The sequence below is a fragment of the Barnesiella sp. ET7 genome (assembly GCF_024733785.1).
Taxonomy (GTDB): domain Bacteria; phylum Bacteroidota; class Bacteroidia; order Bacteroidales; family Barnesiellaceae; genus Barnesiella; species Barnesiella merdigallinarum.
In genome coordinates, this window is sequence record NZ_JANRHM010000019.1 from 1 (window position 1) to 57,671 (window position 57,671).

The following is a 57,671-nucleotide window of genomic DNA, read 5'->3' on the forward strand; positions in this document are numbered from 1 at the left end:
AACTATTGACGCCATGCCTGCACCCATACCATCGCCCGAAGAGGTAGCCTCGGCCCGCCGTATCCAGGTGTGGAAGGAGTTCATCCCCCTGCCGCTGCGCTTTCCACTCATCCTCTTCATCATCATCGTCTACATGTTTTCGGGAGGCGTATACATGTCGGCCGTCTCGGAGATGTCGGGCAGCCTGTCGTGGATTACCGAAGACATCATGATGGCCGGCTACGCCTCGATGACGGGACTGACCATGGCCTTTCCGCTGCTGTTCCGCATTCTGTTCCGCTTCCAGCCGCGCAGCCTGCTGCTCTTCTCGGCCGGGGTCTTCATCGTGAGCGACTACCTGTGCATGGTCTGCGACTTTCTGCCGCTGGTGGTGCTGCTCTCGTTTGTCAGCGGCTTCTTCAAGATTGTAGGCACCTTTGTCTGCTGGAGCAACGTACAGCTCAAGATTACCCCCAAACGCGACTTTGCCGTCTTCTTCCCCTTCCTCTTCACCTTTGTGCTGGGGAGCGTACAACTGGCCAACATCGTCACGGGGTACAGCCTCTACGCCTTCGACTGGCAGGCCATGCACCGCATCACGATAGGCGCCTTCATCGTGGTCTTTGCCCTGGTCTACTTCGGCATGCGGCGCAACTACCGGCAGAGCCCCTATATCCCGTTCAAGGGCATCGACTATCTGGGCGGCATCCTGTGGAGCCTGTGGCTGCTCTGCATCGTCTTCATCTGCGTATACGGCGACCACTACGACTGGCTCGACGGCGAACCCATACGGGTAGCCCTGCTTTTTGCCGTGGTGCTGCTGATACTGTGCATCCAGCGGGCCGCCACCATACGCCACCCCTACATCAGTCTGGGAGCCTTTTCGCAACACAACATGCTGTTCATCTTTATTCTGTTCGGGTGCATGACCCTGATGTCGGCCACAGCCACCTCGACCCAGAATGTCTTCACCAACTCGATACTGGGGTTCGACGCCCGCCACAATGCCGACCTGAACTGGGGTGTACTCACGGGAATCGCAGTGGGTACCGGCATCTTCTACCTGGTATTAACCCGCTGGAAATGGCGGGTAAAGAGTATCGTGCTTGCCGGCTTCTTCTCGTTTCTGCTCTATCAGGTGATGCTCTATTTCCTCATCGACGCCTCGACCGAGAAGTACATGCTCTACCTGCCGCTGGTATTCAAAGGGGCCGGAGTGAGCCTGGTATACACCTCGCTCACCTATGCACTGACCGGAAGCGTGACCTTCGTGCACTACTTCGAGGCCATGTGTGTCATCGGCTTTATCCGCACCAGCTTCGGGGCTCCGCTCAACTCGGCCATTCTTGCCCGACTGCTCAAATACGCAAGTCTGGAAAACACGGCCACCCTGGGCGGCGAAATCGATGCCATGCACCCCATGGCCCACTCGTTCATGACGCTGTACGGCGAGTTTCAACGGCAGATACTCCTGGTGAGCCTGAAGGAGGTCTACGGCTATGCCGTCATCGTTGCCATCGTCATTCTACTGGCTATTCTGGCTTCGGACTATCGGTGGCTCATCCGCCCCCGACGCATGTGGCGGCTGGCCCAAATCTGGCGGGTCGTTCACCGTCAATCGAAACAGCTCGAGACCACTGGCGAATAAAACGGAAAAACCACTCTTCATCATAAGTAACCCTACACATAGAGGGCGCCCGACTGTGAAGCCGGACGCCCTCGCCTTTTTTTATTGCAGGATTCGATGTATCAATATCCGCCACCCAGGGCATGATAGAGATTGATGACCCCCTGTATTTCGTCGAAGCGGTCGGAGACGGCCGAGAGCTCGGCCTCGAGCAGTGTCTGCCGGGCGGTGAGCACCTCGAGGTAGTTCTGCGAACTGTGCAGCATCAAGAGCTCGGAACTGCGCACGGCCGACTGGAGCGACGCTATCTGCTGCTGATCTATCACGAGCCGTTGCCGGGCCGTCTGCCATTGCAACAGGGCATTGTTCACTTCGGTACCGGCATCGAGCAACGACTGGCGGAAAGTGAGCAACGCCTCCTGCTGCTGTGCCTTGGCCACTTTCAGGTTGGCCACATTCTGCCCCCGGTTGAAGAGCGGCTGCACCAGCGAACCCACAGCCGTGAAGAGCCATTGCCCAGGGTTGGTGATGACGGCACCGGCCGCATTGGTCCAGCCGGCCGACCCGCTGAGGGTAATCGAGGGGTAGAAGGCGGCATAGGCCTGGTTGGTCACATAGAAGGCGGCAGCCAGGGCAGCCTCGCTCTGACGCACATCGGGGCGCCGCTGCAGCAGTTGCAGGGGCACACCCACCGACAGGGTGTCGGGGAACGACTGGGCATCGAGCGTAGAGCGCTCGATCTGCCGGGGCACATCGCCCAGCAGCGACGAGATGGAGTTTTCCATCTCGGTAATCTGCTGTTGCATCGTCAGCAGCGAGGCATCGACCGCCAGCTTGCTGGCCTCGATTTGGGCCACGGCCATCTCGGTCGTCTGTCCGGCCTCTTTCAAGGCACGCATCACCCGCAGGTTCTCGGCCCACAGTTCGGCCGTCGAGCGGCTTATCTCGTATTGCTTGTCGAGCATCAACAGGGAGTAATAGCTGTTGGCAATGGTAGCCACCAACTGGGTCTGCACGGCCTGCCGGTAGGCCTCGCTCTGCTCGAGCACCGCTCTGGCTTCGCGCTTGGCGTTGGTGATGCGGCCGAAGAGGTCGATCTCCCAATCGGCCGAGGCGGCCAGGTCGTAGCTTTTGGTAGTGCTACCGCCCTCGACGCTGCGGAGGGTCCCCTGCGGGGTAAGCGATACCGATGGCAGGTAGGCCAACTTCGAAGCGGTGAGCAGCGCCTGCGCCTCTTCCACCTTGAGGCGGGCGATGTTCAGGTCGGTATTATTGGCGATGCCGCTGTCGATGAGATTCTGCAGCAGAGGGTCGGTAAAGAGCTCCCTCCACGAGAGGTCGGCAATCGAGGCGGAATCGGCCGAGGCGGTCGAGCGCAGGTAGAGGCTGTCGGTCTCGGCAATCGCGGGACGTTCGTACGTCCGATATTGACAACCGGCCAGGCCGGTCAACAGAAACAAACCTATAAATATCTTTTTCATATCGAATGGTGATTCAGGAAGTCGTATCATTTCTTTTCTTCTATCTTGGGCAACTTACGCTCGGGCATGAGCTTCTCCTGCAGGGTTTGGAACACGATGAAGAGCACCGGCACGATAAAGAGCAGGGCTATCGTACCGATGAGCATACCGCCCACGGTACCCACGCCAATCGAGATGTTGCCGTTGGCCCCTACGCCCGAAGCGAACATCATGGGCAACATACCGAATATCATGGTGAGCGAGGTCATCAGGATAGGACGCAACCGCACCTGAGCCGCCGAGATGACTGCCTGCGAGATGGTCATGCCGTGACGGCGACGCTCCGAGGCATACTCGGTCAAGAGGATGGCCGTCTTCGACAACAAACCGATGAGCATGATCAGACCCGTCTGCAGATAGATGTTGTTTTCGAGCCCGAACATCTTGGCAAAGAGGAAACTGCCGGCCAAACCGAAGGGTACCGAAAGAATCACCGCCAGCGGGATGAAGAGGCTCTCGTAGAGGGCACACAGAATGAGGTAGATAAAGACCACGCAGATGACAAAGACCAGCGTCGTGGTATTGCCCGTGCTGGACTCCTCGCGCGACATGCCGCCGAACTCGAAGCCATAGCCCGTAGGCAACGTCTGGGCAGCTACCTCCTTCACCGCCTGGATGGCCTGGCCCGAGCTGTAGCCCGTGGCCGGTGCACCGTTCACCTGAATGGCCGAGAAGAGGTTGAAACGGGTCAACACCTCGGAGCCGTAGATGCGGGTGAGTTTCAGGTATTGGGCGATGGGGCTCATCTCGCCCGCATCGTTGCGTACGAAGATGTTGTTGAGCGCCTCGGTGTCGAGCCGGTATTGGGGCGGAGCCTGCACCATCACGCGGTAGAGCTTGGAGAATCGGTTCATGTTCGACGCATAGTTACCGCCGATGTAGCCCGAGAGGGTGCTGAGCACGTCGGTGGGCGACACGCCGTTGCGCTTGCACAACGCGGCATCGACCTCGACGAGGTATTGCGGGAACTTGGTATCGAACGAGGTGGTGGCCCGTCCGATTTCGGGCCGCTTGTTGAGCTCGGTAAGGAAGTTGCGGGTGTACTTCAGCAAGTCCTCAATCGTGCCGCCCTTCTGGTCCTGCACATAGACCTCGAAACCGCTGCTCACGCCATAACCCGGAATCATGGGTCGGGTGAAGGCCATGATGTCGGCACTCGAGATGAAGGCCGTGCGGCGCTGTATCTCCTCGATGATGGCATCGACGGCATCCTCTTTCTTGGGACGTTCGCTCCAGTCCTTCAACCGGATGGTGAACATACCGTTGCAGGCACCCTGCCCGCTCAGCATCGAGTTACCGGTAATGCTCGAGAGCACCTCGATTTGCGGAATCGTGCGCAGACAGCTATCGACCTGCTCGATGACCTTGCGGGTCTCGTATATGCTGTTACCCGGCGAGGTACGCACGTCGACAAAGACGGTACCCATATCTTCGTTGGGCACCAGACCGGTCTTGGTGGTCTTGAGCAGCACGAAGAATCCCACGCAGGCAATCACCAGCAGCACGCCGGCCAGCCATTTGCGCTTGATCATAAAGAATACGCCCCCTTTATACTTCATCACCAGCCGGTGGAAAGCCGTATCGAAGGCCATGTGAAAGCGCGACGAGAAGCTGAGCTTCTTGCCGTCGGCCCCGGTCTGGTGGGGTGTCATAATGAGGGCACACAGGGCCGGACTCAAGGTCAGGGCGTTGAGCAGCGAGATGGCCACGGCCGCCGCCATCGTGAGACCGAACTGCGTATAGAAGGTACCCGTGGTACCGCCGATAAAGCTCACGGGGATGAACACCGCCATGAATACAAAGGTAGTCGTAACCAGAGCCGAGGTGATGCCGTCCATGGCATCGATGGTAGCCAGGTAGGCCGACTTGTACCCCTCGTCGAACTTCGCCTGAACCGCCTCGACCACCACTATCGCATCGTCGACCACCGTACCGATAACCAGCACGAGAGCAAACAGCGTAAGCATGTTGAGGCTGAAGCCCACCAGATAGAGGAAGGCAAAGGTTCCCACCAGCGACACGATAATGGAGACGGTCGGTATAAAGGTGGATCGGAAGCTCTGCAGGAAGATATAGACCACCAGTACCACCAGCAGAATGGCCTCGATGAGGGTCTTGACCACGCTCTTGATCGAGGCGTCGAGGAAGTCCTTGGTACTCATCAGGTCGACAATCTTGATACCCTTGGGCAGGGTCTTGGAAATCTCGGCCAACGAGCGGTCTATCTCCTCGATAATCTCGTTGGCGTTCGAGCCCGAGGTTTGCGAAATCATGATGATACAGCCCGGGTGACCGTTCACCTCGCCGATGTAGTCGTAGGAACGGGTACCCAGCTCGATGGTGGCCACATCTTTCAGGCGCAATACCTCGCCACCGGGAAGCGACTTGATGACCATGTTCTCATAGTCGACCTCGTTTTCGTAACGGCCCCGGTATTTGAGCACATACTGGAAAGTGTTCTCGGCCTCGGCTCCCAACGTACCGGTAGCGGCCTCGATGTTCTGCTCGTCGAGCACGCCGGTAATGTCGGAGGGAACGAGTCCGTACTTCTTCATCTTGCTCGGGTCGAGCCAGATGCGCATGGCATACTCGTAACCGAACACATTCACCTCGCCCACGCCGGCAATACGCGACAGGCGAGGCTCGATGTTGATTTTCATATAGTTGGCCAGGAAAGCCTGGTCGAACGAATCGTCGGGACTGTAGACGGCCAGCTGCTTGATGTTACTCGTCTGGCGCTTGCGCACGTTCACACCGCTGCGGGTTACCTCGGCCGGCAGCAAACCCTGTGCCGAAGCCAGCCGGTTCTGCACGTTCACGGTAGCCATATCGGGGTCGGTACCTTGACGGAAGTAGACCGTGATACGGGCCGAGCCGTTGTTCGACGAGGTAGAGGTCATGTAGGTCATGTTCTCCACACCGTTGAGGGCCTCCTCGAGAGGCACCACCACACTCTTCTGCACCGTCTCGGCATTGGCTCCGGTATAGGAGGCCGATACGCTCACCGTAGGCGGAGCAATCTCGGGAAACTGCTCGATAGGCAATTGAGTCAAACCGATAATTCCCAGGATAAGAATCAATACCGAGATAACCCCGGCAAAGATGGGACGGTCGATAAAGGTTCTTATCTTCATAAGGCACTATCGTTTGGCTGGGTTGTAGACTGTTCTATATCGATGGCGATACCCTCGTGCAGCAGACCGGCACCCTCGGCCACGATTACGTCGCCTACCGTCAGGCCCGAGAGCACGATGTAGTTCTGCCCGTCGTCGTATTTATAGACGGTGATGGGTGCCGACTGGGTTTTGCCGTCGACTACCTTCCACACGAAGATGCGGTTCTGCAACTCGTAGGTGGCTGTCTTGGGTATCACAAGGCTGTTCTTGTAGACGGTAGGAATCTCTACCGAACCGCTGCCGCCGTTGCGCAACAGCCCGTCGGGATTGGCAAAGGCAGCCCGCAGGCTTACGGCACCCGTACCCTCATCGACCGTACCACTGATGGCGTCGATTTTTCCCGGCAAGGCATAGGTGCTGCCGTTGCTCATGAGCAGTTTCACCTCGGGCATCTGTTCCTTGGCCTTCTGCAGCGAACCATACTGTTGAATGAGGTCGAGTATCTGACTCTCGGTCATGGAGAAGTAGGCATAGACCTCGGCATCGTCCGAGACGGTAACCAGCGGCTCGGTAATGGAGCTGCTGACCAACGCCCCCACCCGATAGGGAATCATGCTGGCCACGCCGTCGACGGGGCTCTTCACCTCGGTATAGGAGAGGTTGTTGCGGGCATTCACCTCCTGGGCCTTGGCTTGAGCCAAAGAGGCCTTGGCTTCGGCCAACGTGTTTTGGGCGGTTTGCAAATCGAACTCCGAGACTACCCGCTCCTTGTAAAGCGCCTCCTTGCTCTCGGCCGAGAGCTGGGCCGTAGCCAGTTGGGCTTCGGCGCTGCGCACGTTGGCTACCGCTGTCTCGAGGGCTGCCTTGTAGGGCACCTGGTCGATGATAAAGAGGGTCTGCCCCTTGCGCACGACATCGCCCTCGTCGATGCGAATCTCGGTAATGATGCCGCTCACCTGCGGCCGTACCTCTACGAACTGACGGCCGCGGAGGGTTGCCGTGTAGTCCGATGTCAATGTCTGATTCTTAGGCTCTACGGTCAGTAGCTTGTACTTTGCACCCTCGCTCGATTTCTGCTCCTTGCAAGCCACAAGCAAAGGCAAGACTGCCATAGCCAGAATGATAATCTTTTTCATTGTTGCTGTTTTATGTGATAAATACTAAATAATGCGTATGGAATAGAAAATACCTATCTTAAACCAATTCTCAAATTTATAAACTATCTCACAATATCGGAACATTTATTGATAAACGGCAAAAAAGTGATGCCTAACGGCACGGCAGATTCTTAAAAATAAACTACCTTTGTGATAATGCGAGGGGCCGCCTTCGCACCACGCAAATACCAGAGCCATGACCAACTACACACGCATCAGCATCTATATCGACTTGATTTTCAGCTTTATCATCTTGCCGCTCCTCATCATGCTGGTACCGGTAGAGAAGTGGATTATTCACCACACCTACTTCATGCTCCTGCTCATTGTCTACGTCTATCTGCTCTATTTCACCTACCGCAAGGTGAATATACCGGGGCTCATCATGCAGCGGCAGTTCAGGCTCGTCGTGCTGCTCATGGTGGTCCTCATCTTTATCACCTGGGCCATCAGCCAGATACCTATCCCGAAAGACGACTTCATCGAGTCGCCTCGCGACTGGGGCATACGCCAGCACATCCGGAGCCTGAGCGTGTGGTTTTTCTTTTTCGTAGTCACGGGGTTCAGCCTGGCCATCGAGCTGATGTTCGAGCTCTTCAAGCAGATACTCTCGAAGCAGGAAATCGAAGCCGAGAAGAACAAGGCCGAGCTGGCGCTCTACAAGGCACAGATCAACCCGCACTTCCTCTTCAACACGCTCAATGCCCTCTACGGGCTGGTGCTCACCAAATCGGACAAGACGGAGTCGGCCTTTATCCAGTTCTCCGACATCCTCAAGTACATGTACACCCAGACTACACTCGACACCATACCCATCTGCAACGAAATCGAATACATCAGGCAGTATGTCGACCTGCAGTCGCTGCGCCTCAACCGCCATACCCACATCGACTTCCACACCGAGACCGACGACGAGCAGGCCCAGATACCGCCCATGATTCTCATCACCTTTGTCGAAAATGCCTTCAAGTACGGCACCTCGTCCGATGTCGACTGCACCATCTATATCCAGATTGCCGTGAAGGAGGGGGTGTTGCACTTCGAGACCGAAAACACCATTATGAAGGAGAAGAAGGAGCCGACCCCGGCCATCGGCATCGAGAACTGCCGCAAACGGCTGGAGCTACTCTACCCCGGCCGCTTCTCGCTCACGACCGGCCGGGAAGGCAACCAGTTTAAAACCCGACTGACTATTCAACTACAATGAAAAAAGCCACCTGCATAGCCATCGACGACGAGCCTCTGGCTCTGCTCGTCATCACCCAGTTCTGCGAACGATTCGGCGGGCTGGAGCTGACCACCTTCAGCGAACCCCTCGTGGGGCTCGAGGAGATACGCCGCTGCAAGCCCGACCTGGTGTTTCTCGACATCGAGATGAACAGCATCAGCGGCCTCGACATAGCCCGCGACCTGCCCGAGGAGTGCTGTTTCATCTTCACCACGGCTCACGCCCAGTATGCCCTCAACGGCTTCGAGCTCGACGCCGTCGACTTCCTGCACAAGCCCTTTGCCTACGAGCGGTTCGAGAAGGCGGTCGAGAAGGCCATCCGCCGCATCGAGACCGAGCGCGACCGCACCCCCGACAGCATCGTGGTCAAGCAGGAATACAACAACGTGACCATCCCCACCAACGATATTCTCTATATCGAAGCGATGGAAAACTACACCAAGATTTTCCGCGAGAGCGGCGGCTACATCCTGTCGCGCACCAACATGAAGGCCCTTCAGGAGATTCTGCCCGAGGAGAGTTTCCTGCGCATACACCGCTCTTACATCGTACCGATAGACCGCGTGGAGATGTTTTCCAAAAAGAAAATCAAGCTCGCCGGGCAAGAGACACTGCTGCCCGTGGGCCGGCAGTTTGCCAACCACATCTACGACCTACTCATTGCCCGCAACTCGGGGGGCAGCCGGACCAATCTGTGACGGTTCCCTGCCCGGGTTCACCAACGACCGCCGGTGCCTCTTCGTCCCCCCTACTCGATTTTATCCGACGAAGTCTCCCCTCGCTCTGTTTTCTTTGGACAAAAACATTATCTTTGTGACCATAAACAACGAATTACCCGCAATGAAACACACCTGCATCACCGCTGCTTTACTGGGGCTGCTGCTCATGGGCTGCCAGTCGAGCAAAACCCAGTATTACGAAAAGCATCTCGTATTTCCCGAAGGAGCCACCCTCGAACAGAAAGTCGACATGGCCTCGCGCCTGACCCCGTCGCCCCAGCAGCTGCAATGGCAGCAACTGGAGCTGACCGCCTTCCTGCACTTCGGCATCAATACCTTCACCAACAAGGAGTGGGGCGACGGCCAGGAAGACCCCCGCCTCTTCAACCCCACCCAGCTCGACGCCGAGCAATGGGCCCGCACGCTCAAGGAGGCGGGCTTCAAGATGGTCATCCTCACGGCCAAGCATCACGACGGATTCTGCCTGTGGCCCACGGCAACCACGCGCCACTCGGTAGCCTCGTCGCCCTGGAAAGAGGGTAAAGGCGATGTGGTGAAAGAGCTGAAGGAGGCATGCGACAAATACGGCCTGAAGTTCGGTGTATACCTCTCGCCCTGGGACCGCAATGCCGAGTGCTACGGCGACTCGCCCCGCTACAACCAGCTGTTCATCCAACAGCTCACCGAGCTGCTCACCCACTACGGCGAGATTCACGAGGTGTGGTTCGACGGCGCTTGCGGCGAAGGCCCCAACGGCAAGAAACAGGTCTACGACTGGGATGCCTTCTACAAGACCATACAACGGTTGCAACCCAACGCCGTGATGGCCATCATGGGCGACGACGTGCGGTGGGTAGGCAACGAGAAGGGATTCGGCCGGGAGACCGAGTGGAGCGCCACGGCTCTCGTGCCGGGCATCTACCAGCGGGCCGACAGCGTGAACCAGGCTCTGGGACTGGCCAACAAGAGCGAAGACCTGGGCAGCCGCGAGCTGCTGGCCCGGGCCAACGAGCTATTCTGGTACCCGTCGGAGGTCGACGTCTCCATCCGTCCGGGGTGGTTCTATCACCCGGCCGAGGACAATCAGGTGAAATCGCTCGCCCGCCTCGTCGACATCTATTTCGAGTCGGTGGGCTACAACTCGGTGCTGTTGCTCAACATCCCGCCCGACACCCGGGGCCTCATTCACGAGAACGATGCCCGGCGGCTGCATGAACTGGGGCAGTACATCCAACGCACCTTCGCTACCGACTACAGCCTCGCCGGCAACCGCACGTTTACCGGCCGGGAGGGCGACTCGTTCGAAATCGAGATACAGGACAACGTCCCCGTCAATACCCTGATGCTGCAAGAGGACATCGAGCAGGGGCAACGCATCGAAGCCTTCACCGTAGAGGCCTCGATCGACGGCACCTGGCTCCCGATTGCCCAGGGTACCACCGTGGGCTACAAACGACTCGTGCGGTTCGACAACCTCGTGGCCGACAAACTGCGGGTAACCATCGACCGCTCGAGGGCCGACTTCTCGATTGCCCGCGTGGGTCTCTACTACGCGCAACCCATCATCGAAGCCACCGACACCGAGGGGTTGAACCTCATCGCCCCCAAGAGCTGCCGGTTGGGCAACCAGCCCGCCCCCCAGGCCATCGACGGTAACAGCACTACCACCGCCCGTGGCGAGGGCCTCGTGCCCATCGTCGTCGACCTGGGCGAACCCAAGGCGATAACAGGATTCTGCTACACCCCCGTAGCCGAAGGCAACACCGAGGGAACCCTGTTCCGCTACCACCTCTACCGCAGCAATGACGGCCAGACGTGGGAACGCATTGTCGCAAACGGCGAGTTCAGCAACATCAAGAACAACCCCATCCCCCAGGTAGTCGCGCTGGAGAATATCCCCCAAACCCGATACCTGAAACTCGAGCCCCTCGAAGAGATCGACGGCCGAGCCCAGACCTCGGTAGCCGAGCTGGGCGTCGTGGCTCCCTGATCTCCCGACCCATCCATACAACCAACGCATACCGCAGCACCCGCTCACACCCCGTGAGACCGGGTGCTGCCGCTTTAAATGGCCCGCTCCAAGACTATTAAAAATGTTACATTCACTATCAACGAGGTTTCGTGCAACATTTTTAGGAGCTTTCGCAACATTTGTTCTATGTACCGGCGTGAACCATTTTCTATTTTTGCTCTCGCTAAGCCAAAAACAAGAACTTAACACAAATTTTATTTTTACGCTACCATGAAAAAAGGTATTGTAAATCAAATTCTACTAAAAGCAGGCACAGCCCTGTTGCTCGTGACCCTGACTTGTGGAAGCGCAATGGCACAAGAACAAGAAAAAGGAGATGCCAACCAGAGCGAAAATGCTTCTACCTCTAAAGAGGAGGGCAACCGCAATGTGATGCTCAACGCAGCCAGCGCCAACGGGCCCCGCGAAATACAAATAGGTTTACCCTCGGCCGATGTCAACGTGCTCGAAAACGGCATGCTCGTGACCTACGCCACCAATCCCCACTCCGTCAACTCGCTGTGGCGTGCCGACGCCAGCCTCAGCCATGTGGGACTTCTCAAAATCTCGGAGACGGCCATCACGACCGGTAACATCGGTTATGCCGTCAACTCCTTCACGCAACTGGGCGAAAAGGGATTCCACGGCACGCTCAACTACAAGAGCAACCACTTCGGCATGCAGGAGTTCTCGCTCAACGTCAACGGCGGCATTGGCAAAGACTGGTACTACAGCGGCAGCATCTACCAGGATTTCGACCCGGGAACCTTCAAAATCAAATCGACTCCTTTCCAGGACCGTACCCAAATCTACAAGGTAGCACTCACCAAGAAATACAATGACAACCGGGGCGAACTGACCGCCATCTACCACTACAGCAACAGCCACCCGGTTTACAACTATGCCACGCAATCGGCCCCCTTCATCTATGTAGGCGACGGTAGCGTGCGCGAGTTCGGCGACTTTGCCCTGGGTACCACCTCCTACCTGCCTGTCGACAACGAGATGGTATATCGCGACATGCGCACCGGCGAGGTTAAGAAGACCAACCTCTACGACGCCACCCAAAACCTGGGAAGCATGGTTACGCTGATGAACAACTACACGTGGGACAACGGACTCAACTGGAAAGCCATCGTCAAGTACGACCACTCGACCGGTTCGTGCGTGTACCAGACGCCCATGTCGCTCGACCAGAACGAAGCCGGCATCAACTACCAGTACGAAGCGGCCGACGGCAGCCTGCAACCTTACACCGGCAGCTATGTGCAGAGCCGTATGTCGTGCCTCAACCGCGGTTTCATCAACTCGCTGATGTTTACCAGCGAACTCTCTCGCCAAACGGCCAACAGCACGTGGAGGCTGGGTGTGAACGAGTGGTACTACCACATCGACTATACCTCGTCGACCACCATGTATGACCAGTCGGTACCCATGGACGGCAGCTATCCCGTGCGCCTCTTCAACTCCGACTTTGCCACATACACCGACCGCGCCTATGCCGGTAACGGATACTACTACGACTTCAACAAAAACGCTTCGGAGTATTACAAGGGATTCGAAAACAAGGTAGCCCTCTACTTCACGCACGACTGGAACATCACCGACCGGTTGAACCTCTACTACGGTGCCCGTCTCGAATACCAGGCTCTGCGCGGTGAGAACGCTGCCGTAAAGGATGCCTCCGGCAATTATGTGGGACGTTTTGCCAACTACTACCTGGGTGCTACGGCCCCCGACGGTGTGACGCTGATTGCCCCCACCAACATCGACCACGACTGGTTCAACTATGCCCTCACCGCCGCTGTCACCTACAAACTGAACAAGCAGTTCGGATTCACGGGCGACTTCACCTACATCACCCAGCACCCCAAAATCGAGAACTTCGCTCCGGCCACGCACCCCAACGTGGGTGAGATTTCGGTACCGCTGGGCCGCGCCGGTATCTACTACAACAACAGCTGGTTGAGCCTGACTTCGCTCTTCTCCTACATCTCGAAGACCAACAACAACTCGACACTGAACCTGCAGCACAAGACCCCGGCCGGACAAACCGAGATTATGGCCGCACCGCTCAACTTCGACATACAGACGCTGGGCTGGACCACCGACGTGGTAACCACGCCGTTCAAGGGCTTCGACCTGCACTTCCTCTTTACCTACCAGCAACCTACCTACAAGAAGTACGAGACTTCGGTCACCTTCTCCGACGGTTACGTGGGTAAAATCAACGCCACGGGCAACATCGTAGCCGAGATTCCGCAAATCATCATCGAGATCGACCCCAGCTACATGATTACCGACTACCTGAAGATCTGGACCAGCTTCCGCTACTTCAGCAAGACCTACGCCAACATCAACGACGCCTACTACTTCAACGGCCGCTGGGAGACCTTCGGCGGAGTAAACTGGCAGGTAAACAAGAAGCTGGCTCTGGGTTGCACCGTAGTCAACTTCCTCAACCAAACGGGTGCCAAGGGTAGTATCGCCGGTGCCGAGCTCATCGAGAAAGAGGATGCCGGGCAATATGCCGGACACGTCATGGCCGGCAGCTACATACGGCCGTTCACCGTAGAGTTTACCGCCAGTCTCAAATTCTGATACAGATTCTTCTATACATGATAAAATCATAGGTGTTTATTTTCCGGGACAGAAAGATTCAATCCAAGGACAGCAGTAGAGACAAAGAGGCGTTTCGGCGAGGCTCAGGTTACAAGCCTCGCCGAGACCCCAACCCGGAACAAGGCGAGCCCACTCTGCTCGGGCTCTGAAAAAATAGGGAGAGGTAAAAAAATTGTTTTAGGTTATTATTTACAAGTACGATTTTTCAAACATTCAATAAATAAAAACGACCATGAAAATAGATTTCAGACATTCGACAAAAGTGCTGGCAACAGCAGCCGCAGTGGCCGCTCTCGCAGCTTGCCAACCGCAAAAAGGCAGTATCAGTCTCGAACACCAGGGCGATACGCTCACCATCGTTCACATCACCAATCCCTCGAAATACCTGATTCTCCCCATCCAGGAGTCTCGTCCCGAAGGTAAAGTGAAACTCGACACCGGCAGTCCTGCCGATGTAACCATGGACATCCGTCTGGCCGTAGACAGCGTAGACTACTATGTGCCTTTCGCCTTGCCCGAGGGTACCAAAGAGGCTACCGTAACCATAGGACAGGTTGCCGCCAACGCCATGTGCTGGGACAGCCTGCGTCTGGCCGACACGTTCGACACGACCAACACCGACTACTACCGCCCCGTCTATCACCACACCCCGCTCTATGGCTGGATGAACGATGCCAACGGTCTGGTATACAAAGACGGTGAGTATCATCTCTATTTCCAATACAACCCCTATGGTTCCAAATGGGGCAACATGCACTGGGGCCACTCGGTGAGCAAAGACCTCATCCACTGGGAACACCTGGCACCGGCTATCGCCCGCGATACGCTGGGTCACATCTTCTCGGGCAGCTCGGTAGTCGACCACTTCAACAGCGCCGGCTATGGCAAAGATGCTCTGATTGCCTTCTATACCTCGGCCAGCGACAAGTACGGTCAGATTCAGTGCATGGCTTACAGCACCGACAACGGCCGCACCTACACCAAATACGAGGGTAACCCCATCCTCACGCCGTTCGACGGACTGAAAGACTTCCGCGACCCGAAAGTATTCTGGTACGAACCGGCTCAGAAATGGTACATGATTGTATCGGCCGACAAGAACATGCGCTTCTACAACTCGACCGACCTGAAACACTGGGAATACCTGAGCCAGTTTGGCGAAGGCTACGGCGTACAGCCCAACCAGTTCGAATGCCCCGACTTCATCCAACTGCCTGTCGACGGCGACAAGAACCACATGAAATGGGTGATGATTGTCAACATCAACCCGGGTTGCCCCTTCGGCGGTAGCGCTACCGAATATTTCGTAGGCGAGTTTGACGGCAAAGAGTTCAAATGCGACAACGACAAGAGCGTGACCAAATGGCTCGACTTCGGTAAAGACCACTATGCTACCGTATGTTTCTCCAACACGGGCGACCGCACCATTGCCGTGCCCTGGATGAGCAACTGGCAATATGCCAACGCTACCCCCAACCTCCAGTACCGCAGCGCCAACGCCCTGCCCCGTGAGCTCTCGCTCTACACCAAGGACGGCGAAATCTACATGGCTGCCAATGCCGTGAAAGAGACCCAAGGCTTGCGCAAAGGTACCACGACCATCGCCGACATCGACCTGAAGGACGAGTATACCGTAAACCCGATGAAGACCGGACCCGAAGGTGCCTGCGAACTGGAGATGGACATCACGCCGAATAACGCCGACACCGTAGGCTTCGCTCTCCTCAACGACAAGGGCGAAAAGGTAGACATCTACCTCGACCTGAAGGGCGGCCGCATCGTCATGGACCGTACGCAAAGCGGTATCACCGACCTGAGCCGCTACGGCGAAGTGACCGTACACGCCAAGGAGACCGACGACCACCGCAAGAAACTGTCGGTAAACTATGTGAACGACTTTGCTCTGGGCACCTGGGCACCCCTCTCGCTGTGCAACGGCAAGACTTACCACCTCGATGTATTCGTAGACAAATGCTCGATCGAGATTTTCGTCGACGGTGGCCGCATTGCCATGACCAACCTCGTGTTCCCCACGGCTCCTTACAGTGCACTGCGTTTCTATTCCAAGGATGGTGAAGCCCAAATCAAAAATTTGAATATATACCAACTGAGTCTGTAATTCCTATCACTCGTATTCCATGAAACACAATCTGGTTTTAGCAGCAGTTTCGCTACTTGCCATAACGACACTGAATGCCAGTGATATGAAACAGATACGCATCTCGACCGACCGCACCGACCTCGTGCTGCAAGTAGCCGAGAACGGGCGCCTCTACCAGAGCTACTTCGGCGAAAAGCTGCTCAACGAGGCCGACCTGAAGGAGCTGGGGTGGAGCGTGCACGCAGCATCGGACGGCAGTGTATGCCGCCGCGGATGGGAGGTATGCAGCGGCTCGGGTAACGAAGATTTCTTCGAACCGGCCCTGGCCATCACCCACAACGACGGCAATCCCTCGACGTGGCTCTACTACGTCTCTTCCTCGACCCATGCGGTCGAGGGGGGCGTGCAGACCGACATCGTGCTGCGCGACGACAAGTATCCCGTAGAAGTGACCCTGCACTATGTGGCTTACCCCCGCGAGAATGTCATCAAGACCTGGAGCGACATACGTCATGAGGAGAAGAATCCCATCGTGCTCTCGACCTATGCCTCGACCATGCTCTACTTCAGCCGACCGGCCTACTACCTGACCGAGTTCAGCGGCGATTGGGCCAAAGAGGCGCAGATGAGCTGCCAGCCCCTGCAATTCGGCAAGAAGGTGCTCGACACCAAGCTGGGCAGCCGGGCCGCCATGCACACCCACCCCTTCTTTGTCGTCGGGCTCGACCAGCCTGCACAGGAGCGTCAAGGCGAGGTGCTCATGGGTACGCTGGCCTGGACGGGAAACTTCCGCTTCACCTTCGAGGTGGACAACGTGGGCAACCTGCGCGTGATTCCCGGCATCAACCCTTACGCCTCGGCCTATAAGCTCAAGCGCAACGAGACCTTCACGACGCCCGAGTTCATCTTCACCCTCAGCACCGAGGGCATGGGGCAAGGCAGCCGCGACCTGCAGGCCTGGGCCCGCAACTACCAGTTGAAAGAGGGCAAGGGGCCGCGCCTCACACTGCTCAACAACTGGGAAAACACGGCCTTCGACTTCGACCAGGAGATGCTGGCCGAGCTGATGCGCGAGGCCAAAGAGCTGGGCGTAGACATGTTTCTGCTCGACGACGGGTGGTTCGGCAACAAATATCCCCGCGAGAACGACCGCGCCGGACTGGGCGACTGGGAGGTGACTCACGACAAACTGCCCGGCGGTATCCCCGCCCTCACAAAGGCAGCCCGCGAGGCGGGTGTGAAATTCGGCCTGTGGATCGAGCCCGAGATGGTGAACCCCAAGAGCGAACTCTTCGAGCGTCACCCCGAGTGGGCCATCCACTACCCCAACCGCGACACCTACTACTACCGCAACCAGCTGGTGCTCGACCTGAGCAACCCCGCCGTGCAGGAGTATGTATACGGCATCATAGACAAGCTGCTGAAGGAGAACCCCGACATCGCCTACTTCAAGTGGGACTGCAACAGCCCCATCACCAACATCTACTCGCCCTACCTCAAGGCCGACCAGGGACAACTCTACATCGACCATGTGCGGGGCATATACCGGGTGATGCAACGGGTGCACGACAACTACCCGCAGGTGGCCATGATGCTCTGCTCGGGCGGCGGTGCCCGCTGCGACTACGAGGCGTTGAAATACTTTACCGAATTTTGGTGCAGCGACAACACCGACCCCGTGGAACGTGTTTATATACAGTGGGGCTTCTCGCACTTCTTCCCGGCCAAGGCCATGTGTGCCCACGTGACGAGCTGGAACAAAGAGGCGTCGATCAAGTTCCGCACCGATGTGGCGTCGATGTGCAAGTTGGGTTTCGACCTGGGGTTGAAGGAGTTGAGTGCCGACGAACTGCTCTACTGCCAGGAGGCTGTGGCCAACTGGAAACGATTGCAATCGGTTATTCTCGACGGCAGTCAGTATCGCCTGGTTTCGCCCTACGAGAGCAACCACATGGCCGTGAACTATGTCGGGGCCGACAGCCGCAAGGCGGTGCTCTTTGCCTATGACCTCTACCCGCGCTACCAGGAGAAGCTGCTCCCCGTGAAGCTGCAGGGCCTCGACCCGCACAAGCGCTACAAGGTCGAAGAGATAAACCTCATGCCCGGTGTAGAGTCTACCCTGCCGGCCAACGGCAAAGAGCTCTCGGGCGACTATCTGATGAAGGTAGGCCTCGACGTGCTGGGTTTCACCCCCATGCGAAGCCATGTAATAGAAATTACCGCGATAGATTGATAGAAGCAAGAGGGGACGAGAGAGGTGACCGCTCTGTGTGGCGGCCCTTCTCTCTCCCTCTCTTCAGAAAACGAAACAACAATTACTCTATATAACGATTATGACAGCTAAACAACAAATAAAATACGGCCGACTTATCCCCGTCATGCTCTGCTTCTTTGCCATGGGTTTCGTCGACCTGGTAGGTATCGCCTCGAACTATGTGAAGGCCGACCTGGGCCTCACCGATTCGCAGGCCAATATCTTCCCGTCGCTCGTCTTCTTCTGGTTCCTCATCTTCTCGGTACCCACGGGCGTATTGATGAACCGCATCGGGCGGAAACGCACCGTGTTGCTGAGCCTCGTGGTGACCGCCGTCTCGCTGCTGTTGCCCCTCTTTGGCGACGGCTACGGACTCATGCTCTGCTCCTTCTCGCTGCTGGGCATCGGCAATGCCTTGATGCAGACCTCGCTCAACCCACTGCTGAGCAACATCATCTCGGGCGACCGTCTGGCCAGTTCGCTCACCTTCGGGCAGTTTGTCAAGGCCATCGCCTCGTTCCTGGCCCCCTATATCGCCATGTGGGGTGCCACGCAGGCCATGCCTACCTTCGGGTTGGGGTGGCGCGTGCTCTTCCCCATCTACATGGTCATTGCCATCATCGCCATCCTGTGGCTCTCGTCGACCCCCATCGATGAAGAGAAACCCGACAAGGCTTCGGGATTCCGCGAATGCCTGCGCCTGCTGGGCAAGCCCTTCATCCTGCTCTGTTTTCTGGGTATCATGTGCCACGTAGGCATCGACGTAGGTACCAACACCACGGCTCCCAAGCTGCTGATCGAGCGGGTGGGCATCACCCTCGAGGAGGCCGGCTTTGCCACCAGCCTCTACTTTATCTTCCGTACGGCCGGGTGTCTGCTGGGAACCTTTATCCTGCGTCACCTTTCGGGCCGTAAATTCCTGGCCATCAGCGTGGCCTGCATGCTGGTAGCCATGATCGGGCTGCTCTCTACCGAGTCGCTCCCCGTCATCTACGCCTGCATCGCCCTCATCGGCTTCGGCAACTCCAACGTCTTCTCCATCATCTTTGCCCAGGCTCTTACCGCCGTTCCCGACAAAAAGAACGAGGCTTCGGGACTGATGATCATGGGCCTCTTCGGCGGCACCATATTCCCGCTGCTGATGGGTGTGGCCAGCGACGCCGTGGGTCAGGCCGGTGCCATAGCCGTGATGACCGTAGGGGTTCTCTACCTGATTGTATACACCATCAAACTGAAAAAATAACTTATCGACTTATTAAATTCAAACACTAATTATAACGCCATGAACAATAACGACCATATCATCGTAGGAATGGGCGAAGCACTGTGGGACGTGCTGCCCGAAGGAAAGAAACTGGGTGGAGCTCCTGCAAACTTTGCCTATCACGTATCGCAATTCGGCTTGAACAGCCGGGTAGTAAGTGCCGTAGGCCAGGACAAGCTGGGCACCGAAATACTCGACAACTTCCGCGAGAAACGGCTGCAAGGGATTATCGAAACGGTACCCTACCCCACCGGCACCGTACAGGTTACACTCGACAACGAGGGTGTGCCTTGCTACGACATCAAAGAGGGAGTAGCCTGGGACAACATACCCTATACCGAAGAACTGGACCAACTGGCTCGCCAGACACAGGCCGTCTGCTTCGGGTCGCTGGCACAGCGCAGCATCGTTTCGCGCGAGACCATAGCCCGATTCCTCGCCACCATGCCCGATACACCTGAGACGTTGAAAATCTTCGACATCAACCTGCGCCAGAGCTTCTACACCAAAGAGATTCTGTGCGACTCGTTCAGCCGCTGCAACGTGCTGAAGATAAACGACGAGGAGCTGGTAACGGTAAGCCGTCTGTTTGGCTACCCCGGCATCGACCTGCAAGACAAGTGCTGGATTCTGCTGGCCAAGTATAACCTGAAGATGCTCATCCTCACCTGCGGCGTAAACGGCAGCTATGTCTTTACCCCGGGTCATGTGTCGTTTGTAGAGACTCCCACCGTACAGGTGGCCGACACCGTAGGTGCGGGCGACTCGTTCACCGCCGCCTTTACCGCCGCCATCATCCGCGGCCGTTCGGTACGTGAGGCCCACCAGCTGGCCGTCGACACCTCGGCCTACGTGTGCACGCAGCAAGGAGCCATGCCCGTGCTGCCCGAGAGCCTCACCAGTCGGTTGGCTTAATACTACTTTTTCTTTTATTTTGACGAGGGCGATCCTCCCGATACGAACCGGGGCGGTCGTCCTCGTCGTATAACCGTTTTTTTCTCATATCCAGCATTTAACAGGCTACCCTACGCCACTCGCGCAACAGCCGAAACCCGGCCGGGGCAACCCCGAAGGCAGCTCGACAAAGGGGCTGTACCGCAATTCTTTCACTTGGCAGGCGTGCTCTTCTCATTAAATTTTTTATCTTTGCCTATCTTAATCCTCAAAATGAGAAGCTATGAGACGCCTACCCTTTCTTTTGCTCCTCGCCTCGTGCACTCTCGTGCTGTTGCTTACCGCCTGTACCCAGGAGAAAAACCGTTTTCTCATAGGGGTATCGCAATGCAGCGACGACGAGTGGCGCACCCAGATGAACAAGGAAATCAGCCGCGAAGCGCTCTTCTATCCCGGATTGGATGTGGAGATTCGGTCGGCTAACGACGATAACCAACGCCAAATTGCCGACATCGAATACTTTATCGACGAGGGGGCCGACCTCATCGTGGTGGCTCCCAACGAGGCCGAAGCCATTGCCCCCATCGTGGAGAAGGCTTACAGCCAGGGAATACCCGTCGTACTGGTCGACCGCAAAACCGACTCGGACCACTATACCGCCTATATCGGAGCCGACAACTACGACATGGGCTACCAGATAGGTACCTACATTGCCAGCCGCTTGCACGGGCAGGGCAACATGGTAGAACTCACAGGATTGAAGGGCTCTACCCCGGCCCGTGACCGCCACCAGGGATTGGTCGATGCCCTCTCGCATCATCCCGGTATCCACATCGTAGCCACAGCCGATGCCGGTTGGTTCCAGCAGTCGGCCGAAGAGGCTTTCGACTCCATTCTGGCCCGGCAACCCCGCATCGATCTCGTCTTTGCCCACAACGACCGCATGGCCGCCGGAGCTCACGAGGCAGCCGTGCGCGAGGGCCGTGCCGGCCACATGCTCTTTGTGGGAGTCGATGCCCTGTCGGGTAAAGAGATGGGCGTGGGACTGGTTGCCGACAGCATACTCGATGCCACCTTTATCTACCCCACGGGGGGCGACCGGGTGGTGCAGGTAGCCATGGATATACTCGAAGGACGCGACTTCCCACGCGAAACGCTACTCTCGACGGCACTGGTCAACCATCAGAATGCCCGCATCATGCAGATGCAGAATGCACACATCAGCACCCTCGACGAGAAAATCGAGCGGCTCAACAGTCAGCTCGACGCCTTCCTGATGCGCTACTCGGCCCAACGCATGTTCCTCTATGCCTGTATCGTGATTCTGGTGCTGGTGGGTATCCTGCTCGTGATTGTCGTGCGGGCCTTCTGGACCAAAAACCGGCTCAATACCGAACTGTCGGACCAGAAACGGCAACTCGAGGAACAGCGCGACCAGCTCATCACCCTCTCGCGCCAGCTCGAAGATGCCACCCATGCCAAACTGGCTTTCTTCACCAACGTGTCGCACGACTTCCGCACACCGCTCACACTCATTGCCGACCCGGTAGACCAGCTCGGCCAGAGCCAGCACCTCGACAAGCACGAGCGCTTTCTGCTCAACATCATCCACAAAAACGTGACGGTGCTGTTGCGGCTCGTCAACCAGGTGCTCGACTTCCGTAAATTCGAGGATGGCAAACTGCAATTGCGCCTGAGCCAGTTCGACCTGCGCAACTCGCTTGCCGAGTGGAGCGACGCCTTCCGCACCCTCTCCTACCGCAAGCACATCCACTTCGACATCCAGGCCGAAGAAGATACCGACTTTACCGTCACGGCCGATGCCGAGAAACTGGAGCGCATCGTCTACAACCTGCTCTCCAACGCCTTCAAGTTCACACCCGACAATGGCTCGATTCGCATCACCCTCGCCCGATACGACCACGAGGGCGAGCCCTACCTGCGGCTGCAAGTCGCCGATACCGGCGTGGGCATGCCGGCCGAGCATGTGCAGCACATCTTCGACAGCTTCTACCAGATAGACGTCCACCATGCCGGCTCGGGTATCGGGCTGGCTCTGGTCAAGGCCTTTGTCGAAATGCACCACGGCACCATACGCGTGGAGACGACCGAGGGGCAAGGTACCTGCTTCACCATAGAGATGCCGGCCCGGCAGTCGGGAGCTCTCGACCCCGACACTACCCGCAGTGCCGTGCTTACCAACCTGAAAGAGGGGGCCGTACTGGCTGCCGACCAGGAGACGTTGCAGGCCCAGCCGCGCGAGACGACGCCCGACGACAAACCGAGTGTGCTCGTTATCGACGACAATCAGGACATACGCGACTATGTGCGGACCATACTGCAAGACCAATACCAGGTTATCGAGGCGGCCAACGGCCAAGAGGGCATACGCCTGGCCATGAAGTACGTGCCCGACGCCATCATCTGCGACGTGATGATGCCCGTGATGGATGGGCTGGAGTGTTGCCGCCGGCTGAAGTCGGAGCTGCAAACCTCGCACATCCCCGTGATGATGCTCACCGCCTATGCCATGGACGAGCAGAAAATCAAGGGTTATGAGTGCGGAGCCGACTCGTACATTGCCAAGCCCTTCAGTGCCCGGCTGCTCACCGTGCGCCTGCACAACCTCATCGAGAACCGGCACCGCCTGCAAAACATCTTTACCGAGAACGGCAATACGCCTCTCTCCCCGGCAAAGACTCCGGTAAGCGACGTAGACAAGAGCTTTGCCGAAAAGCTGCGCCGCATCATCGACGAGAATCTGTCGAATGCCAACTTCAGCGTCGAGGAGCTGGGCGAACAGATTGGGCTGAGCCGCGTGCAGCTCTACCGCAAGACCAAGGCGCTGTATGGCTACTCGCCCAACGAACTGATGCGCATCGCACGCCTCAAACGGGCGGCCTCGCTGCTGGCCTCGACCGAGAAGACGGTGGCCGAGATTACCTACGAGGTGGGCTTCAGTTCGCCCTCGTACTTCACGAAATGTTACAAGGAGTATTTCGGCGAGATTCCTACCGAATTTCTCAAACGGAAAAAAGGCGAAAGCTGACTCCGCCCTCGCCTCTAATCTATCTCTATTTTTCCCGGTATCCTCACAGACATGCCAGACAGCGGCCTGCGCCGGTTACAGCACGTGCCAATGCTCGAGAGCACGCTTCACCCCGTCGTCGTCGACCGAGGTCGTCACATAGTCGGCCACAGCCTTCAGCGGTTCGTTGGCGTTGCCCATGGCCACCCCGATGCCGGCTACCTGCAGCATGCGGGTATCATTGCCCCCGTCGCCGAAAGCCATGGTGGCCTCGACGGGGAAACCGAAGTGACGGGCTACGGTCTTCACCCCCTCGCCCTTATCGACCCCGCGAGCGGTCACATCGGCAAAGGCGGGATACCACCGGCTCGACTCGCACGAGGGGAGCAGCGGCATAATCTCGGCCTCGACATCGGCCGTAATGATAGGGGTCATCTGGGTGATGCGCTGCTGCAATAGGGCGTCGAGCGATACGGGGCTCGAAATCTGTTGCAGGTCGAGCAGACGGTGGAAAAACTCCTCGACCTCGGGCGTGGCGTTGTAGAGCAGGGCATCGGTCTCGCCCACCAGAATGCAGGGGAAATGACGCTCGTCGGAGAAGCGCATCATCGTGCGCACATCGGCTTCGGGTATCGCATGGCAGGCCACCACCTGCCCGTCGATGACGATGCAGGCACCGTTGGTGGTCACATAGCCATCGACGAGATGGGCTATGTCGGCCAGGTTGTTGATGTAGACCAGGGGTCGGCCCGTGGCGATAAAAATCTTGATTCCCTTCTGCTTGGCAGCCTCGATGGCCTCGATGGTCGAGCGGGGTATGCGGTGGGTATTGAAACTGACGAGCGTGCCGTCTATATCGAAAAACAGGGCTTTAATTTCTCTTTCCTTTTCCATACGGCAAAGATACATCAAAGCGCGCAGACTCGAGCCGGATATAACCTTTTTTCACGAGGCTCCCGACTCTGCCGGGCATGAAAAAATCCGCCTGAACGAGCAGACGGATTTTCCCAAAAACAACATCAAATAACTTATATAACGAAGTAATCACTCCTCACGGTTATAAATGGAATCCTTTATGTCGTTGATATCGACAAACTTGTTGACTATGGCGTAGATGGTGAGCCCGGCCGGACTGTGTATCTGCAACTTGCCGGCAATGTTGCGCCGGTGGGTGATGACCGTATGGGCCGACAGGCACAGCTGCTCGGCAATCTGCTTGTTGGTCATGCCCTTGACTACGCCGATGATAATCTCTTTCTCACGCTCGGTGAGGGGCTCCTGGCGCACCGTCTCCTCGGGAGCGGCGTGTACCAGGCGGTCGAACTTCTCGCGTATCTGCTCGGCCGTGTCGTAAATCGAGATGACCTCGTCGTACAGTTTCAAGACCGAGGCATCGACCAACGAGTTTTGCAGGGCGATACACTTCGGGGCCGGTCCGTCGGCACCCTTCTTGATCTGCGCTACCGAGACCACTCCCGCCAGCCCGGGATTGACGATGAACACATCGGGCTTGCGCCACGCCAGCGAGGCGGTGAGCTGCTGCACGTCGGCCACCTCGGTCGTCTCGATATTGATGGTGGTCAACTTCTTCAGCACCGAGAGCAACCCCTTGCGGATAATCAACGAGGGCTCGGCTACAATCACTTTTACGACAGGCTTCATCTCGTTTCGTCTATTTGGTTTTCCAGCTCCTGAATGGCCGGGACAAACAGGTAATCTTCTATATAGTTGTGCGAGGCCAGGTCCTGCTCGCAGGTAAAGATGTCGAACAAGACACTGTTCAACTCGTTGCTGCTCGTGGCCGGGTAATACTTGATGAGTATATTTTTCAGCTCGGTGAGCTTGGCCTCGACCTGGTCGTGCCGCTTGCGAAAGACGGCAATGCTGTACTCGCCGGGATGCACGCCGTTGAGCAGGGCCGTCACGTAGGGAAAGACCGTGCGCTCTTCGTAGCGCATGTGCTTCTGCACCTCGGCCACATACTCGTCGAAAAAGCGGAGTATGGCAATGGCTATATCCTTGGCCCCGCAGTCGATGGCCCCCAGCAGATTGCGCCGGATGGCCGGCAGCCTGAAGTTGAGGAAATAGTCGTGCGAGTTGTGCAGATAGCCCAGCAGGGCCCCCACCGATATGTCGCTCTTGTACTCCTCGGGGTCGCCCTCGTCGAGCAACAGATTGACCACAGCCAGGAAGGTATCGGTATGCACGCCGTTCTCGTCGCACACCTGCCCTATGCTTTTGTCGCCGAAACCCAGGGCGATGCCGAAGCGGCTCATCACCAGCAGCACGGGATAGTTGTCGCACACCAAATCGCTCATGCGATTGTCTCGATTATAGGCACCCAGTTTATACATTCTATTCTCTTTTTTCGTTCATGAATACACAAAGATAGTCATATTCTCACAGTCACAAAATCGTTGCCGGTTTCGACACTACAAAGAAACAGCATTCGTACCACCTGCACAATCCCCTTTTTAGATGAAACCAACGCACATCCCTACCTAATTGTTGGGAGTCTGTATCGTCATGCCACAAACGGAGCTGACAACCGACCTAATTTTACGCCGTAAAAAGAACGGAAAAGATGATAACGATACTACTCGACAACGGCCACGGCTGCGACACGCCGGGCAAACGATCGCCCGTGTGGCCCGACAGGCGCCAACTGCTCGAATGGGAGTTCAACCGCGACATCGTTTCGCGCATGGCTCAACAGCTCGACCAGGCGGGCATCGCCTGCCGTCGCCTGGTTCCCGAAGATACCGACATCGCCCTGTCCGAGCGGTGCCGACGTGCCAACCAGTGGGCCCGCCAGGGCGACTGCCTGCTGGTCTCGGTCCACGCCAACGCCGGCGGCGGGAGCGGCGGCGAGGTATACAGCTACCCGGGTGCCGACAAGAGCCGGCAGTATGCCCGCCTCTTCGGCGAGGTGTGGCCCCTCGTCTTCCCCGACCTGCGTTTCAGAGGGTGCAAGGAGGCCAACTTCGCCATCTTGCGCGAGAGCCTCTGCCCCGCCCTGCTCACCGAAAGCCTATTCATGGACAACGAGCACGACTGCCGGATACTGCTCTCGCCCGAGGGGCGCGACCGGATAGCCCGCTGGCATGTCGAATCGATACAACGCATTCTGAAAATCTAATCATATCATTGTACAACTTATGTCTAAATTTGATTTTTTAAAATTTATATTTACATTTGTAGGGAAATCATAATTGAATAGCCTATGTAAAACGAACAACTAAAAGACATATTGATAAAAAGGCGTTAGCTTTTATTTCGGGATTCTGAAACTTCCACTCATTCAAGATGCCTCCAAGAAATAAAGTTGAACGTCCGTGCTGTATATCACAGTGCGGACTTTATTTCTTGTTGGAGGCAAGGTTGTGGAAGACCGCAGAATCCGATAAAAAATAGGTCCGCGCTTTTTTATTTGTCTACTTCTCAGGGCCTGCCTTAAAAACTTATCGTATTACCATTAAACACCAAAGACAAATGAAAAAGACAATTCTTCTTACAGCCGTATGTGCCTTTGTTTTATCGGCTTGCCAAACAACCCAAGTAACCACGTCGGTCATACCCGAAGCCGTAAATACCATTCATGCCACCACTTTTAACGAGTTGAATCTGCAAAGAAGCGACTATACGGTATTGAACACAATTACGGCAGAGGCATTGGTCTTCTACCAGGCATCCCGCTCGGAAATCAATATAGAGGAAGCCAATCAAGAGTTTGAAATAACTCATAAACTCAACAGTGCCGGAAACACCACCAAGTATAAAGGAATAGTACGCATAGGATATTTGGCCAACGACTACCGCAACCAAAAGCCGGTAAAACTGACCAATCCCTCGGATATTGCCCGCGGTTTTGCCACATACCGACTGATAAACATGGCTCAGCAAGAGGGTGCCGACGGTATTATCGAACCTACCATCTCGACCAACGTCGAACAACAAGGGAAAAAAATCGTGTATCGCACCATCATCAAAGCCAAAATTATAAAACTTAAAGCCGACAGATAAATATGAAGAAACAGATTCTATATTACAGCCTTGTATCTCTTATCTCAGGTATCCTGCTGACGGGGTGTTCCATAACCAAAAAGAACATCGTACCCCAGACTCACGTTATATATCTGAATTTAACGGCCAATGCAGTACCCAACAAGTATGTCGATATGGACTACGGCATCAGATTACAGATACGAGACTTGCGAAGTGACAGCCGCATTTTGCAGAAACACGACAGCTATGTGGTTTCTACCCCTCAGGTTTCGGTCCAACCCGATGTGCAAGATTTTGTATCGGAAAGCATGCGCCGCTATATGCGCGTCATGGGCTTCAACCTCGATGCCGATATTGCAACCGACTACTTGATGAGTGTATCGGTTAACGAGTACAAAATAAACTATCTCTCGGGAATGGGATGGGCCGCTACGGTACAAATGCAAGTTTCTGTCACCGACAAAGACCATCAACCCGTATATCCTACGGTGACGGTTTCGGGACGAGCCACCCAACAAGGGAACGGACAGAACTTCACTCTAGCTTCAAATGTACTCAATCTGGCCTATGAACGGGCTCTGGAAGATATTGACTGGGATCGCATCGCTTTCTTCCTGAAACGTCAATCGAGCCCTTCACAGGAGAAAAACAAGCAAGTGACCGGCGAGGGCAATACGGCTCTCGAATCGACCATTATACGTTGGTTTGTCGACTCTACGCCCAAAGGCGCCGATGTATATACTCGCGTCATTTCATCGACTCCTGAAGTAAAGAATACCAACCAAACATATGTGGGGACTACGCCTTATGAAACGACAGAGGCATTTGACATAAAGGGGCTTACATTCAATAATTCGGGGAATATACAAATCGAAATCGTTTGTGAAAAAGCCGGTTACGTAGTTCAAAAGAAACGGTTCAACCTGCGACAAGCAATCGACCAGAAAGAAATTGCGACCAAATTCAATCTCATTAAGGAAGAAGAATAATCATTCTCAAGGGGATTGACAATTTATTTCTTATCCAATTACTGAAAAGTCGCTTCGCTCCCATAACCGGGAGATGAAGCGACTTTTTGGTTTTCTTCTCCTACCCGTAAAACTATTTTCCTCCAATCGGTAAACTTTTCGCCGCCACGCATGTTATAGGAGAAAACCAATTATACAACGATATGAAAAAAATTGTTTTTACAGTTCTTGCTGCGGCGGCACTCATAGCCTGCCAATCGAACAATAACAAAAATCAAATGATCGACGAAGGCGAAGCCGTAGAGATGATGGGTACCGACTCGACCGGTATGGTGGACATCTTTGCCTACGAAGGCGTGGTACCGTCGGAGTCGGGCCAAGGCGACAGCATCGACTACATGGTGATTATCACCCAGCAAATCGACACGGTAAACGGGGTGTACCAGATGACCCAAACCTATGTGACGGCCGACGGCAAAGCCGGCCAGCAGATGAAGAGCAAGGGTAAGAAGCTGTTCCAGCGAGGCACCCCGCAGAACAAAGCGGCCAAGGTGTATAAACTGGTTCCCGACAGCGGTTCGAACCAGACGGTAAACCTGTGGGTCGAGACCGATACGACGGTCGTATTGCTCGACGACCAGATGAAGGCCCCGGCCAAACCCGACAAGCATCGGCTCAAAGCGGTAAAACATCACAAGCACCACCTGTAATCTTGCAATATTGTTTTAGGTTTATAGAGAGGAAGACGGGAGACCCGGTTGTCAAAAACCGAATCTCCCGTCTTTTTTTTCAGGCTTTCATCATAACCGGCGGGAGAGGCGGTTGCCTCCCCGTCGTTGTCGCGGTTACTTCACAACCACTTTGTAACGTGTACCCTCCACATCGACTACATAGATGCCGGGGGCTGCGTCGACAATAGCCTCGTCCCCTTGTGTAGCATATACTTTCTGTCCACCGATACCATAGACATCGATCGAGCATTCGCTACCGGGTTGTGCCTTCACGACAATCTGACCCTCGGTTGTGGCATATACCCGATACTTGTCTACTCTGTTGTCGGCAATACCTACCACCGAGCGCTCCTGCACCTGGATATTGTCGATATTGATGTTGGTCGTACCGTCTACAGCCTCGCCCACGAACGAGAGGCGCAAAGCCGTCTCGCCCTGATAGGCGTCGAGCGGAATCACCTTCTTCACCCAACCTTCGGTTTCGTTGCCCGATGCGTAGAGGGGCCCGGCTACGGCCACAAATTCACCGTTGTTGCGCGAAACCTCTACGGTGAGGTTGTCGTTGCTCTTCTCGCCCGTGGTCTGATAGATATAGAATCCCAGAGCCGGCTCGGACAGGTTGCCGATGTTGATCTTGGCACTGGTCAGGCGGGTCTTGGTACCCACGTTCACGTTGGTAGCCATGAACGAAGCGAGACCGCCATCGCCATCCTGCGGCTGGGCGTCGGGCGAATAGGCCTGCTCGCCTATACCCCAACCGCTGTCGAGTCCTTCGAGTTTATCGGAGAGCCACATGGTGTTCATGGCACCGCCGGCAAACGATTCGGCATAGGGTGCCGAATAGGGAGCTCCGATAAAGTAGAGTTCGGAGTAGGTGCGGCGACCTTCGCCCGAGAGGTTGCTCGACAGAATCGTATAGAATACCGGTGTTTGTCCGTACTCACACGGTATGGTATTGTCGACTACCGAAGTCCCGGTGACGGCATTGGCCACAATGGTTTCGTTGTTGCGGATAACGGTGTAGTAGATGGGGCAGTCGTACATCTCGCCGCCATCGATACCCTCGGGTTTGTCCCAGGAGATGACACACGAGTAGTCGGCCTGCTCGACAATCGAGAGGTTACGCACCTCGGCCGGACGGGCGTAACCGGCCACTACCAGGATGGTAGCCGGGTCGCTCTTCTGCCCGTTGGCATAGGCATATATCTCGTAGGTATTCTCACCCTTCACCGCATGGGTATCGACCCAGCGGGTTACCAGCGAGGCACCCACCTCTTCGGTGGTGTAGACCGGTTCGGCCGAACCGTTACGGTAGACCTCCATCTTGTCGACACTACCCAGTACATCGCCTCCGATGGTATAGACCGGAGCGTAGAAGTCGATTTGTACCTGCAGCGACTGGTCGTTGGCGGCAATGGCACTCAAGCCGTAAGGCTCCATGGGGGTATTGGAAGGCCGGTAGTTGTAGACCGTGAGCGTGTCGATGGCCACCTGCGAGCCCACGAGGCTGTTGTTGAAGCAGATACCTATGCGGAAGGCTCCGTTTTGGGGGGCAATGATATATCCCTCGATTTCACTGCCTTCGCCCGGCTCGATGGTGTGAATGTTGCCGACAGCACCCAGCGGGGTGAGCTCCTCGTCGTTGCTGCACAGAATCATCTGTATCTGTGCCGAATCGCAGTCGTTGGCCAGGCGGGCGTTGAAGACAATCTTTACCTCGGTATCCGAAGCCATGTTCAACGGCGGCAGATAGAGAATATCGGGAGCTTCGGAGGCCGTGCTCGAGGAGCAGACCAAAGCCCCGTTTTCGATACGCCAGGTCGACCCGTCGGCATTGCCGTCGACCGCATAGGTAGCCTCGAGGGCCCCCGACTGTGCATAGTCGCGTGTATAGGGCAGGTCGTAGGTATCGGTGTCGGCCAGGTAGTGGGTCTCGTAGGTGAGCGTCGACCCCGACATCCAGTCGTCGGTCCAGTCGTCCCAACGATACGAAGTCTTGGTGGCGATATTGCCATACTCGTCGTAGGTATATTCATACTTCAGGCGTTCGCCGTCTACCCACGAATCGATGTACATGAAGGAGGACTGCTCGGTAATGTTGCCGTGGTCGTCGTAGCTGTACACCACACTGTCGGTAGGGGTATAGACATAGTCGCCCACCTCGAAACTGAAGGCCCCGTTGCTGTACCGCACATAGGTGACGAGGCGGCCTGCGTCGTCGTATTCGTAGCGACGGCGGTCGGCGGTAGAGAACTTGTCGTTGAGCCACCGTTCCCGGTCCTCGATAGCGACGTTGCCGTCGTAGGTATAGACCCCGTGCAGGTATACGTGCTCGCCCCACTTCTCGATGGAACTGTCCCATTTGTAATAGTCGACCTCGGCAATACGGTTCTGGTCGTCGAAGGTCATGTGCTTCTTGGCATCCTCTTTGGGACTGCCCAGCCACGACATCGACGAGGCGTGCCACACATAGCTCTCATAGTCGTTCATGCGGCCCTCGGCATCATAGCCATACACCTCGCGCGAGTTGTTGGTCAGCACACCGTCGTTGTTGAGCATCATGGTCTCCATAGACTGCAAAGAGCCGTCGCTGTTGTAGATGTAAATAATCTTCGAACTCACCTCGCTGCCCGCATACACAAATACATGGTCGAGCCTTTTCCCCGAATCAGCATCGGCGGCAAATGCCAGCCCTGCCATCAAGGAAAACACAGCAAACAAGTAAAACTTTCTCATAATCACAAAAATTTAGTTCAATCCTATATATTTTAATAAAATGTCGATAATTTCTTACAAAATAAAAGATATTTATCACACCATATAAAATAACAGGAAATACTATTTGTCCCCGACAGCCATATCCCCCCTCGGTCGGGGGCAATATAGAGGCTCGAGACTCGTGTAAGTGTATTGTTTACTGGTTCTTAATCGAAGCGCGCAACCGGCTCAACGATTGCTGGGTGATGCCCAGATAAGAGGCTATATGCTTGAGAGGCACCTCCTTGACAATTTGCGGGCGCACCTTTATCAGGCTGATGTACCGGCTGAGGGCGTCGTCTTTCCCGAAGATCTTGCATTTGCGTTCCAGGCAATAAAGTTCTTCGATGCAGATGGTACGGAAGAGGTTCGAGATAGCCAGATTCTGCCGGCAGAGCTCCTCCAAATCGTCTTTACGGATAGAATAGAGCACCATTTGGGTCACCGCCTCGTATTGCAGAAAAGCCGGCTCGCCCTTGAAGTAGCAGAACATCGAGGCAAACAGGTCGCCGCTCACCCCGAAACACTCGGTGACCTCGTTGCCTTTGGTATCTCAGAAGTAATCGCGTGTAAGACCGCTCTCGACCAGAAAAATCTCGTCGGACAACCTGTCGGCTCCGATAATGATTTCGCCCTTGGCATACTCTACCCGACGGAATTTCGAAAAGAGCAGTTCGAAATCCTTCTCCTCTACCTGATAGTTTTTCAAAAACAAGTCTCGTATCTCTTCTCGAATCGGTTGCATCTTGTATAAAATTACTGGTATCTACTATACTGTCTTTTATTCCGGGAGCATCGGTCCTAAACCTCGGACATCCGCTGCCGCACCACTTCGTACATCATCACCCCGGCTGCTACCGAGACGTTGAGCGACCCGATATTTCCCACCTGGGGAATGGCTACCATCTCGTCGCACAGGCGCAGGTTGTCGGGGTCGACACCGGTATCCTCGGCCCCCATGACCAGTGCCACGGGCAGCGTGTAGTCGGCCCGGGTGTAGTTGAGGGCGGCCTTCTCCGACGCGGCTACGACCTGTATGCCGCTATCCTTGAGGTAACGGATGGCACTGTGTATCGACCGCTCGCGGCAAACGGGGATGTGCAGCAGGGCACCGGCCGAGGTCTTCACGGCATCGGCATTGACACTGACGCTGCCCCGCTCGGGCACCACAATGGCATCGACGCCGGTGCACTCGCAGGTGCGGGCTATGGCGCCGAAGTTGCGCACATCGGTCACCCCGTCGAGCAGCACGATGAAGGGCACCTTACCCTCCTCGAAGAGTGTGGGCACAATGTCGCCCAGCCGCTGGTAGGCAATCGACGAGATGAAGGCGACCACCCCCTGATGGTTCTTGCGGGTGATGCGGTTGAGCCGCTCGACCGGCACCCGCTGTACCAGGAAGCCACGCCCCTTGATCAGGTCGAAAAGCTCCTTGGCCAGGTCGCCCTGCAGCTCTTTGCGTATCAGAATCTTGTCTATCTCCTTACCGGCTTCGATGGCCTCGATAACGGCCCGAATGCCAAATATCATTTCATTCTTTTCCATTGTTCTGTTCGTTACGGTTCAACAATTCGCGGGCGTTGTCGAGGGCCGCAGCCGTGAGCGACGAGCCGCTCAGCATGCGGGCAATCTCCTCGACCCGCTCGCTATCGGTAAGGCGCACCAGATGGGTGGCCGTAGCGGTGGCGGTGTCGCTCTTGTAGACGCGGTAGTGCGTCTGTCCCCACGCAGCCACCTGGGGCAGGTGGGTGATGCTGATGACCTGCATGCAGCGGGACATATCGCGCATGATGCGGGCCATCTTGTCGGCAATCTCGCCCGAGACCCCGGTATCTACCTCGTCGAACACGATGGTAGGCAGGGCCATGGCGTGTGCAACCAACGCCTTGAGCGAGAGCATCAGTCGCGAAATTTCACCGCCCGAGGCTACCTCCGACACGGGTTGCAGGGGCTGGTTCTTGTTGGCCGAGAAGAGGAACCGGATGGCGTCGCCGCCCGTCTCGTCGAACTGCGGTCGGGTCGAAACCTCTATCTCGAATTGCAGGTGAGGCATACCCAACGGTTTGACCCGCTCGGTGAGAGTGCTCGAGATGTTGGCGGCCGACTGCCGGCGCACCCGGGTGAGCTGCTCGGCCAGGTTGCGCACCTGGCTCTCGGCCTCGTCGACCTCGTGCTTGAGGGCAGCCAGCTCTTCGTCGTAGTTTTCGATGCGGGTGAGCCGCTCGGCAAACGAGTCGCGCAGGGCCAGCAGCTCGGCGGCACTGGCGAGGCGATGCTTCTGTTGCAGCGAATAGTAGGTGTCGAGCCGGTTCTCGACCCAGGCCAGCCGCTCGGGGTCCATGTTGAGGTTCTCTTGCGAACGGTCTACAGTCGAGGCAATATCCTTGAGGTCGATGTAGTCCGACTCGAGGCGCCCCGCCCACTCGTCCACCTCGGGATAGAGGCGCGAGAGGGCCCGCATGCGCGAGAGGGTGGCATTGAGCAACGACACGACGCCGGTCTCCTCGGCGTGCAGAAATTCCTGCAGCACGGCCAGCTCGTTCTTGATCTCCTCGGCATGCTGCAGCGTCTGCAACTCGGCCTCGAGCTCCTCCTGCTCACCCTCCTGCAGATGGGCCTCATCGAGTTGGGCCAACTGATAGCGCAGGTAGTCCTCCTCTTCGCGTCCCGAGCGATTCTCCTCCTGCAGGCGGGTATAGGCCTGCAACCGCTCGCGCCACCGGCGGTAGTGCTCGCGGTAGTCGGCCAGCAGAGCGGCATCGCCGGCCATGGTATCGACCACCCGCAGTTGAAACCGCGAGTCGGCCAGCAGCATGTTCTGGTGCTGCGAATGTATGTCGATGAGCTGTTCGCCCAAGGTTTTCAGTTGAGCCAACGACACGGGCGTATCGTTGATGAAGGCTCGCGATTTGCCCGAGGGCAGAATCTCGCGGCGCAAGATGCACTCGCCCTCGTCGTAGTCGAGCTCGTTCTCGTCGAAGAAATCGCGCAGGTGATACGATGCGATGTCGAACACCCCCTCGATCACAGCCTTCTCGTCGCTGCGACGCAACGACTTGAGGTCGGCCCGCTGGCCGAGTATCAGCGACAGAGCCCCCAGAATAATCGACTTGCCGGCTCCCGTCTCACCCGTAATGACCGAGAAACCGGCCGAGAAGTCGATGTGGAGCTCGTCGATGAGCGTATAGTTGGAGACACTCAGTTTCTTTATCATAATTGCGTTTCTCTCTTTATTCGGTCTGTTTAATCTTGTCGAGAATGGTTCTATCGGTGGGATACATACCGGTGAGTATATCGTAGACGGTCTCCTTCTCCGAAGTGGGAGCTTTGGAATAGACATTCACCAGTTCGTCGAGTTTGGCATCGCGGAAGAGGGTAATCACCACCGACATGGGCGAAGCCTCGTAGACCTTCTGCAACTGTTGCAGCGACTCGGTAATCTTGGCCCGTCCCTTGTCTACACTCAGAGCCATCTCGTCGAGGCCGCCACGGTGATAGTCGTACCACAACTGGCGGAACCCGGCCGTGCTCTGCTCGACAAAGGCCGACAGCAGCGCGTGTCGGTTGCGGTTGTCCTCAAAGGCTTTCCAACCGGTCTCCATTGACGATTGCCCCAGGTTGACCACCTGGCGAGCCAATTCGTAGAAGGGGGTCCCGCCCATGGGCGAGAAGCTGTCGAAGTCGACCCCGAGAATCATATAGACATAGAAGTTGATGACGGCCGTGAGGTTGCTCTCGATACTGGTTTCGGAGAAGACCAGCGGCTCGTACTCCTGATAATTGAACTCGACCTGCGTATCCTTGAAGTTGATCAGCGTCGTGGTGTAGGAGCTGTTGTAGACCGGACGACGCGACTGCACCTGCAACTCGCACACAAAGCGGTTGTCGGCATACTCCTTGACGGTAAAGAGCATCGAGCAGTCTATCCGTTCGACGGGCGAAATTTGTGCCGTAGACCATTTACGGTCATTGATGTACTCGGTAATGGCCTCCTTGAGGGTGGTAAACACCTCCTTGTTCGTGCCCTGTATCTGGTCGCTGTTCACCTCGACACGGCAGTTCAGTTCCTGGGCTACCGACAGGAAGGGACAAAGGAGGAGCAGCACATACAAGAGATTTCTTTTCATATTCTCATCGTTTGAAACAGGGTTACGCAAATGGTTTCCGACCCGCAGCCCGTCAATGGCTGTCGGTCAGATAGCGGGCCAGGATGTCCACAATATCGGCGGCCACCTCGGTCTTGAGCTTGCAGGGAATCTCGACCGGCTCGCCCTCGCGCCCGATGACGGTCACCTTGTTGGTGTCGCAACGGAATCCGGCGCCTGCGTCGCGCAGCGAATTGAGCACGATGAAGTCGAGATTTTTCTTTTCCATCTTCAGGCGGGCGTTGCTCTCCTCGTCGTTGGTCTCGAGGGCAAAACCTACCAGGCACTGCCCGGGGCGCTTGCGGCGACCCAACTCGGCAGCGATGTCGGGGTTGGGTTTGAGGCGCAACACACGCTCGTCGCCGCTCCGTTTCAGCTTCACGTCGCTCACCGTTTCGGGAGCGTAGTCGGCCACAGCGGCACACATGATGGCGGCATCGGCCCGGTCGTAGGCATCGACGGCGGCCCGGTACATCTCGGCAGCCGACTCCACATCGACCCGATGTATCGACGCATGCGAGGTCGTCAGGCTCACCGGCCCGGCCACGAGAGTCACTTCGGCTCCGGCTTCGGCACAGGCCTCGGCCAGGGCAAAACCCATCTTGCCCGACGAGTAGTTGCCGATGAATCGCACCGGGTCTATCTTTTCGTAGGTGGGCCCGGCCGTCACGAGTACCCGCTTTCCGGCCAGCGGCTGCGGGCGGTCAAAGAACCGGTCGAGCACGGCCACGATCTGCTCGGGCTCTTCCATGCGGCCCTTGCCGGTGAGGTGGCTGGCCAGCTCGCCGGTTGCCGGCTCGATGATGTGGTTGCCATAGGAGCGCAACAGCTCGAGATTGTGCCGGGTCGACGGATGGGCATACATATCGAGGTCCATGGCCGGGGCCACAAACACCGGCGCCTTGCACGACAGGTAGGTGGTCACGAGCATGTTGTCGGCTATGCCGTGGGCCATCTTGCCGATGGTCGAGGCCGTAGCGGGGGCTACAATCATGGCATCGGCCCACAGGCCCAGGTCTACGTGGCTGTGCCACTCGCCGGTATTGGCGGTAAAAAATTCGCTCACCACAGGCTTCCCGCTCAACGACGAGAGGGTGACGGGTGTGATAAACTCTTTGCCCGCAGGGGTCATCACCACCTGCACCTCGGCGCCCTGCTTGATGAACAACCGCAGCAGATAGGCGGCTTTGTAGGCAGCGATGCTGCCCGTAATACCCAGTATGATATGTTTGCCTTTCAACATAGTTTCGAATCTTTGGAGAGAGACCCGGGCACCTCAGAAGCGACGGCGTGCGCGGGTGTATATCTCGGTAATCACATTCTTGGTATTCAGGGGGAAATCGCCCTGCATCATCCAACTGTAATAGCTGGGCTCGAGCTGGAACACCTCCTCGACCGAACGCCCCTTGTACTTGCCGAAATTGAATACCGGCACATCGTGCTCGTTGAGAATGATGCGGCCCGAGAAATCGACGTTGCGGTTTTGGGTCGAGAACGATACCCACGAGTCGATGTCGTTAGTGAGGTATTTTCCCTCATACTCGTCTTTCACCGCCTCGGTATAGCGGTCGAGCTGCGCCTTGAAGACCTCGTAGGTGGCCCGGGTATCGGCCAGAGCCGAATGGGCATCGACCAGCGGCGCGCCACAATAGAACTTGTAGGCGGCCTTGAGGGTGCGGGGTTCCATGATGTGGTAGATGGTCTGCACGTCGACGAACTTGCGTTTCGAGATGTCGAGATTGACGCCGGCCCGCAGCAGCTCTTCGATAAGGAAAGGCACATCGAAGCGGTTGGAATTGAACCCGGCAATATCGGCCCCCTCGAACACCTTGGCGATGTTGCGGGCTACCTCCTTGAAAAGAGGCTTGTCGGCCACCATCTCGTCGGTAATGTGATGCACCGCCGTCGAAGCGGGCGGAATGGGCATGCCGGGGTTGACAAATATGTCTTTCTCTTCCACCTCGCCATTAGGGAACACCTTGACATAGGCCAGTTCGATAATGCGGTCGGTGGTAATATTGGTACCCGTCGTCTCCAGGTCGAAGAAGACGAGCGGGTTCTTTAAGTTCAGTTGCATGATTTACTGTTCAATAGCTTGGGTTGATTAAAAATCGCTGAGCATCATGGGCATCAACAGCATGAGCAGGTCTTCGTTCTCCTTGTTCTCCAGCGGTACGATGATACCGGCACGGGTGGGATCGGAGAGCTCGACCAGCACCTCGGTAGAGGGGATATTGTTGAGTATCTCGATGAGGAACGACGCCTTGAAGCCGATGGTGAGGTCGTCGCCCGTGTAGTTGCAGGCCACCTTCTCCTCGGCCGAGATGGAGTAGTCTTTGTTTTCGGTCGACACGAGCAGCTCGCCGTTCTTCAGCTGCAGCTTGGCCAGACCCAAAGCGGCATCGGCAAATACCGACACACGACGCAGCACATTCACAAACAGGGAGCGGTCGATGATAAGTCGGTTGGTATTGTTGGTAGGGATTACCGAGTTGTAGTTGGGATAGTGCCCCTCGATAAGGCGGCAGTTGAGTACGAAATCGGAGAGCTTGAAGCAGGCATTCTTCGAATCGAACGAGAGCTCTACGTTGCCGTTCTCCTTGGGCAGAATCGACTTCAACAGATTGGCCGGTTTCTTGGGCAGGATAAACGAGGCACGCACCCCGGGAGCCACGGCCTGATTTTTGAAACGTACCAGCTTGTGAGTATCGGAAGCCACGAACGAAATACTGTCTTCGAAGATGTCGAGATAGATACCGTTCATAATGGGGCGCAACTCGTCTTCGGCCGTGGCAAACAGCGTGCAGCCTATGCCGCCGAGCAGCTGTTGCGCATCGAGCGAGAGGGTTACGGCCGAGGTATCCATCGGCATCTTGGTGGGATATTCGTCGCCATTCACGCCGATAAAGTTGTAACGGCCATTCTGGAAATAGAGGAAAATTTCCAGATTATTGTCGTCGATTTCGAAAGTCAGCGGTTGGTCGGGCAACTCTTTGAGGGGTTCGAGCAAGATTTTGGCATTCACGGCAAAGACGCCTTCGCCCTCGGCCTCCATCACGTCGATAGCCGTAGTCATGGTAGTCTCCTGGTCCGATGCGGTCATCGAGAGGCGCGTGCCCTCGAGGCGAAACAGGAAGTTGTCGAGGATAGCCATCGAGTTTTTCGAGTTAATTACCCGGCTGATAGTCTGCAAATGTGATAGCAACAAGGTGCTGGATACGATAAATTTCATAGATATATCTTTTTGTTTATTTGTTTCTTAGCCTGTTTTCCCTGCAAAAGGACAGCGCCCCGCAGGCCCGAGCAGGCGAACCGCCGTCAGGCCGAACGGTTCCCCATCTCTTTAACGAACAAATGTAATGAAAATTTTTGGCTCGACCGACTAATTCGCAAGAATAAATGAATAAGTTATCAACACCGTTATACCCGCCCTGCCCGAAATGCTTTTCACCCCCTCGACCGTTCATTTTTCGAATATTATCGTTATATTTGTCAATCATGCAGGCCAATAGGGTGAATCCCAGACATATCAGCATACTGTGCATCGTCCTGTGCATCTTGTTCGCGGGTGGCTATATCGCGCGGCAAAACTACCGGCTCGCCCAAGCCTGCCAAACGGCCTCGCCCTACGACTACATCCCGGCCGGAGAGAGCCGGGCCATTCTCGAGACCACCCCGGCCCTGCCGCCCGACTCGACCGCCGCCCTGCCCTATTGGCAACGCGCCCGCACGCTGGTGCGCCTGTGGCAAGAGATTCGCACGGCATCGGCCCTGCCCGAAGTCGATACCATCGTACTTTCGTTCACCCGCGACGGCAATGTGACCCTGTGGTACCGCACCTCCCCACAAGAGCAGAAGAGCCTTGCCCGGCGGCTGCCCCGTCTGCTCTCAAACGACTATCGACCTGTATACCACACGCATGACGAAATATCCGTGCGCCACTATCCTTTGCGCAACGGTACTTTCCTGCACACCCTTTCGGCCCCGGGAGTGATGGCCTTCTCGTTCGAGTCGGCTCCCTTCCGCGAAGCCCTCGAAACGGTCGACGTACTGGCTCGCCGCGAGCAGTTTACCAAAACCTTGCGCTCGCTCGACATTCAAGCCCCCGCCCGACTTCTGCTTCAGGTCAACGACCTGGGCTACCGCAGTTCCGGCCGCTGGCAGGGGCAGACTATCTATCCTCACACCTCCGCACCCGACACCCTCCCGGCCACCCCGACCGACAGCGCCCGAGACACAAAAAAATGTCCCGCCCCCTGCAACAGGGAACGGGACAGCGGGCTGACACTCCCGAACGCAACAGCCTGAGGCCGTACACCCGGGAAGTTCCTTCAAAATCGTTTGAAATCAGAGGTCTTGCGATTCTCGCTACCGGTATCGCGGCGGCTCACCCACGACTCCTTGCGTCGTATCTTCACCCGTTCGTGACCACAATGGCGACATCGGTACAGCTCCCTCACCTTGTCGATGCGCACCCGGTCGACCCAGGTCTCGACCTCCTCGTCGAAGTGCTTCTCTTCCCACTCCTTTTCACGCCCCTCCACCTGCCCGTTGCGTGTACGCTCGGTGTAGGCGGTCGTCGTGCCGGTATGCGTGCGGCGCTTCACCGCCTCGCCCTTCCGGTCCCTATACCGCTGGCTGAGTACCTCGGTACTCACCAGTTCGTGATCTTCGAGCCGCTTGCAGCGAGGGCACCTCAACCCTCGGTAGAGCCCCCAGAAGAGCCCCACGACCAGAATGGTAATGACCCATACCAGCGGATAGGCCGAGATAAAGGGATAGCCCCGCAACAGCATCAGCTTGGGCCACAGCCAGAAACCGAAAAGAATGCAGGCCGCTATCAGCAGATTGACCGCCCAGTTGGGCACATAGTAGAGCGGGCGACGCAACGCCAGCAGCCCCATGAGCAGACAGAGCGGCAGAAAGGGAACCAGATTCAGGAATATCCCCGACAGCAGCCAGGTCGACATCACGGCCGGAAATTCGGGGCGCGAAATGACCCACGAAAAGAGGTCGGTGATATGAGCCCGCAAGCCATCGCCCCCCATCATCGGTTCGTGCGAGGTAACCGCCGAAAGCCAATGTCGGAAAGAGGTAGGCCAATAATGCGACCCGGCAAACGAGCCGTCGGGGTTAAAGGTAAATGAGACCCGAAACATGTTCCACCAGTCGTCGAGCAGCACCAGATTGGACACCACCACAATCGAGTCGGGTGTCGTCTTCACGCTGTTGACCGTCACCCGATCGTACAGCCGCTCCATCGAAAAATCCGGGTCGTCAATCATTCGGAGGTATTTACGGAACGAAATCTTACGGTCCTGCTTGAGTGAGCGCTCCGGCAACCCCTCGGGAGCCACCGCCACCCCGGCCGGAATCACGCCCCGGAAACGGCCGTCGGGTGTCTCGGCCCAGACCATCTCGCCCTGCCGGGCCAACAGTCGCAGCGAATCGCCCGGCGAAATATGCAAGGTATCGGAGAGATCACCTCCCCGCCCCACAAACATCGGCCCCTCGGACACAGCGACAGTCCGGTAATCGGCCTTATGCCCGAAACTGGCAGTCATCAGCACGAGCGTAATCACCGAAACGGCCACAAGAATAGCCATCTGCCTCCACAGCGGCAGCTTCAGGAATTTCGAAAAAATCCAAACTATCGGTTTGAATATCCACTTCCACATGGTCGTCGGGTTTTATGATAAATGATACGTCTGTCGTCCCCTGAAATACAGTCCCTGTAAATTCAAATTATCTACAAATATAGATTAAATTAAGAAAATACAAAATAAATAACACCGCTTTTGCTATTCAGCCATTCATTTTTCTCCTTTACAGAAATCGGGAAAAAAAGATATAGACCTTCCTCTCCTTGCCACAAATAGACTTACCGGATTTACCCCACCCCGCACAATAACCTCCAACAGATTGACCACCGAATAGGCTTGAGAAAATTTCTGGATACCGCATCAAGTGCGGTATGCCCCAAACCTCCGCATCGAATGCGAAATGACGGGCTGGGTATTTCTGGATACCGCGTCGTAGCGTGGTATGACAGGCGAGGCCCCTCGCAGGGGATACGGGGCCAGAAGGGCACAAAAACAAAAAGGTCGGTAACCGCAAGATTACCGACCTTTTCGAGTGTCCGAGATGAGATTCGAACTCACACGAGCCAACGCCCACTACCCCCTCAAAGTAGCGTGTCTACCAATTCCACCACCCGGACATACGGTATCTCGTCTCTCATCTTGGTGCCCAGAACAGGACTCGAACCTGCATGCCTCTCGACACACGCACCTGAAACGTGCGCGTCTACCAATTCCGCCACCTGGGCATTTATTGTACATCGATAGAGATACCGATGGAGCGAAAAACGGGACTCGAACCCGCGACCCCAACCTTGGCAAGGTTGTGCTCTACCAACTGAGCTATTTTCGCATTTCATCATTTCAAAGCCTTTTTCGGAACGCTTTCCGATGGTCGAGCGAAAAACGGGACTCGAACCCGCGACCCCAACCTTGGCAAGGTTGTGCTCTACCAACTGAGCTATTTTCGCGATTGCGAGTGCAAAGATAAACCCTCTTTTTGACTTATGCAAGAGCTTTGCGAAATTTTCTCAAACATTTTTTTCATCAAAACGGGTTACTGTTTGATAAATAATTGGTTATTGCTCGCAAGAATTTTTACCGATGAGCGAATAAAATTCGCGGCGCCACTCGGGTTGCTCAAATTTACCGGTACAATCGTAGGTAACGGTGACGGCTCCCTGCTTCTCGACGCCCCGCATCTGCATGCAGAGGTGACGGGCTTCGACCATGACGATGACCCCTTCGGCCTCGAGGGTATCGGCCAAGCTGTGGCAGATTTGCGCCGTGAGACGCTCCTGCACCTGAAAGCGGCGGGCATATACCTCGACCAGGCGGGCTACCTTGCTGAGCCCTACGATGCCCTTGGTGGGGATATAGCCTACGTGCACCTTCCCGAAGAAGGGGAGCAGATGGTGCTCGCAGAAGGAGTAAAACTCGATGTCGCGCACGATGACGATGCGCGAACCCGTATGCTCGAAAATGGCCGAAGATATGACGTCGTGTGCCGACTGACGATAGCCTCTGGTCAATTTCATCATGGCTTTGGCGGCCCGCTCGGGGGTCTTGCGCAACCCTTCGCGATCGGGGTCGTCGCCCAATAGAGAGATGATAGCCCGATAGTGTTCGGCCAATTCCTTGCAAACCCGTTGTTGCTCTTCCGGGCTCATAACCTGTTCATCCATGAATCTAATTTATTCGGTAAATCCTTGATGTATCTGTATTTGTATCTTATCGCGCACAATTCGCATCTCGCGAGCCATCTGGGGGAACTCCCGCCTCAACTCCCGCAGGGCGTTGCCGGCCTCTTCGTAGGAACGGAAATCGCCTACTCTCAGCCGCCAGAAGGGCGAAGTGAAGGTGACATAGGTGTCCAGCTCGGGGAAGGCCTGCCGGATGAGCCCCTCTTTGTAGAGGGCATTGTTCTTGGCGGTGCGGTAGTCGTTGTCGGAGAAGACCTGAATGCGGAATCCCGACGACTGGGCATAGCCCTTGTTGCCGTCGTACTTGACCACGCCTTCGGCCCGGCTTACCCGCTTGGCCAGCTCGGCCGGTTGCACCACTTTCACTTTGCCACCGGTCTCGGGACGCTCGAGGTACTGTACTATCGAGGTGTCGGAGACTGCGACCTGGGCTTGTGCCGTCGCGCCTGCCGCTCCTATCACGAGCAGGGCCAGTATTACATGTGATTTGCGCATAACCTACAACTTTTCAAAAACAATGAGGCTGCAAAAATAAGAATTTATTCCCACTTTTGCAGCCTCTGTGAAAATCTATTTTATTAGAATGCAGTAATAATGCCCATGAACGAGTCGGCTTTCAGGGCAGCACCACCAATCAGACCACCGTCTACGTCGGGTTTGGCGAAGAGCTCGGCAGCGTTGCTGGGCTTGCAGCTACCACCATAGAGGATCGAGGTGTTCTCGGCTACTTCGTTGCCATATTTCTCGGCAATGGTCTTGCGGATGAAGGCGTGAATCTCTTCGGCTTGGTCGGCCGTAGCAGTCTTGCCGGTACCGATGGCCCAAACCGGTTCGTAAGCCAGGATGATTTTACCGAAGTCTTCGGCCGAGAGGTTGAAGAGCGACTCTTCTACCTGTGCTTTTACGACATCGAAGTGTTTGCCGGCTTCGCGCTCTTCCAGAACTTCGCCGATGCAGAAGATGGGAGTAAGACCGTTGGCCAGAGCCAGGAGGACTTTCTCTTTCAGGATTTCGGGAGTTTCGTGATAATAGGCACGACGCTCGGAGTGGCCGAGGATTACGTATTGTGCACCCGTCGAAGCGACCATCTTGGCCGAAACTTCGCCCGTGAATGCGCCTTCGGTCTTGTCGGCACAGTTCTCGGCACCTACACCGATACGTTTGGTGTCGATAGCGTTTACAACCGATACCAGGTGAGTGAACGGAGTGGCGATGATTACATCGCATTTGGTAGTTACACCGGCCAGAGCGGCATCGATTTCTTTAGCCAAAGCCACGCCCTCTTGAACGGTCGTGTTCATTTTCCAGTTTCCTGCAACAATGTTTTTTCTCATAACAAATCTTTTTTAGAGGTTAAAAAAATTATTGTATTTCGTTTTGTTTCTCATTCTCGTTTTTCGGTTCGCTCCCGGGCGAATCAGATTCAGCCGCTGGGGCTGCCTCTTCGGGTTGGGGCGATGCGCCTGCCGCCTTAGCCTCTGCAGCCTTCAAGGCTTCATGCTCGGCTTTGCGCCGGCGGCGTATGCGGTTGAGCCTCCACAGCTTCACCCGCCCGATAATCATGGCCACGGTCTTCTCGGTCAACAGCAAGAAGAGCATGGGTATGACATAGAGCATCGCGATGAATCCCAGGCGATGGCGGGGCCTGTAGACCTCGGGCCGGCCGTAGTCGAGCTGGTCGAGCGGCTGGGTGAGCAGGGTCTCGTCGGGCAGTTGCGAGGGTGCGGTCTTGCGCAAGATGGTGCCCCCCTTGAGCAACAGCACGCAGGGATTGCCCCGGGCTATGGTGCGAATGGTGGTTCGGTCCATGAAGTAGAAGGGGTACTCGGCTCCGGTATTCTCGAGCCAGGTTATTATACCCCGCGGGTTCGAGGCGGTGACGCAAGCAAAGGCGTAACCCCGCTCCACACAGTAGTCGTAGAGCTCGTTTATGCGGTCTACCTCGCTGTCGTCGGCCCGTTCGAGGTCGGGCGAAAGCAACAGGATGCGGTAGTTTTCGTCGCTCAGAATTTCGTCGGAAATATCGTCTTCGCCCCGATAGACGGTAAACTCGTCGATGGCAGGCGCCTGCGGCCGGGTGCTCTCAATCACCTTTTCGCGCCGGTCGACAAAGGTCCACCCCTCCTCTTCGCTGGGGAGACTGTCGAGGGAAAACTCTTGTTGCTGCCCATCCTTTTCATAGATGAAGATAAACTCGTGCTGAGGCTCGCTGGCGGCAAGGGCCTCGGGTATGTTGACCCCAATCTTGTAGGGACGGAAATCGAGATAGGGCTGGTAATTGATGCCGATATAGGCAAAGAAGAGAACAAAGACCAGCGAATAGAGCCCCGTGAGCCACTGCACCTCCTTGTTGTAGAGGGCTCGCAACCGCTTGTTGGTATAGAGCAGAAATATGGCACCACCCAACAGAACGACATTCTTGAAGAAGGTGGCCCAGTTGCTCAGATGGACGGCATCGCCGAAACAGCCGCAATCGGATATGGGATTGGCAATGGCCAGATAGAGTGTGAGAGGGGTCATCACGCAGAGGAAGAGGAAGACCAGCCGCGGCGTGGACTTGCGGTACGACCCGAACAGCAGATGAACACCCAGCAAAAACTCGACCACCGAGAGGGCTACCGAGAAGAGCAGAGTGAACGACGAGAGAAACTCGAGGTGAAATGCGGCGAAATAGTCTTCAAACTTATAGGCGGTACCGTATGGGTCGACGGCTTTTACAAAGCCCGAAAAGACGAACGTCCCCCCGACAATCAGGCGGGAGAGAAAAACAAGCCACTGTATCAGAAGGGCTTTGCGTTTCTCGTTAATCGTCTTGCTCTCCATACTCTATCTTTATAAGGCCAAACAGCGAGTAGTTAATCATGTCCATGTAGTTGGCATCGATACCCTCCGAGACGAGAGTCTTGCCTTCGTTGTCTTCGATTTGCTTGGTACGGCAGATTTTGGTCAGAATCAGGTCGGTATAGGAACTGATGCGCATGCTGCGCCACGCCTCGTCGTAGTCGTGGTTCTTGGCATACATGAGGGTCTTGGTCTCGGTCATGTACTTGTCGTAGAGGGCCAGGGCCTCGTCGTTGCTGATGTCCTCGGTATCGGCATAGCCGAGATGCAGCTGGATGAGCCCGATGATACCGTAGTTGACAATGCCGATAAACTCGGAGCGAATGCCTTCATCGATTTTGCTTTCGCCCTTCGTCTCGATGCTTCTGATGCGTTTTGCCTTGATAAAAATCTGGTCGGTGAGCGACTGCGGACGCAGGATGCGCCACGAAGCGCCATAGTCTTTCAGCTTTTTGACGAACAGATCCCGACAAATAGATATTACATGCTCAAATTGCGCTACCGTATCGGCCATAACTAATCTTTTTTTTTAACTCACCCCGGCACCAGTATCCAAAGCCTCGAACACGAGAACCTTACACCTCGGCCGGCATGTGCGGTTTTTATCCCTGCAAAGTTACAATTTATTCCTAAAACTTGCACTCAAATGGCGATTGATATTTAGTCCGAGGGAGAGGGTGCTCTCTCCCCCACCCACTCCGCGCTAAAAGCCGAAGAACTCCATCAGCGCATCGGTCTCCTCCTCGCCCTCTTCGATCGAAGCGATATACTTGCGGGCTATCGTCCGACTCAAAGAGGTGGCGTTGGCATTGTCCACACACTTCTGGAACCAGGCCTTGGCTTTGGAGAGGTCGCTATCGATATATGCCGAAAGGCCCATATAGCATTGTGCCAAAGCATCGCCCTTGCTCGACATCAACAGCAGCTCGGCAATCGAAAGCGTGAGGTAGTTGAGATCCGTACGGTTCTGCTGCTGCAGCCACTTGCGGCAACAGTGGGCTGCCGCCAGCATGAAATTGCCCTTCTCGTAATACTTGAAGGCTATCTGGTAATCCCGGATTACACCAATACCCTCTTCATAACAGACGCCCAGTTTGAAACAGGCATCGTTCTCGCCCTGCTCGGCAGCCTCGGTATACCAGTAGGCAGCTGTCTTATAGTTGCGGTCCACACCCAAACTGTTGTAGTAGCACTCGCCCAATTGCAACGAGGCTTTGCCATATCCCTGTTTTGCGGCTTGACGCCACCAGTACACGGCTTGCTCGTAGTTCCCGTCGTCGAAATACTGCTGCCCCAGCACATACTGTGACACATCGATTCCCGACTGGGCATTGACCAACGTCGAGGGGTCGACATGCGAGCCCGACGATGACGAAGAAGTGGATGCCGTCGAGGCCGACGTTGTGGAACTGCCGTCGGCCGACAGGCCCAGTTTGGACAGCCGCTGGCGGGCATCCTCATTGCCGCTCGCAGCCGCCTTGCGATAGTAACTGATGGCCAGCGACCGGTTGGAGGCAACCCCCTCCCCATTTTCGTAACACCAGCCCAGGTTGTAGCAGGCCGAAGGGAACTCCTGGTCGGCCGCCTTCTTGTACCACGAGGCCGCCTTTTCGTAGTTCCGCTCGACACCCCGTCCGTAGTAGTAGCACTCGCCCAGATTGTTCTGCGAGAAGCGGTTGCCCTGGTCGGCGCTGCGGCGATACCAGTACGCCGCTTCACCGAAATCCCGTGCGGTGCCGTAACCATTTTCATAGAAATAGCCTACCCACGACTGGGCATAGGCATCGCCTTGCTCGGCCGATTTCTTGGCCCAATAAAAAGCCTTGCTGTCATCTTTCGGGGCCCCCTTTTCCCCCTTCCAGTAGCACATGGCCAAATCGTACTGTGCATCACTGTTTCCGCTTTCGGCCTGTTGCTGGAGAGTAGCCAGCGACTCGGCCCAAGCCGTTGCCGTACTCAAGAGGAGAGCGAGTACGAGGCTTGCAAACATACGTTTCATTTCCCTTTATAATTATGATATTCAACGAATAATAGTCCCCTATAAAAAAGCCCGACTCCGTGCAGGGAACCGGGCTATATAAGGGGTCGTATCAAAGGATGCGATGAAACTCCGATAGACAGGATTTGAGGGCCCCCGCTCCTTTGTAATCCACCGTGCAAAGCAAACCTCGAAAGGTTGTGGCCCGCCATTGGAACGGAAAGCGTGTCTCGGCATTTCATAATTTTTGATGAGTTTCCCAATCTACTCTGATACGACCGGGCTTTCTCTTTCTCTTTGATACAAAGCTATACAATTCCTTTGAATAAACAAAATATTTCGATAAAAAAATTTAGGGACCCCCTGTGCGGGAATCCCTAAACAGCTATAATAAAAGAAGATTATGCGTCTCTCTTATTTCACTTTCTCGACGATAGCCTTGAAAGCCTCGGGGTTGTTCATGGCCAGGTCGGCGAGAACCTTGCGGTTGATTTCGATGCCGGCTTTGTGAAGGGCGCCCATCAGTTTCGAGTAGGACATGCCTTCGAGGCGAGCGGCTGCATTGATACGTTGAATCCACAATGCACGGAAATTACGCTTATTGTTTTTGCGGTCACGGTAAGCATAGGTCAAACCTTTTTCCCAAGTATTTTTGGCAACGGTCCAGACGTTTTTGCGCGAACCATAGTAACCGCGGGTAAGTTTAAGAATCTTTTTTCTTTTTGCTCTTGAAGCAACGTGATTTACTGATCTTGGCATAGTTTTTTTTGTTTTGAATGTTAGCGCTACCGTTCAAGGTAAACTTCAAGCTAAAAACATTCGGTTAATAAATTTTGAAACTACTCTTTTGTGTGAGAAAATTTTTCGGAAACCCGTCGAGCATTATTTCAAGCCCAGCAATGCTTTTACATTGTTCACATCGACCGTCTTCAGCGTAGTCATGTGAGTGAGGTTTCTTTTTTGCTTTTTCGTCTTCTTCGTCAGAATGTGGCTTTTGTAAGCATGTTTTCTCTTGATTTTTCCTGTTCCGGTAAGGGCGAACCTCTTTTTGGCACCGGAATTAGTTTTAATCTTTGGCATTTTACTAAATTTTAATTTTATAATTGAATGAATAGTCTGTCCTATCTCTTCTTACTTTTTCTTGGGGCTTATCATGATAATCATGCGCTTCCCCTCGAGAACCGGCATCATCTCTACCTTGCCATAGTCTTCCAAGTCGTTGGCAAAACGCAGCAACAGCACCTCGCCCTGCTCCTTGAAAAGAATCGAGCGGCCTTTGAAGAATACGTAGGCTTTCACCTTGGCACCTTCGTTGAGGAAGCCGATGGCATGCTTCAACTTGAAGTTGTAGTCGTGATCGTCGGTTTGCGGTCCGAAACGAATCTCCTTCACCACAATCTTGGTCGATTTGGCCTTCTGCTCCTTCTGCCGTTTCTTCTGCTGATAGAGGAATTTCTGATAATCCAGAATCTTGCATACAGGCGGTACTGCATTGGGAGAAATCTCGATCAAATCGAGACCTTGCTCGTCGGCCATGTGCATAGCTTCCTGTATGGTGTAAACACCCTGCTCTACATTATCGCCGACCAGACGCACCTCTTTGGCACGGATGCGTTCGTTGACACGATATTGATCTTTAATGTCATTCTTTTTTGCAGGCATAGGTCTGTTAGGCCTACCGGACTGCGGTTGTGGTTGTGGTTGTGGTTTTTTCTCCATTCAGATTACCATTCTTTGAGTAATTCTTCTACTTCTGCATTTAAATTTGCGGCAAAGGTAGCAATTTTCATCGAACCTTTATCACCTTCGCCCTGTTTTCTTACAGAAACTTCACCATTTTCGGCCTCTTTTTCACCAACAATGAGCAAATAGGGAATCCGTTTCATCTCGTTGTCGCGAATCTTACGGCCAATCTTTTCGTTACGATCGTCGACGATGGCACGAATATCTTGCTCGGCCAACTGGCTGGCTACCTGTTGTGCATAGTCGTTGTACTTGGCACTGATGGGCAGGATAGCTACCTGGTCGGGGGTGAGCCACAAGGGGAATTTACCGCCGGTGTGCTCGATGAGCACGGCTACAAAACGCTCCATCGAACCGAAGGGGGCACGGTGAATCATGACGGGGCGGTGTTTCTGGTTGTCGCTGCCGGTGTATTCAAGTTCGAAACGCTCGGGCAGGTTGTAGTCGACCTGAATCGTACCCAGCTGCCAGCGACGGCCCAGAGCATCCTTGACCATGAAGTCGAGCTTCGGTCCGTAGAAGGCGGCTTCGCCATACTCTACACGGGCTTTCAACCCTTTTTCCTCGCAAGCCTCTACGATGGCACGTTCGGCCTTCTCCCAGTTCTCGTCGCTACCGATATATTTCTCGCGGTGAACGGGGTCGCGCAGCGAAATCTGAGCTTCGAAGTTGTCGAACTTCAGGGCCTTGAAGATAATGAAGATAATATCCATCACCTTGAGGAACTCCTCTTTCAACTGGTCGGGACGGCAGAAGATGTGGGCATCGTCTTGCGTAAAGCAACGTACACGGGTCAAGCCGTGCAGCTCGCCGCTCTGCTCGTAACGGTATACCGTACCGAACTCGGCGAAACGCAGCGGCAGGTCTTTGTACGAACGGGGCGATACTTTATATATCTCGCAGTGGTGCGGGCAGTTCATGGGTTTGAGCAGATACTCTTCGCCCTCCTCGGGAGTGTGGATGGGCTGGAACGAGTCTTTGCCGTATTTGGCATAGTGGCCCGATGTTACATAGAGCATCTTGTTACCGATGTGCGGCGTGATTACCTGCAGGTAGCCGAAGCGTTTCTGCACCTTGCGCAGCATGGCCTCGAGGCGATCGCGCAACTGGGTACCGCGGGGCAACCACAAAGGCAGACCGGGACCTACGTTGGGCGAGAAGGCAAAGAGCTCCATCTCCTTGCCAATCTTGCGGTGGTCGCGTTTCTTGGCCTCTTCGAGCAATACGAGGTATTCGTCGAGCATCTTCTTCTTGGGGAAGGAGATACCGTAGACGCGCACCAGCTGTTTGCGCGTTTCGTCGCCGCGCCAGTAGGCACCGGCCAGCGAAGTAATCTTCACGGCCTTGATGAGCCCGGTATTGGGCAAGTGCGGGCCACGGCACAAGTCGGTAAATGCGCCTTGCGTATAGGTGGTGATAGTTCCGTCTTCAAGTTCGCTGATGAGTTCGACCTTATACTCTTCGCCGCGTTTGCCAAACATGTCGAGGGCATCGGCTTTGGAAATTTCTTTCCGTACGATGGGGTCTTTGTGACCGGCCAGCTCGAGCATCTTGGCCTCGATGGTGGGGAAATCGGCAGCGGTAATGGTAGCTTCGCCCGGGTCTACATCGTAGTAGAAACCATTTTCAACAGCCGGACCGATACCGAATTTGATACCGGGATAGAGCTCTTGCAGGGCCTCGGCCAGCAAGTGAGCCGACGAGTGCCAAAAGGCATGCTTGCCTTCGGGATCGTCCCATTTGAAGAGTTTGATGGCCGCATCGGCAGTAACGGGACGGGTAAGGTCCCACTCCTGACCATTGACAGTTGCGGCAAGAACTTCCTGTGCCAACCGGGGGCTGATGCTCTCGGCAATCTGTAAAGGGGTAATGCCAGACTCAAATTCCTTTACCGAATTATCGGGAAATGTAATCTTAATCATCTTTTCTTTCCTTTATCTTTTCAACAATTCTTGAAAAACGTCTCTATATTGATACGCAAATTTTATTCCATATATGGTGGCATCCGGTGTGTACCTTTATACCAAGGCACAAAAGTAATAATTATTTCATTACGGAAACGGATATTTATAAAAATCTTTTAGTCACTCAACCGTTTCAACAGATTGTAGGCTGCCACCACGCCCAATTCGCCGGCTTTACTCAAATCGGCAGTACCGGCAGCGGTGTTGCCCTGCCTCAAGTAGACGAGACCGCGATTGTAGTAGGCGTCGCCAAAGTCGGGACGCAACTCTATGGCCCGGGTGTAGTCGGCAATAGCTCCCCGATAGTCTTGTTGCGAGCAGCGCAGGTTGCCGCGATTGTAGTAGGCATAGATGAATCGGGGCGAATCTTCAATCACTTTTTCGTAGTCGCGCAATACCATTTCGTACTCCATCTTCAGGTTTTCGTTCCCCAGTGCCGCAAAGCCCATCGGGGTAAAGTCGTTGCCCTCTTTCTTGCGCTGGGCCTGGAAGTCGAGATTCTGAGCCGATGCCGAAGAGATTTCATACTCAATCTGCTTGGCCCGCACGACAGCCCGCAGGAAGTAGGCCATGGTGAAGTTGCGGCTGGTCATAATGGCCCGGTTGAGGTCGTCGAGCGCACTGGCAAAGTCTTGCACGAGCATGAAGTCGACCGCCCGGCCGAAGTAGGCCAACGGGTTGGAGGGGTTGATCTCGATCAGACGCGAGAAGTCGTTGATCGAAGAGAAATGGTAGTTGATCTGGTCGGAGAGCAAAGCGGCCTCGGAGTTGGTAAGCAGCAGTTTCTTGGCGAAAACATGGGTATCGTTGAGCTCTTCCAGCTCCTTGACATAGTAGATGTTCTGGCGCACGGCATCGGGGCGCTCGTAGTAGGTGAGCACATACATGGGTTGTATCGACACCTGCACGTTTTGGTCTTGCACCCGGCCACGTATCTTGTTCTCATACTCGGGTTTGTACTCGGTTTGGGCATCGGCCACGAGTATCTGGTTGAACTTGTTGATGTTCTTGTCCGACTCGGAACGCTCGTCGGCAGCCTGTCCCGATTTGCTCGTGGTACCGGCGGCAGCCGTAGCCTCGTCGATGGGTTCGTACTTGGTCTTCTTCTGCAGGTCGAGGGCCAGCATGAAATCTTTCTCGCCCCCCTTCATATCGCCCATTTTACGCTTGGCCTCGGAGCGGGCAAAGAAACCGGCGGCAAAGTCGGGGTACTGCTTCAGCACCACGTCGAAGTCGGCAATGGCTTTGCTGTAACTGCCTATCATATCGTAGAGCAGGGCCCGGTTGTAGATGGCAAAGTAGTTGTCGGGCTCGGCCTTGATTACCTCTGTAAAGTCCGATATGGCCTTGTTGCGCTCACCCACCTGCATGCGCAGGAGACCGCGGTTGTAGTGGGTCATGGTGTTGCCGGGGTCGAGCTGGAGTATGTGGTCATAGTCGGCCATGGCACCTTGCAGATCGTCCTGGTGATACTTGATGCGGGCCCGGTTGAAGTAGTACGAAACCTCCTTGGGGTCGAGCCGCAGGGCCTCGTTCATATCGGCCAGCGCCGAGTCGTAGTCGGCATCGTGCAACACCTTGATGATGGCCCGCTGGGCGTATGCCCCCGACATGTACTTGTCTATCGAGATAGCCTTGTCGATATCGGCCATGGCCTTGATGGTGTCGCCCTTCTCGAGGTAGAACTGTGCCCGGCTCATGTAGCCGTTGTAGTAGTTGGGATGCAGGGCGATGAGCTTGTCGAAACTCTTTTCGGCCTCGTCGTATTTTTTCAGTTGCACCTCAGCAATCGCCTTGTTGTTCAGGAAAGTACGATCTTCGGGAGCATAGCGAAGCCCCTCGGTATAGTCATCGATGGCCCCTTGATAATTACCCAGATTCTGCCGGGCGATACCCCTCACCTGGTAAGCGTTCACGATAAAGGGGTTGCGCTCGATACAGAGCGTGCAATCCTCCTCGGCACCCTTGTAGTCGTCGAGGCTGAGCTTGGCGATACCCCGGTAGAAATAGGGCTCGGCCATATAGGGTTTCACCTTGATTACCTGATTGAAATATTGCATCGACAAGATGTAATCCTCGAAGTAGAGAGCGTTGCGCCCGATATTCATCACCCGGTCGGTGTTGATCTGAGCCACAGACCAGAGAGAAGAGAGCGAGAACAACAATAGTATGGTGTAGGACTTGATTGTAAGTTTCATTAAACGCGTAACATGATTATCAGACAAATGTACGCAAATAATGAGAAATCATCGCAAGGGCGTGAAAATTTTATAAGTTTTTTCTTTTCTCGCCACCGCCATGAACATTTTTTACAGCCGGCTGTCTTATAGGGAACAGACCAAACTTTTTTATTATCTTTACACCCCCAAAAATTTACACAGACATGACAACAGACAAACATAACGAAAATGAGTTGAAGCACCTCGTCATCGTGGGTGGCGGGTTTGCAGGCTTCCTGCTGTCGAAAAAAATCGACCACCGACAATACCGGGTGACACTGGTAGACCGGAAAAACTTTCATGCTTTCCCGCCTCTGTTTTACCAGATAGCCTCATCGGGTCTCGAGCCGGCGGCCATCTGCTTCCCCTTCCGAAAAGAGTTGCGCAAACTGCGTCACGTGCGGTTCCACATGGGCGAAGCCCTCTCGGTCGATACCGAAAAACGAGAACTCATCACCAACACCGGGACCATCCCGTACGACTATCTGGTGCTGGCCACGGGTACGACCAACAACTTTTTCAACATGCCCGAATTGCGGGAACGGGTCTATACCCTTAAATCAACTGCCGAAGCTATCAGACTGAGAAACGAGATATTGTTCTGCTTGGAGCGGGCCTGTACCTGCGCCGATGCCGAATCGCGCCGCACGCTGCTCTGCTTTACCGTCGTGGGCGGAGGTCCTACCGGAGTAGAGATTGCGGGTGCTTTGGGTGAAATGAAGAAGTACATTCTGGCTCGGGAATACCCCGAGATCAGTCCTAGCGATATGCGCGTCGTTATCGTCGAAGGTTCAGACCGCCTCTTGCAGAATATGAGTACCGAAGCCTCTACCAAGTCGCGCCAATACCTCGAAGAGCTCGAGGTCGAGGTGATGACGGGCCATACCATGAAATCGTTCGAGAACTATGTGGCAAGCCTCGACAACGGAGAGCAAATCAAAAGCCATACCCTCATCTGGACCGCCGGTATCACCGGCCAACCGCTGGAGGGTATCCCGGCCGAATCTATCGCCAGAGGAAAACGCATCATCACCGACGAATACAACCGGGTGAAAGGGTGCGACCGCATCTTTGCCATCGGCGATATTGCCCTGCTTACCGAGAAGAATTACCCCAAAGGCCACCCGCAGGTGGCCCAGGTGGCCATCCAACAGAGCGAACTGCTGGCCCAGAATCTGAACAAGGGGAGCTTCGACACCCCCTTCCACTACAAGGACAAGGGCAACATGGCCACCATCGGCCGCAACAAGGCGGTAGCCGACCTGCCTCACCTGAAGCTCTACGGCCGTCCCGCCTGGTTCACCTGGATGGGAGTACACCTCGTATCCATACTGGGTATGAAAAACAAGATTATCACGCTGCTCAACTGGTGCTGGTACTACTTCACCTATAACGCCACGCTGCGGCTGCTGATACGTCCTACCCGATTCCCGAAACGGAACGAGGAGTAACCGCCCGGTCACACACCGATACTTTTTTTTTGTAAACAGATAAAATACGGAACCATGAGATACAAGTTGCTTACCCCGCTGGGCGTGCTGTTGCTCCTGTCGTTTACAGCCTGCAAAACGACCCAGAAGAGCGCTGTCGTCGAAAAGGAGGAGACCGAAACGCAAGAGCCCCGCAAGATACCGACCATCCCCCGCGAAGAGTTCGGCGGGACGTGGATTATCGCCACGGCCGAACGCCACGACGTGGTGGGCGAAACACCGGCCGAAATCACCTTCGACCTGGCCACCGGCCGCATCTATGGCAACGACGGCTGCAACGTAGTGAACGGCACTTTCGCCCTCGGCGACGAGAACGAGCTGGAGTTCGGGTCGCTCATCTCGACCCAAAAGGATTGCGGACCCGAAGTGACCGACCGCGCCGTACTCCGCGCCCTGAACAATACCCGCTCCTACAAGCGGGCTCACGGCGACGAGTTGCGCATCAGACTGTGCGATCGTCGGGGCCGCACCGTAATGACACTCGAGAAGCGACAGGTCGACCTGCTGAACGGGGCCTGGCGAGTGACAGCCATCGAGGGAACCGCCATCGCCGAAAAGCAGCCCAAACTGGTTATCGACATACCCGAGGCCAAACTCTCGGGCTTTGCCGGCTGCAACCGCATATTCGGGCACATCGCACTGGACGGGACTCCCTGTGGCATTGCCTTCACGCAGGTGGCCTCTACCCGCAAGAGCTGCCCCGAGATGGAAACCGAGACCCAGTTGCTCGCGGCTCTCGAGCTGGTGACCGGCTTCTACCCGATAGACGACACCCACGCCGTGCTCTACCAACACCCCGATACCCCCCTCATCACCCTCGAGAAGGGACTTTAATCGGGCCAAACCCATCCAAGAAATTGTTTTGTCACAGGAAATAAATGCCCTCGAAAGGTGCATTTGTTTCCTTTTTTTCGTATCTTTGTGAAAGATAGGAGGCGGTTTGACATTGCCCAACCCAGACCCCTGTTCCGGTTGGCCTCTGCACTCAACTTTCGCTATCCTTGTAAAAGACAGAAAAACCAGAAGGAATCGAATGATGAAAAACACAATCTTTCATTGAACCCTAATCCTTCACTTCTCGATTGTATCAGTGTCAGTCCTGCATATTCACCTTAAATAAAATAACTGCTTATGAAAAAAATTTCTACTCTTCTCCTGTTGGCCGCTCTCTCTACCGGCTCATTCAGTCTGCAAGCCACCTATTCGGGGGTGGGCACCTTCAACAAGATTGCTTCGGCCAGTGAAATCACTACGGGGTCATACGTATTCATGGCCAACGACCAAGCCATGAGCAACGACTTCAACAAACGCTTCACAGCCGTAGCTCTCACTTATGCCGACGGTACCAAAACATCGATTACCGACCCCGATGCCAGCATCGTCTTCGACATCGTAGCCGATAACGGTACCCTCACCATCACCAACGGCGACCGCATCGTGGCCTACAAGGGCGACGGTACCGAGTTTACCTTCAACACCAGCCACGCTCAGGATGCCACACTGGAACAGTGGACGGCCGCAGATGGCACGAAAGGTATCATCGTGAAAAACGTAAACACCAACACCCGCTACATCATGTTGCGCGAATCGTCGGGTACCTTCGGTGTCTATGCCAGCTCGAACGAAAACAACTCGGACTACTTCACCCTCACCTTGTTCAAGAAGGCCGACAACGGCATCTCGCCCGAATTGGCCTTTGACAACGGGAAAGACCGCTACAAAACTTTTGCCGAGGGGTATACCTTCAGCAGCACAGCCTCTTCAAAATCGGCAAGCCCCATCGCATACAGCAGCTCCAACACGGCTGTCGCCACCATCGACAACAGCGGCACCGTGACCCTCAAAGGTGTGGGTGAGACCGAAATCAAAGCCGAAGTGGCCGCCAACGACACCTACGAAGGTGCCGCCGTCAGCTACAAACTGACCGTAGTCAACCCGTCGGCCGAACTGCCCTATGTGACCAGTTTCAAAAACGGTCTGGGCGACTGGCTCAACTACTGCGTAACCGGCACCCTGCCCTGGGAGTCG

At 55.4% G+C, this 57,671-nt stretch carries 45 protein-coding genes and 4 tRNA genes (1 of these 49 running past the window's edge); 18 read left to right on the forward strand and 31 right to left on the reverse strand.

The features are described 5' to 3' along the window. Nucleotides 1–1,627 (forward strand): MFS transporter (locus tag NW211_RS11380; RefSeq protein ID WP_258327909.1); only part of this gene is annotated, 1,627 nt, incomplete at its 5' end. Between the two features lie 101 nt (nucleotides 1,628–1,728). Here NW211_RS11380 and NW211_RS11385 read toward each other — a convergent pair. From NW211_RS11385 to NW211_RS11395, 3 genes are read right to left on the reverse strand one after another with little or no spacing between them, the layout of a single operon-like run. After that, the gene (locus tag NW211_RS11385) at nucleotides 1,729–3,087 is read right to left on the reverse strand and encodes a TolC family protein (protein WP_258327910.1); all 1,359 of its coding nucleotides are present in this window, start codon (nucleotides 3,085–3,087) and stop codon (nucleotides 1,729–1,731) included. 26 nt (nucleotides 3,088–3,113) lie between these two features. Beyond that, a complete protein-coding gene (locus NW211_RS11390) occupies nucleotides 3,114–6,260 on the reverse strand; it encodes an efflux RND transporter permease subunit (protein ID WP_087409442.1) in 3,147 nt (1,048 codons plus the stop codon). After that, a complete protein-coding gene (locus NW211_RS11395; protein WP_087409443.1) occupies nucleotides 6,257–7,378 on the reverse strand; it encodes an efflux RND transporter periplasmic adaptor subunit in 1,122 nt (373 codons plus the stop codon). The genes NW211_RS11390 and NW211_RS11395 overlap by 4 nt, the downstream gene beginning before the upstream one ends. Nucleotides 7,379–7,595: 217 nt before the next feature. Between NW211_RS11395 and NW211_RS11400 the strand changes: the two genes are divergently transcribed. The 9 genes from NW211_RS11400 to NW211_RS11440 all read left to right on the forward strand — a co-directional run bounded on the left by NW211_RS11400 (nucleotide 7,596) and on the right by NW211_RS11440 (nucleotide 23,541). Further along, nucleotides 7,596–8,606, forward strand: coding sequence for a sensor histidine kinase (locus NW211_RS11400; RefSeq protein ID WP_087409444.1), 1,011 nt, complete (start codon nucleotides 7,596–7,598; stop codon nucleotides 8,604–8,606). Continuing rightward, a complete protein-coding gene (locus NW211_RS11405) occupies nucleotides 8,603–9,325 on the forward strand; it encodes a LytTR family DNA-binding domain-containing protein (RefSeq protein WP_258327911.1) in 723 nt (240 codons plus the stop codon). The genes NW211_RS11400 and NW211_RS11405 overlap by 4 nt, the downstream gene beginning before the upstream one ends. Before the next feature lie 142 nt (nucleotides 9,326–9,467). Then, nucleotides 9,468–11,336, forward strand: coding sequence for an alpha-L-fucosidase (locus NW211_RS11410; protein ID WP_258327939.1), 1,869 nt, complete (start codon nucleotides 9,468–9,470; stop codon nucleotides 11,334–11,336). Between the two features lie 252 nt (nucleotides 11,337–11,588). Further along, nucleotides 11,589–13,958, forward strand: a complete 2,370-nt coding sequence (locus NW211_RS11415) for a TonB-dependent receptor (protein WP_375379591.1) — start codon at nucleotides 11,589–11,591, stop codon at nucleotides 13,956–13,958. A gap of 253 nt (nucleotides 13,959–14,211) precedes the next feature. Further along, a complete protein-coding gene (locus NW211_RS11420; protein WP_087409447.1) occupies nucleotides 14,212–16,098 on the forward strand; it encodes a DUF4980 domain-containing protein in 1,887 nt (628 codons plus the stop codon). Between the two features lie 19 nt (nucleotides 16,099–16,117). Beyond that, the gene (locus tag NW211_RS11425) at nucleotides 16,118–18,313 is read left to right on the forward strand and encodes an alpha-galactosidase (protein WP_258327913.1); all 2,196 of its coding nucleotides are present in this window, start codon (nucleotides 16,118–16,120) and stop codon (nucleotides 18,311–18,313) included. A 100-nt stretch (nucleotides 18,314–18,413) separates the two neighbouring features. Continuing rightward, on the forward strand, nucleotides 18,414–19,577 hold the full coding sequence (locus tag NW211_RS11430; protein WP_087409449.1) for an MFS transporter: 1,164 nt from the start codon (nucleotides 18,414–18,416) through the stop codon (nucleotides 19,575–19,577). A 39-nt stretch (nucleotides 19,578–19,616) separates the two neighbouring features. Continuing rightward, complete coding sequence (locus tag NW211_RS11435) at nucleotides 19,617–20,513, forward strand: carbohydrate kinase (RefSeq protein ID WP_258327914.1); 897 nt, start codon at nucleotides 19,617–19,619, stop codon at nucleotides 20,511–20,513. Between the two features lie 262 nt (nucleotides 20,514–20,775). Further along, nucleotides 20,776–23,541, forward strand: coding sequence for a substrate-binding domain-containing protein (locus NW211_RS11440; protein ID WP_258327915.1), 2,766 nt, complete (start codon nucleotides 20,776–20,778; stop codon nucleotides 23,539–23,541). 75 nt (nucleotides 23,542–23,616) lie between these two features. Here NW211_RS11440 and NW211_RS11445 read toward each other — a convergent pair whose 3' ends face one another. From NW211_RS11445 to NW211_RS11455, 3 genes are all read right to left on the reverse strand, one after another. Beyond that, nucleotides 23,617–24,414 carry a Cof-type HAD-IIB family hydrolase gene (locus NW211_RS11445; RefSeq protein WP_258327916.1) on the reverse strand — a complete coding sequence of 266 codons (798 nt, stop codon included), beginning with the start codon at nucleotides 24,412–24,414 and terminating at the stop codon, nucleotides 23,617–23,619. 150 nt (nucleotides 24,415–24,564) lie between these two features. After that, the gene (locus NW211_RS11450; RefSeq protein ID WP_087409452.1) at nucleotides 24,565–25,182 is read right to left on the reverse strand and encodes a response regulator transcription factor; all 618 of its coding nucleotides are present in this window, start codon (nucleotides 25,180–25,182) and stop codon (nucleotides 24,565–24,567) included. Continuing rightward, on the reverse strand, nucleotides 25,179–25,874 hold the full coding sequence (locus NW211_RS11455; protein ID WP_087409453.1) for a hemerythrin domain-containing protein: 696 nt from the start codon (nucleotides 25,872–25,874) through the stop codon (nucleotides 25,179–25,181). The genes NW211_RS11450 and NW211_RS11455 overlap by 4 nt, the downstream gene beginning before the upstream one ends. 230 nt (nucleotides 25,875–26,104) lie before the next feature. Here NW211_RS11455 and NW211_RS11460 point away from each other — a divergent pair, with 230 nt between their 5' ends. The 4 genes from NW211_RS11460 (at nucleotide 26,105) to NW211_RS11475 (ending at nucleotide 29,203) form a co-directional block, all read left to right on the forward strand. Further along, the gene (locus NW211_RS11460; protein ID WP_258327917.1) at nucleotides 26,105–26,659 is read left to right on the forward strand and encodes an N-acetylmuramoyl-L-alanine amidase; all 555 of its coding nucleotides are present in this window, start codon (nucleotides 26,105–26,107) and stop codon (nucleotides 26,657–26,659) included. 353 nt (nucleotides 26,660–27,012) lie between these two features. Continuing rightward, nucleotides 27,013–27,543 carry a hypothetical protein gene (locus tag NW211_RS11465; protein WP_258327918.1) on the forward strand — a complete coding sequence of 177 codons (531 nt, stop codon included), beginning with the start codon at nucleotides 27,013–27,015 and terminating at the stop codon, nucleotides 27,541–27,543. Nucleotides 27,544–27,545: 2 nt separating this feature from the next. Then, nucleotides 27,546–28,514: a hypothetical protein gene (locus tag NW211_RS11470; RefSeq protein ID WP_258327919.1), complete on the forward strand. Its 969-nt coding sequence runs from the start codon at nucleotides 27,546–27,548 to the stop codon at nucleotides 28,512–28,514. 182 nt (nucleotides 28,515–28,696) lie between these two features. After that, on the forward strand, nucleotides 28,697–29,203 hold the full coding sequence (locus tag NW211_RS11475; protein ID WP_258327920.1) for a copper resistance protein NlpE: 507 nt from the start codon (nucleotides 28,697–28,699) through the stop codon (nucleotides 29,201–29,203). A gap of 135 nt (nucleotides 29,204–29,338) precedes the next feature. Here the strand turns inward: NW211_RS11475 and NW211_RS11480 are convergent, their stop codons facing one another. The 9 genes from NW211_RS11480 to dnaN all read right to left on the reverse strand — a co-directional run bounded on the left by NW211_RS11480 (nucleotide 29,339) and on the right by dnaN (nucleotide 39,358). Further along, entirely contained in the window at nucleotides 29,339–31,960 is a 2,622-nt protein-coding gene (locus tag NW211_RS11480; RefSeq protein ID WP_258327921.1) for a DUF3836 domain-containing protein, read from the reverse strand. A gap of 178 nt (nucleotides 31,961–32,138) precedes the next feature. Further along, on the reverse strand, nucleotides 32,139–32,498 hold the full coding sequence (locus NW211_RS11485; protein ID WP_087409457.1) for a Crp/Fnr family transcriptional regulator: 360 nt from the start codon (nucleotides 32,496–32,498) through the stop codon (nucleotides 32,139–32,141). 36 nt (nucleotides 32,499–32,534) lie between these two features. Next, nucleotides 32,535–32,726, reverse strand: a complete 192-nt coding sequence (locus tag NW211_RS11490; RefSeq protein ID WP_258327922.1) for a hypothetical protein — start codon at nucleotides 32,724–32,726, stop codon at nucleotides 32,535–32,537. A 56-nt stretch (nucleotides 32,727–32,782) separates the two neighbouring features. Next, the gene (rlmB, locus tag NW211_RS11495; RefSeq protein WP_087409458.1) at nucleotides 32,783–33,526 is read right to left on the reverse strand and encodes a 23S rRNA (guanosine(2251)-2'-O)-methyltransferase RlmB; all 744 of its coding nucleotides are present in this window, start codon (nucleotides 33,524–33,526) and stop codon (nucleotides 32,783–32,785) included. After that, on the reverse strand, nucleotides 33,513–35,195 hold the full coding sequence (recN, locus tag NW211_RS11500; protein WP_258327923.1) for a DNA repair protein RecN: 1,683 nt from the start codon (nucleotides 35,193–35,195) through the stop codon (nucleotides 33,513–33,515). The genes rlmB and recN overlap by 14 nt, the downstream gene beginning before the upstream one ends. A 16-nt stretch (nucleotides 35,196–35,211) precedes the next feature. Then, on the reverse strand, nucleotides 35,212–36,108 hold the full coding sequence (locus tag NW211_RS11505) for a DUF4835 family protein (protein ID WP_087409460.1): 897 nt from the start codon (nucleotides 36,106–36,108) through the stop codon (nucleotides 35,212–35,214). A 52-nt stretch (nucleotides 36,109–36,160) separates the two neighbouring features. Then, nucleotides 36,161–37,369, reverse strand: coding sequence for a bifunctional phosphopantothenoylcysteine decarboxylase/phosphopantothenate--cysteine ligase CoaBC (gene coaBC / locus NW211_RS11510; protein WP_087409461.1), 1,209 nt, complete (start codon nucleotides 37,367–37,369; stop codon nucleotides 36,161–36,163). Between the two features lie 33 nt (nucleotides 37,370–37,402). After that, entirely contained in the window at nucleotides 37,403–38,203 is an 801-nt protein-coding gene (locus NW211_RS11515) for a 3'-5' exonuclease (protein WP_087409462.1), read from the reverse strand. 27 nt (nucleotides 38,204–38,230) lie between these two features. Next, nucleotides 38,231–39,358, reverse strand: a complete 1,128-nt coding sequence (gene dnaN / locus NW211_RS11520; protein ID WP_087409463.1) for a DNA polymerase III subunit beta — start codon at nucleotides 39,356–39,358, stop codon at nucleotides 38,231–38,233. A gap of 281 nt (nucleotides 39,359–39,639) precedes the next feature. Here dnaN and NW211_RS11525 point away from each other — a divergent pair, with 281 nt between their 5' ends. Further along, a complete protein-coding gene (locus tag NW211_RS11525; RefSeq protein WP_258327924.1) occupies nucleotides 39,640–40,434 on the forward strand; it encodes a hypothetical protein in 795 nt (264 codons plus the stop codon). 23 nt (nucleotides 40,435–40,457) lie between these two features. Here the strand turns inward: NW211_RS11525 and NW211_RS11530 are convergent, their stop codons facing one another. The 16 genes from NW211_RS11530 to NW211_RS11605 form a co-directional block, all read right to left on the reverse strand. Next, nucleotides 40,458–41,804 (reverse strand): hypothetical protein, encoded by a 1,347-nt coding sequence (locus NW211_RS11530; RefSeq protein WP_258327925.1) that lies wholly within the window; start codon nucleotides 41,802–41,804, stop codon nucleotides 40,458–40,460. Nucleotides 41,805–42,262: 458 nt separating this feature from the next. Further along, nucleotides 42,263–42,346: transfer RNA gene (locus NW211_RS11535), tRNA-Leu, on the reverse strand. Between the two features lie 23 nt (nucleotides 42,347–42,369). Beyond that, nucleotides 42,370–42,454 (reverse strand) — tRNA-Leu (locus tag NW211_RS11540). 28 nt (nucleotides 42,455–42,482) lie between these two features. After that, nucleotides 42,483–42,558: transfer RNA gene (locus NW211_RS11545), tRNA-Gly, on the reverse strand. Nucleotides 42,559–42,603: 45 nt separating this feature from the next. Then, nucleotides 42,604–42,676: transfer RNA gene (locus tag NW211_RS11550), tRNA-Gly, on the reverse strand. 108 nt (nucleotides 42,677–42,784) lie between these two features. Further along, on the reverse strand, nucleotides 42,785–43,375 hold the full coding sequence (folE, locus tag NW211_RS11555; RefSeq protein ID WP_258327940.1) for a GTP cyclohydrolase I FolE: 591 nt from the start codon (nucleotides 43,373–43,375) through the stop codon (nucleotides 42,785–42,787). 24 nt (nucleotides 43,376–43,399) lie between these two features. Continuing rightward, complete coding sequence (locus NW211_RS11560; protein WP_087409428.1) at nucleotides 43,400–43,903, reverse strand: SPOR domain-containing protein; 504 nt, start codon at nucleotides 43,901–43,903, stop codon at nucleotides 43,400–43,402. 83 nt (nucleotides 43,904–43,986) lie between these two features. Further along, entirely contained in the window at nucleotides 43,987–44,742 is a 756-nt protein-coding gene (gene tpiA, locus NW211_RS11565; protein ID WP_087409427.1) for a triose-phosphate isomerase, read from the reverse strand. Nucleotides 44,743–44,770: 28 nt separating this feature from the next. Next, nucleotides 44,771–46,231 carry a BT_3928 family protein gene (locus NW211_RS11570; protein ID WP_258327926.1) on the reverse strand — a complete coding sequence of 487 codons (1,461 nt, stop codon included), beginning with the start codon at nucleotides 46,229–46,231 and terminating at the stop codon, nucleotides 44,771–44,773. Then, the gene (locus tag NW211_RS11575; RefSeq protein WP_087409426.1) at nucleotides 46,212–46,763 is read right to left on the reverse strand and encodes a DUF1599 domain-containing protein; all 552 of its coding nucleotides are present in this window, start codon (nucleotides 46,761–46,763) and stop codon (nucleotides 46,212–46,214) included. The genes NW211_RS11570 and NW211_RS11575 overlap by 20 nt, the downstream gene beginning before the upstream one ends. Nucleotides 46,764–46,952: 189 nt before the next feature. Next, nucleotides 46,953–48,248: a tetratricopeptide repeat protein gene (locus NW211_RS11580; RefSeq protein ID WP_258327927.1), complete on the reverse strand. Its 1,296-nt coding sequence runs from the start codon at nucleotides 48,246–48,248 to the stop codon at nucleotides 46,953–46,955. Between the two features lie 393 nt (nucleotides 48,249–48,641). Continuing rightward, a complete protein-coding gene (rplT, locus tag NW211_RS11585; protein WP_008860709.1) occupies nucleotides 48,642–48,986 on the reverse strand; it encodes a 50S ribosomal protein L20 in 345 nt (114 codons plus the stop codon). A 123-nt stretch (nucleotides 48,987–49,109) separates the two neighbouring features. Then, on the reverse strand, nucleotides 49,110–49,307 hold the full coding sequence (gene rpmI / locus NW211_RS11590; RefSeq protein ID WP_087409424.1) for a 50S ribosomal protein L35: 198 nt from the start codon (nucleotides 49,305–49,307) through the stop codon (nucleotides 49,110–49,112). 51 nt (nucleotides 49,308–49,358) lie between these two features. Beyond that, entirely contained in the window at nucleotides 49,359–49,889 is a 531-nt protein-coding gene (gene infC / locus NW211_RS11595) for a translation initiation factor IF-3 (protein ID WP_087409423.1), read from the reverse strand. A gap of 62 nt (nucleotides 49,890–49,951) precedes the next feature. Further along, entirely contained in the window at nucleotides 49,952–51,892 is a 1,941-nt protein-coding gene (thrS, locus tag NW211_RS11600; protein WP_087409422.1) for a threonine--tRNA ligase, read from the reverse strand. A gap of 158 nt (nucleotides 51,893–52,050) precedes the next feature. Next, complete coding sequence (locus NW211_RS11605; protein WP_258327928.1) at nucleotides 52,051–54,132, reverse strand: tetratricopeptide repeat protein; 2,082 nt, start codon at nucleotides 54,130–54,132, stop codon at nucleotides 52,051–52,053. 185 nt (nucleotides 54,133–54,317) lie between these two features. Between NW211_RS11605 and NW211_RS11610 the strand changes: the two genes are divergently transcribed. The 3 genes from NW211_RS11610 to NW211_RS11620 all read left to right on the forward strand — a co-directional run. Continuing rightward, a complete protein-coding gene (locus NW211_RS11610) occupies nucleotides 54,318–55,604 on the forward strand; it encodes an NAD(P)/FAD-dependent oxidoreductase (protein WP_087409420.1) in 1,287 nt (428 codons plus the stop codon). A gap of 54 nt (nucleotides 55,605–55,658) precedes the next feature. Continuing rightward, nucleotides 55,659–56,477 carry an META domain-containing protein gene (locus NW211_RS11615; protein ID WP_087409419.1) on the forward strand — a complete coding sequence of 273 codons (819 nt, stop codon included), beginning with the start codon at nucleotides 55,659–55,661 and terminating at the stop codon, nucleotides 56,475–56,477. A gap of 297 nt (nucleotides 56,478–56,774) precedes the next feature. After that, nucleotides 56,775–57,671, forward strand: the 5' portion of a protein-coding gene (locus NW211_RS11620) for a DUF5017 domain-containing protein (RefSeq protein ID WP_258327929.1). Its footprint extends 594 nt past the window's final position; the window shows 897 of its 1,491 coding nt (coding positions 1–897); its start codon is at nucleotides 56,775–56,777; the stop codon falls past the right edge of the window.

What these genes read in the sequence shown, in the direction of transcription:
- NW211_RS11425 (WP_258327913.1), top strand. Translation starts at nt 16,118, where the DNA reads ATGAAACACAATCTGGTTTTAGCAGCAGTTTCGCTACTTGCCATAACG.
- NW211_RS11560 (WP_087409428.1), bottom strand. Translation starts at nt 43,903, where the DNA reads ATGCGCAAATCACATGTAATACTGGCCCTGCTCGTGATAGGAGCGGCA.
- infC (WP_087409423.1), bottom strand. Translation starts at nt 49,889, where the DNA reads ATGCCTGCAAAAAAGAATGACATTAAAGATCAATATCGTGTCAACGAA.
- NW211_RS11445 (WP_258327916.1), bottom strand. Translation starts at nt 24,414, where the DNA reads ATGGAAAAGGAAAGAGAAATTAAAGCCCTGTTTTTCGATATAGACGGC.
- NW211_RS11570 (WP_258327926.1), bottom strand. Translation starts at nt 46,231, where the DNA reads ATGGAGAGCAAGACGATTAACGAGAAACGCAAAGCCCTTCTGATACAG.
- NW211_RS11605 (WP_258327928.1), bottom strand. Translation starts at nt 54,132, where the DNA reads ATGAAACTTACAATCAAGTCCTACACCATACTATTGTTGTTCTCGCTC.
- NW211_RS11385 (WP_258327910.1), bottom strand. Translation starts at nt 3,087, where the DNA reads ATGAAAAAGATATTTATAGGTTTGTTTCTGTTGACCGGCCTGGCCGGT.
- coaBC (WP_087409461.1), bottom strand. Translation starts at nt 37,369, where the DNA reads ATGTTGAAAGGCAAACATATCATACTGGGTATTACGGGCAGCATCGCT.
- rlmB (WP_087409458.1), bottom strand. Translation starts at nt 33,526, where the DNA reads ATGGAAAAGAATGAAATGATATTTGGCATTCGGGCCGTTATCGAGGCC.
- recN (WP_258327923.1), bottom strand. Translation starts at nt 35,195, where the DNA reads ATGATAAAGAAACTGAGTGTCTCCAACTATACGCTCATCGACGAGCTC.
- NW211_RS11610 (WP_087409420.1), top strand. Translation starts at nt 54,318, where the DNA reads ATGACAACAGACAAACATAACGAAAATGAGTTGAAGCACCTCGTCATC.
- NW211_RS11450 (WP_087409452.1), bottom strand. Translation starts at nt 25,182, where the DNA reads ATGAAGCCTGTCGTAAAAGTGATTGTAGCCGAGCCCTCGTTGATTATC.
- NW211_RS11395 (WP_087409443.1), bottom strand. Translation starts at nt 7,378, where the DNA reads ATGAAAAAGATTATCATTCTGGCTATGGCAGTCTTGCCTTTGCTTGTG.
- rpmI (WP_087409424.1), bottom strand. Translation starts at nt 49,307, where the DNA reads ATGCCAAAGATTAAAACTAATTCCGGTGCCAAAAAGAGGTTCGCCCTT.
- NW211_RS11575 (WP_087409426.1), bottom strand. Translation starts at nt 46,763, where the DNA reads ATGGCCGATACGGTAGCGCAATTTGAGCATGTAATATCTATTTGTCGG.
- NW211_RS11410 (WP_258327939.1), top strand. Translation starts at nt 9,468, where the DNA reads ATGAAACACACCTGCATCACCGCTGCTTTACTGGGGCTGCTGCTCATG.
- NW211_RS11580 (WP_258327927.1), bottom strand. Translation starts at nt 48,248, where the DNA reads ATGAAACGTATGTTTGCAAGCCTCGTACTCGCTCTCCTCTTGAGTACG.
- NW211_RS11390 (WP_087409442.1), bottom strand. Translation starts at nt 6,260, where the DNA reads ATGAAGATAAGAACCTTTATCGACCGTCCCATCTTTGCCGGGGTTATC.
- NW211_RS11440 (WP_258327915.1), top strand. Translation starts at nt 20,776, where the DNA reads ATGAGACGCCTACCCTTTCTTTTGCTCCTCGCCTCGTGCACTCTCGTG.
- NW211_RS11415 (WP_375379591.1), top strand. Translation starts at nt 11,589, where the DNA reads ATGAAAAAAGGTATTGTAAATCAAATTCTACTAAAAGCAGGCACAGCC.
- rplT (WP_008860709.1), bottom strand. Translation starts at nt 48,986, where the DNA reads ATGCCAAGATCAGTAAATCACGTTGCTTCAAGAGCAAAAAGAAAAAAG.
- NW211_RS11615 (WP_087409419.1), top strand. Translation starts at nt 55,659, where the DNA reads ATGAGATACAAGTTGCTTACCCCGCTGGGCGTGCTGTTGCTCCTGTCG.
- NW211_RS11470 (WP_258327919.1), top strand. Translation starts at nt 27,546, where the DNA reads ATGAAGAAACAGATTCTATATTACAGCCTTGTATCTCTTATCTCAGGT.
- NW211_RS11460 (WP_258327917.1), top strand. Translation starts at nt 26,105, where the DNA reads ATGATAACGATACTACTCGACAACGGCCACGGCTGCGACACGCCGGGC.
- NW211_RS11400 (WP_087409444.1), top strand. Translation starts at nt 7,596, where the DNA reads ATGACCAACTACACACGCATCAGCATCTATATCGACTTGATTTTCAGC.
- NW211_RS11505 (WP_087409460.1), bottom strand. Translation starts at nt 36,108, where the DNA reads ATGAAAAGAAATCTCTTGTATGTGCTGCTCCTCCTTTGTCCCTTCCTG.
- NW211_RS11475 (WP_258327920.1), top strand. Translation starts at nt 28,697, where the DNA reads ATGAAAAAAATTGTTTTTACAGTTCTTGCTGCGGCGGCACTCATAGCC.
- NW211_RS11435 (WP_258327914.1), top strand. Translation starts at nt 19,617, where the DNA reads ATGAACAATAACGACCATATCATCGTAGGAATGGGCGAAGCACTGTGG.
- NW211_RS11480 (WP_258327921.1), bottom strand. Translation starts at nt 31,960, where the DNA reads ATGAGAAAGTTTTACTTGTTTGCTGTGTTTTCCTTGATGGCAGGGCTG.
- NW211_RS11405 (WP_258327911.1), top strand. Translation starts at nt 8,603, where the DNA reads ATGAAAAAAGCCACCTGCATAGCCATCGACGACGAGCCTCTGGCTCTG.
- tpiA (WP_087409427.1), bottom strand. Translation starts at nt 44,742, where the DNA reads ATGAGAAAAAACATTGTTGCAGGAAACTGGAAAATGAACACGACCGTT.
- NW211_RS11490 (WP_258327922.1), bottom strand. Translation starts at nt 32,726, where the DNA reads ATGCAACCGATTCGAGAAGAGATACGAGACTTGTTTTTGAAAAACTAT.
- dnaN (WP_087409463.1), bottom strand. Translation starts at nt 39,358, where the DNA reads ATGAAATTTATCGTATCCAGCACCTTGTTGCTATCACATTTGCAGACT.
- NW211_RS11465 (WP_258327918.1), top strand. Translation starts at nt 27,013, where the DNA reads ATGAAAAAGACAATTCTTCTTACAGCCGTATGTGCCTTTGTTTTATCG.
- NW211_RS11530 (WP_258327925.1), bottom strand. Translation starts at nt 41,804, where the DNA reads ATGTGGAAGTGGATATTCAAACCGATAGTTTGGATTTTTTCGAAATTC.
- NW211_RS11515 (WP_087409462.1), bottom strand. Translation starts at nt 38,203, where the DNA reads ATGCAACTGAACTTAAAGAACCCGCTCGTCTTCTTCGACCTGGAGACG.
- NW211_RS11430 (WP_087409449.1), top strand. Translation starts at nt 18,414, where the DNA reads ATGACAGCTAAACAACAAATAAAATACGGCCGACTTATCCCCGTCATG.
- NW211_RS11455 (WP_087409453.1), bottom strand. Translation starts at nt 25,874, where the DNA reads ATGTATAAACTGGGTGCCTATAATCGAGACAATCGCATGAGCGATTTG.
- folE (WP_258327940.1), bottom strand. Translation starts at nt 43,375, where the DNA reads ATGAGCCCGGAAGAGCAACAACGGGTTTGCAAGGAATTGGCCGAACAC.
- NW211_RS11420 (WP_087409447.1), top strand. Translation starts at nt 14,212, where the DNA reads ATGAAAATAGATTTCAGACATTCGACAAAAGTGCTGGCAACAGCAGCC.
- thrS (WP_087409422.1), bottom strand. Translation starts at nt 51,892, where the DNA reads ATGATTAAGATTACATTTCCCGATAATTCGGTAAAGGAATTTGAGTCT.